Below are 47,741 nucleotides of genomic sequence, written 5' to 3'. Positions count from 1 at the left end.
GTACTTCGGGTTCCGATGACTGGCGTTCCCCGGTCGCTGGCTAAGTCTGGCCGACCGTTTCAAAACATCGGCCAGCTCTGCTGGTCGATGTTGTTTGCGCCACCCAAGAATTCTTGCCTTCGTTGATCGCCCGCTCGGGCCTCGATGGATGCTGCTGCACTGCACGAGGAACAACGGATGTTCGCGCCGGCCAACCAGACTCACTTCGCCCTGACCGTAGAAGGTCTGGCGAACGATCTCCAGGTACTCGCCCTCACCGGTCGAGAAGCCATCAGCCAACCGTTCGCGTTCGACGTCGAACTGGTCAGCGAAAACCCGTCCCTGGACCTCGAAAGCCTGCTGCACAAACCGGCGTTTTTGCAGCTCGCGCAAAACGGCACCGGCATTCACGGRCAGATCTATCGCGTCGCCCAAGGCGATGCCGGTAAACGCCTGACCCGCTACTCGGTGACCCTGCGCCCGCAGCTGTCTTACCTTTCKCACCGCATCAACCAACGCATCTTCCAGAACCTCAGCGTGCCGAAAATCATCGGCCAGGTCCTCGAAGAGCACGGCATCCAAAGCAATGCCTACGAATTCAAAGTCGGTGCGATTTATCCCGAGCGCGTGTATTGCGTTCAGTACGATGAATCGGACCTGCATTTCATCCAGCGCCTGTGCGAGGAAGAAGGTATCCACTACCACTTCCAGCACAGCGCCACCGCTCACAAGTTGGTGTTCGGCGATGACCAGACGGTGTTCCCGAAACTCGCGCCGGTGGCCTACCAGCAAGACTCCGGCATGGTCGCCAACGACCCGGTGATCAAGCGCTTCGACCTGCGCCTGGAAACCCGCACCAGCCGTACCACCCGTCGCGACTACGACTTCGAGAAACCGCGCATCACCCTCGAAAGCGAGGCCCGTGGCGACAGCAAACCGGACCTCGAAGACTACGACTATCCAGGGCGCTTCATCGACCGCGAACGCGGCAAGCACCTGGCCAAGCGAAACCTTGAACGGCACCGCAGCGACTACCAACTGGCCGAAGGCAAAAGCGATCAGCCGCTGCTGGTCAGCGGGCATTTCCTCGCCCTGAGTCAGCACCCCAAGCCTAAGTGGAACGACCTCTGGCTGCTCACTGAGATCCTTCACGAAGGCAAGCAGCCGCAAGTGCTCGAAGAGTCGGTGACCAGCGACACCACCGACCTCAAGGACGACTTCCACCAGGGCTACCGCAACCGCTTTCAGGCCACGCCATGGGACGTGCCCAACCGTCCGCCGCTGGTGCACCCGAAGCCGTGCATTCTCGGCAGCCAGAGCGCGGTGGTCACCGGCCCGAAAGGTGAAGAGATCCACTGCGACCAATACGGTCGAGTGAAAGTGCAATTTCACTGGGACCGCGAAGGCCAGGCCGACGACAAGACCAGCTGCTGGCTGCGCGTTTCGTCCGCCTGGGCCGGTGCCCACTACGGCGGCATCGCCATCCCGCGGATCGGCATGGAAGTGCTCGTCACCTTCCTCGAAGGCGACCCCGACCAACCGCTGATCAGCGGCTGTCTGTACCACAAGGAAAACATCGTCCCCTACGACCTGCCGGCGAACAAGACCCGCAGCACCTTCAAGAGCCTCAGCTCGCCCGGTGGCGGCGGCTACAACGAGCTGCGCATCGAAGACAAGAAAGGCCAGGAACAGATCTTCCTGCACGCCCAGCGCGACTGGGATGAAAACATCGAGCACGACCAGAAGATTCGCGTCGGCAACGAACGCCACGACACCGTCGAGGCCAACAGCTACAGCGAATTCAAGGCCGAAGAACACCACACCGTCTACGCCGACCGCAAAGTCGAAACCCGCGCCAACGACCACCTGACCGTCGGCGTTAACCAGCACATCAAAATCGGCACCGGCCAGTTCATCGAAGCCGGCCAGGAAATCCACCTCAGCAGCGGCCTGAAAGTGGTGCTCGAAGCCGGCAGCGAACTGACCCTCAAGGGCGGCGGCAGCTTCATCAAGATCGACGCCGGCGGCGTGACCCTCAGCGGCCCGGCGATCAACATGAACTCCGGTGGCAGCCCGGGCAGCGGCACCGCAGCGGCACCGTTGATGCCAGGTGTCCTCAAGCAAGCCGACGCCGACAAGGCCGGCGCCGTGCTGACCCCGGCGCAGATCAACACCCTCAAGCGCAATGCGCCGTTCTGTGAAGAGTGCGAAAAATGCAAGGCAGGTGCTTGTGCCATCTGATCGCCTGACACCCCGTAACTGGCTCGCCAGCCGCCCTCTGCAAACCGGCGAGCGCCTGTACCTGATCATCAGCAACGCCAGCGATGCAGCGCCGCTCAACGCCTTTTACCAGCAAGAAGCGACCACCGAACTGATCCCGATCTGGGGCGGCACACCCTACGCTGACTGGCAGCCGGTGATGCCCTATCTCGCCGAGCTGAAACGCGGCTCGGCGTTCCTCGAATGGATTGCCGAAACCGACGCCGAAGACTGGGGCTGGCTGGCGGTTTCCAGCAGTGCGCCGGACGTGGTGTTCGAACACCTGCGCAGCCTGACCCAGGTGCGCATGCCGGACGGGACTGAAGTGTTTTTCCGGTTTTGGGATGGGCGGCATATCTACCCGATCCTTGAAGGTCTCGGCGCGGGGGCCGGTGAAATTCTGCCGGTGTTTGAGCGCTATTTGATCAATGGCCAAAGCCTGGAAGTTGGCGTGCGAGGCGTGCCGCCGGCCAAGGCGTGGCCGTGGTGGGAGGTGCCGCAGGGGTTGCTCGACACGCTGACGGAAAAAGACCACACCACCGTCGTCGACAACCTGATGCAGTGGCTGGGAGAGGACTGCCCGGAACTGTACTTCGCCTTCCCTGAGAGCAACCTGCGCCACAAGGTCGAACGCTTCGTCCGTCAACAACCCAATACAGAAGATATGGCCGAGCGTCTTGCGGCTCATCTGACAAAGGAAGTCACGTCATGATTGATCCCATCGGTAAATTGGTCCTTCAGGTTCTGGACGCCAAGACTCCTGACGTGAGTGTCATTCTCAAGGATTTCAATAACTGCCTCAGCGACTACAAAGCCTGGGCCGACAGTTTCTGGACCGGCTGGGCATTGGATGTAAACCAGACGTTCAAGGTGGGCAACGAAGTCAGCGTCAGTGAGCGCAAAACCAAGACCGGAGCGGTTGAAACATTCGCCACCTGTCCTTTGCTGGGTGATTTCACACTAATCCATATGTTTGAGGCCGCGCGGTTCGTGCCCATTGGCAACACCCCGGTCAAACTCGAACCGGTCAAGAAAGCGATGATCGGCTACGACGTGGTCGGTCCCGTGGTCACCGCAACGATCGGCGCCAGTGGAATTGAAGTCATCAAGGGCTGCAAACGGGGTCAGCTATACCGCATCACTTTTTTCCCGAACGTCTCCGAAAGCAACGTCAAGGCGCTGTATGCCTCCTACCAGGGCGTCATCGGCAACCTCGATGGCTGGCTTAAAAGTGAATGGTCGGGCAAGTTCCAGCCGCAATGGGCCAGCTATTCGGCAACTGACCGAATGGGCCGATCTGCAATTCTCGTAAAGTCAGCGCTCGACAGCCTGGAAAAAGCACTGCTGGGCCTCTGGGATGACGTCAAAAGCCTGTTCGAACTGCTCGCCAACCCGATCAAGTACGCGAAAAAACTCGCCCAGTACCTGACCAAGGAGGAGTTGGACAAACTCTACGCCGCCTCCAAGGAAGCCATTGCCACCGGCCTGCTGATTCTCAGCGATGAACCCCTGATGTTCATCTATGTGTCGGCGATCATCGCTTGGGTCGGCATGCTATCGCCACAAATCTGTGTCGAAGTGATCACCGCGATCAGCAGCTCCTTTTTGATCAACGTGGTACTGGGCATTTGCCTCTCTGGCGGCGTCGGCCTGGCAGTACGCGTCGGCACACAAACCCTGGCCAAGGTCAAATCCGGCACAGCGGTCAAAATGCTGGAGGAACTCGCCGAAAAATTGCTGAGCGTCAGTAAAGGCCATGCGCTCAAAGCGCACGGCGAGACGGTAAAACCTCTCGTTGCCAGCGCGCAAGGCGTGCCGATGAGCGCGTCCAAAACCGCTGCGTTAAAGATCGAAGAAGCGACTGCGAAAACCGCTAAAGGCCCGGTGCCGAAGACCAGCGATACCCCTACACAACTGGAGAAAAACGCCTCCGCCTTTGCCCGGAACAAAACAGAAAAGAAAACCACCCTGGAGAAAAAGGAAAAGGTCGACGACGCGTCCAACCAGTCGAAAAACCCCGACGAAAAAAGTGCGACGTGCGCCAAGAAAACCTGCACCAACGGCTGCCCGGTATCGATGGTCACCGGTGAAGAGCTGCTGACCTTGACCGATGGTCAACTCAATGGCCTGCTGCCTTTCGAGTGGACACGCCTGTACCGCACCAGCGCCGCAGAAATCGACTGCGGCCTCGGTTACGGCTGGAGTCACGCCTTGGCGCAACGCGTCGATATCGCGGGTGACGAGGTCGTCTGGACCGACCATGAAAACCGCGTCACGACGTTCCCGCTGCCGAGCGTGCAACGTCCGGCCATTACCAACAGCCTATCGGAAGCAGCGATTTTCCTCGGTGACGATCCCTCCGAATTGATCCTCACCCAGGCCGGCGAACGCGCTCAGTTCTTCCACTTCCGCTACAACAGCAAGGGCGCGACGCTGATCGCCATCAGCGACGATTACGGCAATCGCCTGCACATCACCCGCGACATTCACGGGCGCATCAAACGGGTCGATAACGGCGCTGGTCGCGCCCTGCTCTTGCGTTACGACCGCAAGCACATCGTTGCTGTCGACTATCAGCAGTTCAGCCCGGCGGACAACCTGGAAGATGCCTGGAGCACGGTCCAGACGCTGGTCACTTATGGCTACGACGCACAGTGGCGCCTGATCGAGGCGAAGAACGCCGCCGGTGAAGCCGAGCGCTACGCCTACAACGATCAGAACGTGATCCTTGAGCGGCAACTGGCCGGCGGCGCGAGCTTCTTCTGGGAATGGGAAAAAGAAGGCAAGTCGGCACGCTGCATCCATCACTGGGCGAGCTTCTCGCAGATGGACGCGCACTACGTCTGGGATGACAAGGGCAGTGTCACCGTCACCAACGCCGACGGCAGTGAAGAGGTCTACACCCACGACGACCAAGCGCGACTGGTGGCCAAAGTCGACCCGGACGGTGCTGAACACCTGAAGGCCTATGACGACAAGGGCCAACTGGTTGCCGAAAAAGATCCACTCGGTGCCGTCACCGAATACCAATACAACGAAGCCGGAAGGCTGGTGGCGGTCATCCCACCAGAAGACGCACCGACCACTTACGAGTACTACAACGGTTTTGTGCGCGTGGTGAACCGGGGTCAGGCGACCTGGAAATACTGGCGCAACGACCAAGGCGACATCACCGAACAAATCGACCCAGACGGCAACTCGACCCACTACAGCTACGACCGCCAGGGCCGACTGCTGGAAATCCGCCACCCGGACGGCAGCCGCCATCAACTGGGCTGGAACAACCTCGGCCAACTGCTCGAAGAGCGTCTGCCAGACGGCGGTCAGCGTAAATATCGCTACGACGCACTGGGCCGGCAGATCACCCGTCAGGAAGAAAGCGGCGCCATCACCCACTACCAATGGGATGCCGCCAACCGCCTCGCGCAGATCACCCTGCCCGGCGGCGCCACCCGCGCTTTCAGCTACAACCCTTATGGCCGCGTCACCGCCGAACGCGATGAACTGGGCCGCGTCACCCGCTACGAGTACGCCGATGGCCTGCACCTGGTCAGCCGTCGCATCAACCCGGACGGCAGCCAGCTGCGTTATCGATACGACAACTCGCGCCTGCTGCTCAGCGAGATCGAAAACGAACGCGGCGAGCACTACCACCTCGATTACTACCCGAACGGCCTGATCCAACAGGAAACCGGTTTCGACGGACGTCGCACCGCTTACGAGTACGACCTCAACGGCCAACTGCTGAAGAAAACCGAATTCGGCGATGACGGCAGCGAACTGGTCACCGAATACCAACGCGACGCCGCTGGCCGACTGCTGGTGAAAACCCTGGCCGATGGCGAGGAAATTCACTACAGCTACGACGCCCTTGGTCGGTTGGTGAACGTCGATGACGGCCACTGGCCGCTCGCCTACGAGTACGATCTGCAAGACCGCCTGATCACTGAACACCAAGGCTGGGGCACGCTGCGTTACGAGTACGACACGCTCGGCCAATTAAGCCATTGCCGCCTCCCCGACGGCAGCAAGCTCGACTATCGCCATCAGGCCGGTGGTCGCCTGAGCAGCATCGACCTCAACGGCGCACGCCTGACCACCCACCAGTTCAGCGCCGGCCGCGAACAGCAACGCCAGCAAGGCCTGCTGCTCAGCCAATACCAGTACGACGAACAAGGCCGATTGCAGGCGCACAGCGTCAGCCAACAGGATCGCAACCTGTTCCAGCGCCGCTATGCCTACGACGCCAACGGCAACCTCGCCGGCATCGACGACAGCCGCAAGGGTAATCGCAGCTACCACTACGACCCGCTCGACCGCCTGATCAACGTGCGCGGCAGCACCCCGGAAAGCTTCGCCCACGACCCGGCCGGTAACCTGCTGGGCCAGGGCGACCAGCCCGCGGCCAACCTGGCCAACGTCAAAGGCAACCGCCTGCTGATGCAGGGCGACCGCCATTATGACTACGACGCTTACGGCAACCTGACCCGCGAACGCCGCGGCACCGGGCAAAAACTGGTCACCGAATACCGCTACGACTGCCAACACCGCCTGATCGGCGTCAGCCTGCCCGGCGGCAGCAATGCCACTTACAGATATGACGCCTTCGGTCGCCGCATCGCCAAGACCGTCGATGGCCACACCACCGAATTCCTCTGGCAAGGCGAACGGCTGATCGCCGAAAGCGCCAACAACCGCTACCGCAGCTACATCTACGAGCCCGGCACCTTCCGCCCGTTGGCCATGCTCGATGGAGAAGGTCCGCTCAAGGCCGAGCCGTTCTACTACCAACTCGACCACCTCGGCACCCCGCAGGAAATCACCGACTACAGCGGCGAGATCATGTGGTCCGCCAAGTACCGCGCCTACGGCAACCTCGCTACGCTGGACGTCGCCGAAATCGACAACCCGCTGCGCTTTCAGGGCCAGTATTTCGATGCTGAGACGGGCTTACACTACAACCGCCATCGCTACTACAATCCGGGCACTGGACGGTTTTTGACGCCGGATCCGATCAAACTGGCTGGGGGGTTGAACAACTACCAGTACGTGCCTAACCCTACGGGGTGGGTGGATCCGTTGGGGTTGAATGCTAATTGCCCGGGACCCGACTGCAAGCTACCTACTAACTCAGCAAATGCGACGAAACCTGACCGCATCCCCATGACCCAGGCTAAGTACGATGAGGTCATCAATCTTGAAAAAGGTAATAGGCCGGGTAGTGCACGCGAATACTTGCCGGAGCAGTACGTGGACCTTCATGAGGGGGCTTTTAAACAACAGGGAGGTTCATTTGTCGTGATCGACGAGTGGATTGAACGTTCATCGTATCCTACATTCCCCCCTAGAAAATTCGTGGGACTCCCTTCAGAGATGGACAAGGTAGTTGCCAAGTACAAAGCGAGCGGTGGTGACTGGGAAGTGCTAAATAGAGAGCTAAACCTTGGCTCAGCTGACCTCTCGTCCGCGAAAATTTATCTTGTGAAAATCAAGCCAAATGATCCAAGATTCAAATACGAAATACCAAACGGTAATGAAGCAGGCGCTTATCATAAGGAATGGGTACCTGGAGGCGAGACAAAAAGTGGCACAAAGGAAGCAGCACTGATTGGTTCTGAAAAAATCGAACATGGCTCTGACATGAGCAAACTCCTCAGCCAATTTGAAGATTGGGAAAAACTTCAATGATCAGCAACTTTGAAATTGCCTTAAGCAAAGATGAATTCCCCGAATATTTCAGGGGAGCTGGAAAGTATTTCACGAGAGACCCTGACTGGGGCACTCAGCTGCATATCATTAACTGGCAGGGACTATGCGGCTTTCTTAAAAACCAAGAAAATCCCGCCACCATACTTAAGTCCGCATTTAATAAATACTTGAATACCATAAAAGAAACAACAGAAGATGCCAGCGACCTTCTAGAAAATATAGGTTGCTATTATTACATGCGAAAAAAAGTCGCAGCTCTATCCGCGAATGGCTTTGACCTCGTTCGTGACATGACAGACAAAGAAAAACAGACAATATCAAGAGCAATTATATTTCTGCGCAACGAATTGACCAATGCGAACAACTCTCAGGACCTAGAGCTCTTTAACCGTCGAATGACCAAACTCGTCAATGACGGTGGCCCATCGAATATAGAGAGCCTTTGAAAACAAAGGGGCGGATTTATTTTCTAGGCACTCAGTGAAAATTCGTTTTTTCATCGTATGAAAAACTATCAAAATCTTATGAAAAAGAAAGGGAAGCCTCATTAGCCGGCTCAGGAAACAACGGAGGTTTGCTCATGGAGAGAAATAATGATGGGAGCCTGATATGAAATTTGATTGGAGCTCTTTCGGCATTGAGCAGAACTCCAGCGTTGATGCAGATACGATTGCCCAAGTACAAAAACTACTTAGCGTAGTTTTTCCAGAATCATATTTGGATCTGGTCAAGTATTCTAATAAGGCTTCCCCAAAAACTTCTTCATTTACATATAGTGACAAAGAAACTACATAAGCGAGTTTTTATCTTTCTCGCCTATTATTAGACCGTATACCGTCTCATGGTACTCGCGAGTAGGAGGAGTTCCCGGACTTCCCCAAGGAATGTTCCCCATCGCAAGGGACGCCGGTGATTACCTGATTTGTCTAGATTTCAACAAGCCGTCTATTGCTGTTGAGATTTTTGATCCGAGTTCAGGTAAAACCTACTTTGCCGCCTCCAACTTTGATAAATTTATCGGCTCATGGAGTGAATAGAGAGCGGAGTTTAGGATCCGTCCATTTTTTTGGGAGGTCTATCTAAAAAAGAAATTTGAAAAGTATGTCATACTCCGACCATAGAGGTGGGGAAGACGCTCTACCTTCAGGATTCAAAGATTGAAGGAGCTAGAAATGGGTTTGATAAAGTCCGTCTCGATTTGGGTTGCAAATACAAACTGGGAAGAGTMCACACTTCGAGAGGTAATGACCCCTGCATACTCCGAAGACGGTGACTTTCTTGGCTCCGAATTCACCAACACTTTTTCATTAGGATTCGTTGATGACGACTCAATTGAAGCCGACAAAGTCGAACTGACGAAGTCATTATCAGAAGCTATTGATGGCTTCTCATATGACACTGACATTTCTGCTGACTTCAAACAAAAAAACATCTCATCGCCCATACATAAAATAGATACATTAGTTTTAGTTTACGACTATAAATACTTCGGAGCCCCCTTAACGAGCTCAATTAGGCGCGAGCAATTTTTCTTCTTAGGTAATTTCGAGTACAGTGAATAATCTAAAAACAAGAAAATAAATCACTCTTCCTTTCTATTTTATCGCTGGCTCTACAGGGTAGACAATGAACTTCAACGATGTTCTTCTCAGTAAAAGCGAACGATTTTCTATCGGAATTGAAGAAGAATCAGGAAAATTCTACGTTTCGATACCTGTCAGCAACCGTATGGTTGACTATGATGAGTATTACGAAATTGACAAGCGCGCCTTTGATACATATATAAAAAACCCAGCTTCCGCACTATCATTTGTCGAACGCTGTCGAAACCGCGAAGTAGAAAACTTACTAATAGTACAACCGGGAAAAGATCGCGGAATCGCAACCTAAAAGCAACTTAACTAAATGGTAAGAAAGTCATAATTAATCCACCATTTTTTCTGAAGGCAAGAGCTCCGCACCAATGATACGTGACAAACTATATAAAACAGTCAAACACCATGGCTTTACCGTAGTATCATTTACGGACCACCGAAATTTCTTTTCCTCTTGGTCAATCACTGTCAGAAAAAATGAAAACAGCTACATAATTGAACACGAAGGAAGAGATAACTGGTTAATAATTTACTGCGAAAGGACGTCAAACAAACTCGAAGAGCTTGATAAGAAAATCTCTCATGCAATGACTGACGATGACAAAATTTATCAATGCGAAATATGGTTGTCAGCCATTACATAAACCGTCCTACTCCAAGTCCTAGGACATTTCCCGCACGCTGTAGCGCCTTAGGTGAACTTGTCCCAAATCGACCACGCAGATAGTCTTCACAAGTCGCCATAAATTCAGCGACCAGTTTTGACAGACTGAACAGTATCAAGGCATGCAAATGCCGCTATGCGGCTCCATAGCTCAGGGAGCTTCACCATGAAAAAGATCACCCTCAAACCACTCAGCCTCACCGCCACCCATCCCCTCGACACCTCAAACCCGACCCAACGTCCGAGCCCCATCTTCACCGTTACCCCCAACATCGACACTGAAACCCTGCTAATCCACGCCAGCGAAACCTTGGCCTCGCTGAACGCGATGACCACCGACCTGGCCTTTGAGCTTGAAGGCGCGCACCGCATCGTGGCGTTGGGTATTCAGCAGATGATCGTGTTGGGCGAGCTGCTGGTGAACAGAGCACTGGAGAACCTCGATCTGCCCGATTCGGTGGACTGCCGATTCAATCCGTCCGCCGTCCATTGACGGGCCGCGTTGTTTTATCGAATGGAGTGTTCCCCATGTCTCGATACATGCCCATTACCGGCCTGGACTGCAACGTCCCTTCCCTGCTGATCGACACTGAAGCCCCGCTCGACGTGCTGCACGAAACAGCGGCCTACCGCATCCGCAGCGCCACCCAACTGCTGGAAACCTTCGCCCTGCGCGACGACATCCAGGGTGACGCCAGCGTCTTGCATGAGGTTGCGCAGGCGCTGGTCATTTCGTTGCGCGACGGCTGCGACATGCTGGACGTCATCGGGCGGCGCTTGCGGGCGCAGGTTTCGGTGTAATGAATATGGGCGACCTTGAGGTCGCCCATTTTTTGCTCTCGCCTGCACACCTTGATAATCCATGGCCTCGGCTCCAGATTGGTTGCATTGCCCACTTTCCGGAGCCCCTTCATGTCTGAACCCCTGTTGATCCCCTGCCCCCACTGCAACGGCCTCAACCGCATCCCCGCCGAGCGCCTGGGTGATCATCCCAAGTGCGGCCGCTGCAAAGCCGACGTCCTGCTGAGCAAGCCCTTTGAGCTGACGCAAGGCGATTACGCCAGTCAGATCAAGGGTGATCTGCCGTTGCTGGTGGATGTGTGGGCGGATTGGTGTGGGCCGTGCAAGTCGTTTGCGCCGGTGTTCGAGCAGGCGGCGGGGCAGTTGGCGGGCAAGTGTCGGTTGGCCAAGCTGGACAGCGAGGCGAATCAGCAGTTGTCGGCGCAGTTGGGGATTCGTTCGATTCCGAGTTTGATTCTGTTCAAGAACGGTCGGGAGGTGGCGCGTCAGAGCGGGGCGTTTCCGTTGCCGCAGTTGATGAGCTGGTTGCGGAGTCAGGGGGTCTGACGACGATCTCAAAGCCACCCTGAACTAAATGTGGGAAGAGCCGGGCGACGTTCGTCTGCTCGCGATAGCGGCCTGACAGCCAACATCTACGTTGAATGTCACACCGTCATCGCGAGCAGGCTCGCTCCCACATGGGTGTTGTGTTGTCTGTAGGGATCAGGTGTTTTCCAGCAGGTTGTGCAGTTCGACGAACTGTTGGGTCAGTTTGTGCCGGGGGTCGAGGTGGATCAGTGGCATGTTGGCCTGGTGGGATTCGCGCATGCGCACCGAGCTGGCCAGGTACACCGGTAGCACCGGCAGGCCTTCGGCGATCAGTTCGTCGAGCATCTGCTGCGGCAGGCTCGCGCGGGCCTGGAACTGGTTGACCACGATGCCTTCGACTTGCAGGTCCTCGTTGTGGTCTTCCTTCAGCTCTTCGATTTCCGCCAGCAAGCCGTACAGCGCCTGACGGGAGAAGCTGTCGCAGTCGAAGGGAATCAGCACGCGGTCGGCGGCGATCAACGCGGACACCGCGTAGAAGTTCAACGCTGGCGGGGTGTCGAGGTAGATCCGGTCGTAGTCTTCGGCCAGTTCGTCGAGCAGTTTGCGCAGCTTGTTGATCTTGTGTTTGGCCTCAAGTTTGGGCTGCAGGTCGGCCAGCTCGGCGGTGGCAGTGACCACATGCAGGTTGTCGAACGGGGTTTCGTAGATATCGACCTGGTTTTTCTTCGAAAACGGCCCGGACGACAGGGTCTGCTTGAAGAAGTCGGCGATGCCCATCGGGATGTCGTTGCCGGTCAAACCCGTCAGGTACTGAGTGGAGTTGGCCTGGGCATCGAGATCCACCAGCAGCGTGCGATAGCCCTCGCTGGCGCTGACCGCCGCCAGATTGCAGGCAATACTGGATTTGCCCACGCCACCTTTCTGATTGAACACCACGCGCCGCATGTCAAAACCTCCGTGTATCAAAGAATGACCGAGTGTAGTTGCCGACACCGCTGCTTCGCTACCTCGTTGGTAGTCGGACTGCACGGTCAGCTGCAATCTCGGCAAAAAACCGACCGGTTTCGCTCTTTGAGTGATGAATCAACTGACAGACACGTCTGTTAAAAACAGAATAATGGCAAAACGACAGCTTTTTCGCAGATAAACGGCATGGCACACCGAACAAATTGGGGCCAGTATTTGCTGAAAGCCCGCCGCACCGGGATAATGCGCGCCACTCGGCGGTAGCGTCATGCCGGGTCAGTCGCCGGTCAATCGACTCACCGCGTCATGGAAGCCCGCAGGGGCGGGATGAATTTTTCAGTGATCAAATTCAATATCGCCCAATGGCGCGCTTGGGCCCCTGGGCTCGAAAGCGTGGACGACTGGCAAGCCTGGAGCCGACAACCGGTCGTGCTCGAGAACAGCGATGCCGCCCCCGACGTATCGTTTTTGCCAGCCATGCAGCGTCGGCGACTCAGCCGTCTGGCGCGGATGGCCTTTAGTGTCGGCTGGCCGTTGGCCGAGGGTCACGAACAGCTACCGTTGGTCTTCATTTCTCGTCACGGCGAAACCCCGCGCACCTTCGAGATTCTCAACGACCTGGCCGCCGATCAGCCGCTGTCACCGACCCAGTTCAGTCTGTCGGTGCACAACGCCGTCATCGGCCTGTGGTCGATCATGCGCGGAGAAACCAGCGAAATGACCGCCCTCGCGGCGGCTGGCGATGGCCTTGAACACGGCATGCTGGAGGCTGCGGCGCTGCTTGAAGAAGGCGCGCCGGCGGTACTGCTGGTGATCACCGAAGAACAACCGCCGCAAGCCTACTCGACCTGGATCGACGATGTACCGTTCCCGTACGCAGTCGGCCTGTTGATCACGCCCGGAAATCAGTGGCAGCTGTCTCTGAACAGCACCACGGATACGTTGTCCAAACCCCATTGGCCCCATGCGCTGAATCTGTTGAGTACTCTGCTCGGCCAGCAGACCACCTGCCAACATGCCTGGAAAAATCGTGTATGGACCTGGCAACGCAACCAGTAACCGATAAAAACCGCGACGCCTATTACTGGCGCCTGCTGGCCACTGCCGCGAGCTTCACCTTCTTCGGGTTGGGGGCGCTGTGCCTGCGATTGGTAGTTTTGCCACTATTGAGTTGCCTGCCAGGCGATGCCCAGACCCATCGGCAACGGGCGCGCTATACCGTCAGCCGGATATTCTGGTTTTTTGTCCGGTTCATGGCCCGCACAGGTGTGCTGACCTACGACATCCAGGGCGCGGAAAAGCTCGGGCGCCCGGGGCAGATGATCATCGCCAATCATCCCTCGTTGATCGATGTCGTATTCCTGATCGGCCTGGTGCCCCACACCAACTGCGTGGTCAAGAAAAGCCTCTGGGAAAACCCCTTTACCCGTGGCCCGTTACGTCGCACCGAATACATCAGCAACGATGGCAGTATGGAGATGCTCGACGCCGCTGCCGACGCACTGAAAAGCGACCAGACCCTGATCATTTTTCCCGAAGGTACTCGCACCCAACCCGGCCAATCACCGGCCTTTCATCGGGGCGCCGCGGCAATCGCGCTGCGCGGTGCGAGAATCGTCACCCCGGTGATCATCAAGGTCAGCCCCACGACCCTGACCAAGGCCGAGCCTTGGTATCGGATCCCCAAACGTCGCGTGCACTTCAGTTTCCGTGTCGGGGCCGATATAGACCCACAGGCCTTCGCGGCGCTGGGCCCTGCACCGCAGGCCTCGCGCAAGCTCAACGATTATTTTCACCATTACTTTATTAAGGAGCTCGCCGAAGATGAGCGATCTGAAGCTTGAGATAAAACTGCTGATCATTGACGCCCTTGGCCTCGAAGACATCGGTGTGCAGGACATCGGCGACGAGCAGACGCTATTTGGCGAAGGGCTGGGCCTGGACTCGGTCGACGCGCTGGAGCTCGGCCTGGCGATCCAGAAAAAGTACGGCATCAAAATCGACGCCGATGCCAATGACACCCGTGGTCACTTCACCAACGTGGCGAGCCTTGCGGCGTTCGTCACTGCAAAACAGGCAGCTTGAGACCGGACCATGCAAACTCGTGACGACATCTTCAACACCCTGCGTGATGCCCTGGTCGAACTCTTTGAGCTGGAACCCGAACGCGTGACCCTGGACGCCAACCTGTATCAGGACCTGGAAATCGACAGCATTGATGCCGTCGACCTGATCGATCACATCAAACGCCAGACCGGCAAGAAAATTGCCGCTGAAGAGTTCAAGTCGGTGCGTACCGTCGGCGACGTGGTCGAGGCGGTCTACCGTCTGGTTCAACCGGCCGCATGAGCCGACTGATCGGCCTCGGTCTGCTGCTGGCGGGCCTGCTGTACCCCTTTGCGGTGTATTTCGGCATGGAACATTTTGCCCCGTGGCAGTTCGGTCTGTTGCTGGGTGGATTGTGGCTGGCCCGTGCGCTGCTGGGCAAACGGCGCCCTGGTAGCCTCTGGATGGCGGTGGTTGCCATTGCGTTTTGCCTGCTGCTGGCGCTGTTCGACAGCCCTGTGTTGTTGCGCTGGTACCCGGTGCTGATGAGCGGTTTCATGCTGGCGCTGTTTGGCCTGAGCCTGAAGTTCGGGCAACCGATGATCGAGCGGCTGGCGCGTTTGCGCGAACCGCATCTGCCGGACAAGGCCATTGTTTATACCCGCCAGGTGACGATCGCCTGGAGTGTGTTTTTCCTCTGTAACGGTTTGCTCGCTGCTGCCCTGACCCTTTGGGCGCCGCTGAGTTGGTGGATGTTGTACACCGGCCTGATCTCCTACGGGTTAATGGGTTTGCTGTTTGCCATTGAATGGCTCATACGACAACGGGTACGAGGCCACCCATGAATTGGATAAAACTTGAGCAATTGTTGCTCAAGGCACTACCTGCGCGCGCTGTCACGACGGATCCGGCGCTCAATCACGCCGACCTGTGCGACCAGGCCCTGCGCCTCGCCGCCGGCCTGCAAGCACAAGGTGTAACGCGCATCGCCGTGCACCTGGAAGACGCCGCGCAACTTGCGATTGCCCTGCTCGGCGCCTGGCGTGCCGGGGTTAGCGTGCTGCTGCCCGCCGATCTGCAACCCCAGACCCGTCTGCGCTGGTCGACGGAGGTCGACCTGTGGCTGACTGATGTGGCAGACGACGCACAGCTGACTGACTTCCAGCAGACGCCGCTGGCTGCCGCCGAACTGGATCTCGATCACTGCCACCTGAGCCTGTGCACGTCCGGCTCCAGCGGCGAACCCAAGCGCATCGAGAAAACCCTGCGGCAACTGGCCAATGAAGTTCAGGCACTGGAGCACTTGTGGGGCACGGACCTGGGCAGCGCCTGCATCATCGGCAGCGTCGGCACGCAGCACATCTATGGATTGCTGTTTCGGGTGCTGTGGCCACTGTGCGCCGGGCGTCCGTTCGTACGCCGGCAATTGGCGTTCCCGGAAGACTTGCAGCGCGCCAGCCGCGAACACCCGGCCTTCGCCTGGGTTGCCAGCCCGGCGCTGCTCAAGCGCATGGGCGACAACCTCGACTGGCCGGCCTTGAGCGCAGTCCGCCGAGTGTTTTCCTCCGGTGGCGCATTACCGGCCGAGGCGGCGCAACGCTTGCACGAACGACTGCAACAATGGCCGACAGAGATTCTCGGCAGCTCGGAAACCGGTGGCATTGCCTGGCGTCAGGGCGACGATCTCTGGCAGCCCTTTGCCGATGTCGTGCTCAGCCAGGACCGTGACGGGGCCCTGCTCATCGCCTCGCCGTACTTGCCGGTCGACCACGTTGAACACACCGCCGATGCCGCGCGCATCGCCGCCGACGGTCGTTTCGAACTGCTCGGACGGCTGGACCGGATCGTCAAGCTGGAAGAAAAACGTATCTCGCTGCCCATGCTGGAACAGGCATTGATGGCCCACGACTGGGTCGCCGAAGCGCGCCTCGGCGTGGTTCAGGAAAACCGCGCCTCGCTGGGTGCCTTGCTGGTGTTGAGCGAACAAGGCCTGCATGCGTTGCGCAACCAAGGCCGGCGTACGCTGACCCAGGAACTGCGTCAGCACTTGAGCCAACATTGCGAAACCCTGGCCCTGCCGCGCCGCTGGCGGTTGCTGCGTCAACTGCCGCTGAACGCCCAGGGCAAACTGCCGCAAGCCGACGTTGAAGCCCTGCTGCTGGCGCCCCGCCCAAAGGCGCCACACGTATTGGAACAGGTCGAAGCCGACGGCGAGTGGAGCCTGCAACTGGCAGTGCCGCCGGACCTTGCCTACTTCAGCGGCCACTTCCCGCAAACGCCTGTATTGCCGGGCGTGGTGCAAGTCGAATGGGCGCTGAACCTGGGTCGGCAACTGATGGAGCTGCCGATAAAGTTTGCCGGCATGGAAGTGCTGAAGTTCCAGCAACTGGTGCGCCCCGGCGACGAAATCCAACTGCACCTGCGCTTCGACCCATTGCGCAGCAAATTGTATTTCGCCTATCGCAATGAGACGGCTACCTGCTCCAGTGGACGAATACTCCTGGAGAGCGCCTGTGGATAACTCGATAATCCCCGTAGCAGCTGCCGAAGGCTGCGTTCGAGCGCGCAGCGCTCGCAGTTTGGTGACTTCAATACACCTGGAAAACCGCGATCACCCGTTTGGCGACCGCTTCGCGGCCGAACGCAGGCTTCGCCAGCTGCTACAAGTTCGGGAGAGCTACCCAGATGCATAACCCCTGTGCCGTGATCCCGGTCTACAACCACGAAGCCGCCGTCACTAACGTGGTCGACGCGCTGCTCGCCAACCATCTGCCGTGCATTCTGGTGGATGACGCCAGCAGTCCGGCCTGTGCCGCAGTGCTTGAACAACTGGCCCAGCGCGACCAGGTTTTCCTGATCAAGCTCGCCGTCAATCAGGGCAAGGGCGGCGCGGTCATGAGCGGGTTTCGCGAAGCTTCGCGCCTGGGCTTCAGTCATGCCTTGCAGGTGGACGCCGATGGTCAGCACGACTTGAGTGACGTTCGGACCTTCATCGAGCAGTCACGCGCCCATCCCGACGCACTGATCTGCGGCTACCCGCTGTACGACGCCAGTGTGCCGAAGGGCCGTTTGTATGCCCGCTACCTGACGCACGTGATGGTCTGGATCAACACCCTTTCGTTGCAGATTCGCGACTCCATGTGCGGTTTTCGCCTCTACCCGTTGCCGCCGACGCTGGCGCTGATCAATTCGGTGAAGATCGGCAATCGCATGGACTTCGACACTGACATCATTGTGCGCCTGGCCTGGCGCAATCTGCCGATGCACTGGCTGCACACCAAGGTTCACTACCCCCAGGATGGCGTCTCGCATTTTCGGCTGTTTCGCGACAATGTGCTGATTACGGGCATGCACACCCGCCTGTTCTTCGGCATGCTGTTACGGGCGCCGGTCATTCTTTGGCGACGGTGGCGAACATGAGCATCAATGCAGACAACGAGCACTGGGCCGACCACAAGGAACGCGGCAGTTTCTGGCTGATGAAATTCACCGCATTCTGCGCAAAAGTGCTCGGACGTCGGATGTTGAGCCCGCTGCTGTACGGCATCGTCTTGTACTTTTTCCTGTTCGGTCGCAGCGCCCGCCATAGCGCCTGGCAATACCAGCAGCGCTTGGCCGACTGGAGCGGCCGCAGCGAATTGCGCCCGTCTCATTGGCGGGTGTTTGGCCAGTTCATGGCCTTCGCCGACTCCATGCTCGACAAGCTCGACGTGTGGAACGGCAAGTTGAGCATCGAACAGATCGAAATCATCGACCCGGCGCTGTTGCGCAATCAATTGCGCGGCACACGCGGGCAGATGCTGGTGGGCGCTCACCTGGGCAACCTCGAAGTCTGCCGAGCCCTCGCCGAACTCGGTGAAAGGGTCACCATGAACGTGCTGGTGCACACCAAGCACGCCGAGCGTTTCAATCGCCTGCTGGGCGAAGCGGGCGCGACCAATCTGCGGCTGATCCAGGTCAGCGAACTGGACCCGGTGATCATGCTGCAACTGAGCCAGCGCCTGGAGCGTGGCGAGTGGCTGGCGATTGCCGGCGATCGCGTGCCGCTGCACGGCGGGCGCAGCGTGACGGTGGACTTCCTCGGTCATCCGGCCGCGTTCCCCCAAGGTCCGTGGCTACTGGCCGGCCTGTTGAAGTGCCCGGTCAATTTTCTGATGTGCCTGAAAAAACCAGCGGGCGACTATCGGCTGATCATCGAGCCCTTCGCCGACGCGGTGGTGTGGAAGCGCAGCGACCGCGAGCAAGTGATTCACCACTGGGCCACGCGCTATGCCGAACGCCTCGGCCAGTGCTGCCTTGAAGCGCCCCAACAATGGTTCAACTTTTACCCATTCTGGAAGACCGATGACGACGCATCCGCTTGAGCCGGTAACCTTCGGCGAACTCCCTTTGCGCATCGAAGACGTGCTGGCCCTGGCCAACCGTCAGGCGCCCGTGCAACTGCAAAACGACAGCGAATACCGTGAGCGCATCGCCAAGGGCGCGCGGTTTCTCGATTCGTTGCTGGACAAGGAAGGCGTGATCTACGGCGTGACCACCGGTTACGGCGATTCCTGCGTGGTCGCGGTGCCGCTGCATCATGTCGAAGCGCTGCCGCGTCATCTGTACACCTTCCACGGGTGCGGCCTGGGCAAACTGCTCGACGCCCAGGCTACCCGCGCGGTGCTTGCGGCGCGTTTGCAGTCGCTGTGCCACGGCGTGTCCGGGGTTCGCATCGAGCTGCTGGAGCGCCTGCATGCCTTCCTCGAACACGACATTCTGCCGCTGATCCCGGAAGAGGGTTCGGTGGGCGCCAGCGGCGATCTGACACCGCTGTCGTACGTCGCCGCGACCTTGTCCGGCGAGCGCGAAGTGCTGTTCAAGGGCGAGCGCCGGCAGGCCGCCGACGTCCACCGCGAACTCGGATGGGAGCCGCTGGTACTGCGGCCCAAGGAAGCGCTGGCGCTGATGAACGGCACGGCGGTAATGACCGGCCTCGCCTGCCTGGCCTACGCCCGTGCCGACTACCTGCTGCAACTGGCGACGCGCATCACTGCGCTGAACGTGGTTGCCCTGCAAGGTAACCCGGAGCACTTCGACGAGCGTCTGTTCGCCACCAAGCCGCACCCGGGCCAGATGCAAGTGGCCGCGTGGTTGCGCAAGGATCTGGCAATCGACGCACCGACCGCACCGCTGCATCGCCTGCAAGACCGCTATTCGCTGCGTTGCGCGCCGCATGTGCTCGGTGTGTTGGCCGACAGCCTGAACTGGCTGCGTTCGTTCATCGAGATCGAACTCAACAGCGCCAACGACAACCCGATCATCGACGCCGAAGCCGAACGCGTGCTGCACGGCGGGCACTTCTACGGCGGGCACATCGCCTTCGCCATGGACAGCCTGAAAAACCTCGTGGCCAACGTTGCCGACCTGCTCGACCGTCAGCTCGCGCTGTTGGTGGACGAACGCTACAACCACGGTTTGCCAAGCAACCTGTCGGGCGCCAGCGCCGAGCGCGCGATGCTCAACCATGGCTTTAAAGCGGTGCAGATCGGCACCAGCGCCTGGACCGCCGAAGCGTTGAAAAACACCATGCCGGCCAGCGTGTTCTCACGCTCCACCGAATGCCACAACCAGGACAAAGTGAGCATGGGCACCATCGCTGCCCGTGATGCGATCCGCGTACTGGAGCTGACCGAACAGGTTGCCGCTGCGACCCTGTTGGCAGCCAATCAAGGCGTCTGGTTGCGCAGCCAGGCAGAAGACGCCCGGCCATTGCCGCCGGCGCTGGCGGCGATGCACGCAGAGCTCGCCAAGGACTTCGCGCCGGTCATTGAAGACCGCGCCCTGGAAGGTGAATTGCGCCTGTGTCTGCAACGCATCGCCGAACAACACTGGAGGCTGCATGCGTAGCAAGGGAGTGCTTCACGCCGATACGCAAATCCTTGTGCCGTTCTTCGACGTCGATTCGATGAACGTGGTCTGGCACGGCCATTACGTGAAGTACCTGGAAGTCGCCCGCTGTGCCCTGCTCGACCAGCTCGGCCACAACTACACCGCCATGCAGGAATCCGGCTACGCGTGGCCGGTGATCGACCTGCAACTGCGTTATGTGCGCGGCGCGGTGTTCGGCCAGACGCTTAACGTGCGCGCCAGCCTGGTGGAATGGGAAAACCGTCTGAAGATCAGCTACCTGATCAGCGACCTCGCCACCGGTGAACGCCTGACCCGCGCAAGCTCGGTGCAGGTCGCCGTGCACGTCGCCAGCCGCGAGATGCAACTGGCGTCGCCGAAGGTGTTTACCGATGCGGTCGAGAGGATGTTGCCATGAAGTTCTGGATGCTGACGCGACGCCTTCGTAGCAGCTGCCGCCAGGCTGCGTTCGGCCGCGAAGCGGTCGTAAAACCTGAAACCGCGATCTTGCAGGAAAACCGGGTAGCCCGGATTACGACCGCTACGCGGCCGAACGCAGGCTTCGCCAGCTGCTACGCGATTGTCGCGAGCCTCATGTTGCTCGGCTTCTCATCGCTGGCGAACGCCTTCGACCTGCAACAGCTGAGCGACCAACTGGCCAAACCCAGCGTGATCCACGGCAGTTTCATTCAGGAAAAACACCTGCGTGCCCTGCCGCAACCGCTGACCAGCAAGGGCTCGTTCGTGCTGGCCAGGGATCACGGCTTGCTGTGGTTGCTCAAAACGCCGCTGCAACAGGATTACCGGATCAGCACCAAGGGCATCGCACGGCGTGACGGCAGTGGCTGGCAAATGCTGCCGGGCAAAAGTGCTGGCGCCGAGCAGAACCGCATCTTCCTCGCGGTACTGCAAGGCGACAGCAGCGGGCTGCAGCGGGATTTCGAGTTATCGCTGAGCGGCGAAGCACACAACTGGAAACTCACACTGACCCCGCGTTCGATGCTGCTCAAGCAAGTGTTCAATCAGATCAACATCGACGGCGGTGAACTGGTGCAGCGCATCGAATTGCTGGAAACCCAGGGCGACAGCACCGTTTTGCGCATGCAGGACACTACCAGCGCCAACCCATTGACCGATGCGGAGCAACATGACTTTGCCGAGTGAACGGAGGCTTCCACGGCTATTTCTGACCCTGCTGCTGGCGGTGCTTGCACTCGCCGGCTGGCAATGGCACGACGGCGCACCGCTGTCGGCCAACCTGATGGATCTGGTACCGGGCACCGCGCCGGACGCGCTGGAGCTCAAGGCCGAACAGCGCATGCAGGAACCGCTGAACCGCGAAATGCTGGTGCTGGTTGGCCACACCGATCGCCCGCAAGCCATCGCCATGACGCAAAAACTCGGCGAACAGTGGCTGGCCAGCGGACTGTTCGAGAAGGTCCAATGGAACCTGCAAGCCGACTTGCCCGCGTTGCGCACGCAGTTGCTGCAAGGTCGGTTGGCGATGCTCTCGGCCACCGATCGGCAACAGTTGATCGAACAACCGCAAGCCTTCATCCAGCAGCGCGTGCAAGCGCTGTTCGACCCCTTTACCGGTTTCAGCCTGGTGCCGAGCCAGGATGACTGGCTGGGCCTGACCGGACGCATTCAAAACAGCCAGCCGCAGCACGGTTCAGTGCAACTGGACATTGGCAGCGGCACATTGGTCGCCGACGCCGACGGCAAAAGCTGGGTCATGCTGCGAGCCCGCACCAGCGGCAACGCGTTCGACATGCAACTGCCGCTGAAGGTCGCCGAGCTGCTCAAGCACAGCCGCGAAGAAGCGGCGCAGGCCGACGTGCAACTACTCGCCGCCAGCGGCCTGCTGTACGCCGCCAACGGTCAGCAGCAAGCGACCCGCGAAATTACCTGGGTCGGCGGTGGCGCAACCGTCGGCATCCTGTTGCTGCTGTTGCTGGCATTTCGCAGATTCCGCGTGTTGCTGGCCTTCATCCCTGTATTGGTCGGCATGCTGTTTGGTGCGGTGGCCTGCGTCGCACTGTTTGGCCATATGCACGTGATGACCCTGGTGCTCGGATCGAGCCTGATCGGCGTCGCGGTCGACTACCCGCTGCATTACCTGTCCAAGAGCTGGAGCCTGAAACCCTGGCACAGCTGGCCCGCACTGCGCGTGACTTTGCCGGGGCTGACCCTGAGCCTGGCCACCAGTTGCATCGGTTATCTGGCACTGGCCTGGACACCGTTCCCGGCGCTGACCCAGATAGCCGTGTTCTCTGCCGCCGGTCTGCTCGGCGCCTACCTGTCGGCGGTGTGCTTGTTGCCGGCGCTGCTCAAGGGTGCGGACCTGCGACCCGCGCAGTGGCCGCTGCGGGTGGCCGAGTTTTTGGTGAACATGCGTGCAGCGCTGCTCAAACGCGTGCGCAGTTCGGTCCTGCTGATGTTGGTCCTGGTCTTTTGTGCGGGTGGCCTGTGGCACCTGACCACGAAAAACGACATCCGTCAGTGGGTCAGTGCGCCGCCGCAATTGATGAACGAAGCGCAGACCATTGCGCGGATCACCGGCTATCAACCCACCAGCCAGTTCTTCCTGGTGCGCGCGGCCAACCAGCAGCAACTGCTCGAGCGCCAGAAAGCCCTCAGCGACCGACTGGATCAGTTGGTCAATCTGGACAAGCTCAAAGGCTACCTGGCGCTGAGCCAACTGGTCAGCCTGCCTTCCGAGCAGCAACAGGTTCGCGACGCCCTGAATAAACTCCCGGCATTCTGGCAACCGTTGCTCGACCTCGGCATCCCGGCCACCGCACTGCAAGCCGAACTGACGCAGTTGCAGGCCTTGCCGGTCGAAGACATCGACGCAGCGCTGGTCGGGCCCTTGGCCGAGCCGTGGCGCCCGCTGTGGCTGGGCGCTACGGATGGCGGCGTGGCGGCGATGGTCAGCCTGCAAGGCTTGAACGATACCGCGCTGCTGCGGGTGCAAGCGCTGGACTTGCCGGGTGTGCAGTTGGTGGATCGTCTGGACGACCTGAACAAGGTCTTCGCCGCCACCCAGATCAGCGCGGCTGAACTGAAACTGATGTCCTGCGCATTGATCGTGTTGCTGCTGATTCTGCCCTTCGGTTTTGGCGGCGCCCTGCGGCTCGTCGCGCTGCCATTACTGGCGGCCCTGTGCAGCCTGGCCAGCCTCGGTTGGCTGGGGCAGCCGCTGACACTGTTCAGCGTGTTCGGGTTGCTGCTGGTGACAGCGATCAGTGTCGATTACGCGATCCTCATGCGCGAGCAAATCGGCGGTGCCGCCGTGAGCCTGTTAGGCACGCTGCTGGCGGCGGCGACGACGTGGCTGTCGTTTGGTCTGCTGGCGATTTCCAGCACCCCGGCGGTGAGCAACTTCGGCCTTTCGGTGAGCCTCGGGCTGGCCTTCAGCTTCATCCTCGCGCCGTGGGCCAAACCTTCGGCGCACGCCGCGCCCGTTGCGGAGCCGGCAGCATGATGACCGTGCTGTTCTGGCTGCTGGCCTTGGCGCTGTTCGCCGTGGCGACTCGCGTCGGGCGTCATTTTGGCTTGATCCCGATTGTCAGCCAGTTGCTGCTGGCGACCTTCGGCCTGCCGCTGTTGATGTATTTCTGGATTGAACCGTACTGGCAGTTAAACGGTGCCGAACTGGTCTCGCCGGACTGGCTGAAAAACCTCTACAGCCTGAGTTTCGCGCTGTTGCTGGGGCATATTCTCAGCGACGTTATCGACCTGAAGCTGGACCGCCAGAGCCTGAAAATCGCCTTCCCGAGTTTCTGCATTCCGTTCGCCTGTGGCCTGGCAACAGCCATTTGGTTGCTGCCGGATCAGCCATGGTTGAGCTCGCTGGCGGTCGGCCTGTTGTTCGCGATCACGGCGATTCCGGTGCTGTATCTGTACCTGCGGCACATCAACTATCCACCCGCCGCAATCCGCCGACTGGTGCAAACCGCCATCCTCATCGACCTGACCTGCTGGAGCCTGTTCGCCTTCGCCCAAGGCAGCCTGCACCTGAGCAGCCTGTTGCTGCCGCTGGCCGGCGCCTGCCTGCCGTTGCTGCTGCGTGTGCTCGGGTTACGCCAGCCGCTGCTGCACAGCCTGGGCTTCTTCGCGCTGCTGGTGGTAGCGGAACACTTCAAACTCAATGCGCTGATTTTCGGCATCGGTTATCTGTTGTGCATGGCTGCCCTCAAACTACCGCTGGTGCTACCGTTACCGGCAGCCTGGCTGAGTCGCTTGCAGAACAGCATTGCAATCCCGCTGATCCTGACCTTCGGCATTGTGCAGATCAACGTGCACAGCGCCATGGACAGCCTCAGCTGGATGCAGCTCGGTGCGCTGCTGGTGTTTCCTATCGCCAGCAAACTGCTGGGTAACTGGGTCGGCCTCGGTTGGGCCGGAACATCGTTTGTCGGCGCCAACCGCTGGCGCGAAAGTCTGCTGTTGAACATTCGCGGCTTGAGCGAGATCGTCTTTCTCAATCTGCTGCTGCAACAACAGCTGATCAGTCCCGCGCTGTATTTCGCGCTGATGCTGATGGGTTTGATCGCAACACTGCTGCCGGCACTCGCCGGTGTGCACCGCCTCCCCTCACAGCTCGCCGCCCCGGCAAGGAGCACCAGTGCCAACAGTTGATACGGAACGACGCCAGGTCATCGTTATCGGTGCCGGCCCATCGGGCGCCATCGCCGCCGCGCTGCTCAAGCGTAACGGCCATGACGTGCTGATCATTGAACGTCAGCACTTCCCACGGTTTTCGATCGGCGAAAGCCTGCTCTCGCACTGCCTGGATTTCGTCGAAGAAGCCGGCATGCTCGAAGCGGTACAAGCCGCCGGCTTCCAGCTGAAAAACGGCGCGGCTTTCGCCTGGGGCGAGCGCTACAGTACGTTCGATTTCGGCGACACCTTCAGCAACGGCAAGCCGACCACCTTCCAGGTCCAGCGCGCTGATTTCGACAAACTGCTGGCCGATCAGGCAGCGCTGCAAGGGGTGGAAATCCGTTACGGCGAGACGATCATCAGTGCCGACTTCGAGCGGGCGAAACCCCAGCTCAGCGCTCGCCGTGAAGACGGCAGCGAATACCGCCTGGAAGCCGACTTCGTGCTCGATGCCAGCGGTTACGGCCGCGTCTTGCCGCGTTTGCTCGACCTTGAAGCACCGTCGAACTTCCCGCTGCGCCAGGCCGTGTTCACCCACATCGAAGACCACATCGACGGCCCGCACTTCGACCGTGAAAAGATCCTCATCACCACCCACCCGACCCAGCGCGACATCTGGTTCTGGACCATCCCGTTCAGCCAGGGTCGCTGCTCGGTGGGCGTGGTTGCCGCCGCCGAACACTTCGAAGGCCGCGGCGACGATCTCGACGAATGCCTGCGTGGCTTCATCGCCGAAACCCCAAGCTTGGCCAAAGTGCTGAAAAACGCCCACTGGGACACACCCGCGCGGACCATCGGCGGCTACTCGGCCAACGTCAAAACCTTGCACGGCCCGGGCTTCGCCTTGCTCGGCAACGCCGCAGAATTCCTCGATCCGGTGTTTTCCTCCGGCGTGACCATCGCCATGCGTTCGGCGAGCATGGCCGCCGGCGTTCTGCATCGCCAACTGCAAGGCGAAACCGTGGACTGGCAACGCGAGTTTGCCGTGCCACTGAAGCGCGGTGTCGATACCTTCCGCTGCTACGTCGAAGGCTGGTACGCCGGGACCTTCCAGGATGTGATCTACCACCCCGGCAGCGCTCCGGAGATCCGCCGCATGATCAGCGCGATCCTCGCCGGTTATGCCTGGGACGAACGCAACCCATTCGTCAGCGAGCCCAAGCGCCGGTTGCGCATGCTCTCGGAGATTTGTGCGAGTGATGCAACGTGAGTGACACCGAACAACAGTACCTCAGCGACAGTTACGTCGAAGAAACCCGCTTCGGGTTCTGGTTCCTGCGCAGCTTCACCTGGCAGCACCACGTGCTGCGGGTAGCAATCAACGACCTGCACAGCTTGTTCAGCGAAGCACTGCCGAGCCGTCCAGTGCTGCTGGATGCCGGTTGCGGTCAGGGCAAGTCGTTCCAGTACCTGCATCAGGTGTTTGCCCCGCAACGGCTGATCGGCCTCGACGCCGACCCGCACAGCCTGATGCTCAGCGGCGAAGAGGCGCAGCGCCAGAACATCAACGTCGAACTGATCGGCAGCGATTGCGCGACCCTCAAACTGCCGGACGCCAGCGTCGATTTGCTGTTCTGCCACCAGACCTTCCACCACCTGGTGGAACAGGAGCAAGCCCTCGCCGAGTTCTATCGGGTGCTCAAGCCGGGCGGCTATCTGATGTTTGCCGAGTCCACCGAAGCCTACATCGACACCTGGGTGATTCGCTGGTTGTTCCGCCACCCGATGCACGTGCAAAAGAGCGCCGACGGTTATTTGCAGATGATTCGCCAGCAGGGTTTTGAATTCGGCCCGCAAAACGTGTCCTACCCTTATCTGTGGTGGAGTCGCGCGAAGGATTTCGGTCTGCTCGAACGCTTTGGACTGCGCCGCCCAAAACCGCCTGGCCAACGGGAAGAAACCCTGGTCAACGTGGTTGCCCGTAAACCGCTCGAAGGTAAGCGCTGATGATTCGCCTCCTGCTCGTGTGCTGTGCCTTGCTGCTGAGCGCTTGCGCCAGCCAGCCGCCGCTGCCCGAGCGCAACCCGACACTGGCCTTGCCGCTGCAATTGCATGTCGAGCGGCAACGGGCCGATCAGCGCCAGGACTGGTTGCTGGTGATCCAGCGCGAAGGTGCCGGTATTCGCTGGTCGCTGATGGACCCACTGGGCATTCCGGTGGCTCGCCAGCGCCTGGTCGACAACCAGTGGCAGGCCGACGGCTTGCTGCCGCCCAACCCGGAAGCGCGCCAGTTGTTTGCAGCGTTGTTGTTCGCCCTGACACCGGAGGCCGAGTTGCTCAATAATTATCCTGCCGCCCGGCATCACGCGGCTTTACGCTCGCTGACGCCACACTGGCAGGTGCTGTATCGAAGCCCGTCGGACTTCGTGCTGACGCTGCCCGAACAGCTGAACTATCACGTTACCCCGCTGACCGCCGAGACTGCACCATGACGGCCTACCTGAACGCCCTCGGGCTGATCTGCAGCCTGGGCCGCAACAAACACGAAGTGGCCCGCAAGCTGTTTGCCGGCGACTGCTCGGGAATCCGTGTCGAGGCCGGCTGGGTGCCTGAACGTTCGCTGCCGGTGGCGGCGGTACACGGTGAGTTGCCCGCGATCCCGGCTGCACTGAAGCAGCACAACACCCGCAACAATCAGTTGCTGCTGGACGCCGCGCTGCAAATCCGCGAAGACATTGAACAGGCCATTCAGACCTATGGCCGTGGACGCATCGGCATCGTCCTGGGCACCAGCACCTCGGGCATCGACGAAGCCAGTCGCGGGATTGCCCATTACCTGCGGGACGGTCAGTTCCCGCCAGAATACGACTACCAACAACAGGAACTTGGCGCCCCGGCGAACTTCCTCGCCGACTGGCTGCAACTGAGCGGCCCGGCCTATGTGATTTCTACGGCCTGCACCTCCAGTGCCCGCGCATTGATGAGTGCTCAGCGACTGCTCGACATGGGCATGTGTGATGCGGTGCTGTGTGGCGGCGTCGACAGTCTGTGCAAACTGACCCTCAACGGTTTTTCGGCGCTGGATGCGGTATCCGAGCAGCGCTGCAATCCGTTCTCGGTCAATCGCAACGGCATCAACATCGGCGAAGCGGCGGTACTGTTCCTGATGAGCAAACACCTCGGCAGCAGCCAACCGATTGCCCTGCTGGGCAGCGGTGCCAGCTCCGACGCGCACCATATTTCCGCCCCTGAACCGAGCGGGCGCGGTGCCCTGCAAGCGATGAACAAGGCCTTGCGCAGCGCCGGTTTAGCGCCTGAGCGGATCAACTACCTGAACCTGCACGGCACCGCCACCCAACACAACGACGCCATGGAAAGCCTGGCGGTCAACAGCCTGTTCCCGGCGGGCGTGCCCTGCTCGTCAACCAAGCCCATGACCGGCCACACCCTCGGCGCGGCCGGGGCGCTGGAAGCGGCGTTCTGCTGGTTGAGCCTGAGCCGCGAAAATACCCGACACGCGCTGCCACCGCAGGTCTGGGACGGTCAGCCCGACCCGCAACTGCCAGCGCTGAGTTTTGTGACCGCTGCTGATCGCCTGGAACAACGCACTGCACGTTGCCTGATGAGTAACTCCTTTGCCTTTGGTGGCAACAACGTCAGCCTGATTATCGGAGACGCCCAATGATTGATTGGCCTCTCGCCGAACTGCTGCCCCACGCGGGTGACATGATCCTTATCGATCACGTGCTGTCGTTCGACGAAGAACAGATTCACACCCGCCTCACCGTCAAGCCCGGTGGCCTGTTCAACCAACCCGACGGCAGTTTGCCAGCCTGGGTCGGCATCGAGCTGATGGCGCAAAGCGTGGCAGCGTACGCCGGTTGTCGCGCACGTGAGCGAGGCAATGCGGTTGAGCTTGGATTCCTGCTCGGTACGCGTAAATTTGAATGTAATGTGGAACACTTTCCGGTCGGCAGCGAACTGACGATCCACGCCCTGCGCTCGCTCGAAGACGACAACGGCATGGGCGTTTTCGAATGCCACCTGACGGCACCCGGCATTCATGCCACGGCCCGTCTGAATGTGTTCTGCCCACCTCAGTCGGCTCACTACCTACATGAATCCCACTCTTCTAGCACTACTGGAGTCCAGTCTTGACTGAATCCGTACTGGTCACCGGTTCCAGCCGTGGTATCGGCCGCGCCATCGCACTACGCCTGGCCCAGGCCGGCTTTGATCTGGTGCTGCATTGCCGAAGCGGTCGCAGCGACGCCGAAGCCGTTCAGGCCGAAATCGAAGCATTGGGTCGCCGCGCGCGCATCCTGCAATTCGACGTTTCGGATCGTGCCAGCTGCAAGGCACATCTGGAAGCCGACGTGGAAACCCACGGCGCCTATTACGGCGTGGTGCTCAACGCCGGCCTGACCCGCGACGGTGCCTTCCCGGCCCTGAGCGAGGACGACTGGGACGTGGTGATGCGCACCAACCTCGACGGTTTTTATAACGTGTTGCACCCGGTGATGATGCCGATGATTCGCCGCCGCGCCGCCGGGCGGATCGTGTGCATCACCTCGGTTTCCGGGTTGATCGGCAACCGTGGGCAGGTCAACTACAGCGCCTCCAAGGCCGGGTTGATCGGCGCCGCCAAGGCCCTGGCAATCGAACTGGGCAAACGCAAGATCACCGTCAACTGTGTTGCGCCGGGGCTGATCGACACGGCGATGCTCGACGAAAACGTCCCCGTGGAAGAGCTGCTGAAAATGATTCCCGCACAACGCATGGGCACCCCTGAAGAGGTGGCCGGCGCGGTGAACTTCCTGATGTCCGCCGAAGCGGGCTATATCACCCGGCAGGTGCTGGCCGTCAACGGAGGCCTGTGCTGATGAAACGCGTCGTTGTCACCGGCATGGCCGGCATCACCTCATTGGGCAGCGACTGGGAGACCATTCGCGCTAACTTCAAGGCCAATCGCAGTGGCATCCGCCGTATGGACGAGTGGGATCGCTTCATCGAACTGAACACGCGCCTGGCCGGGCCCATCGATGATTTCACCGTCCCGAGCCACTGGACCCGCAAGCAATTGCGCAGCATGGGCCGGGTTTCCCGGCTGGCGGTCGGCGCGGCAGAACAGGCGCTGGCCGATGCCGGCCTGCTCGGTGACGAGTCGATCAAGGACGGCCGCATGGGCGTGTCCTGCGGCTCATCCACCGGCAGCACCGAGGAGATCAAGGCGTTCGGCAAGATGCTGCTCAATTCAGTGGCTGAAGGTTTGAACGCCAATTCCTACGTGCGGATGATGCCGCACACCACAGCGGCCAATATCAGCATTTTCTTTGGCCTCACCGGGCGCTTGATCCCGACCTCCAGCGCCTGCACCAGTGGCAGCCAGGGCATCGGTTATGCCTACGAGGCGATCAAGTTCGGCCGCCTGCCGCTGATGCTCGCCGGCGGCGCCGAAGAGCTGTGCCCGACCGAAGCCATGGTGTTCGACGCGCTCTACGCCACCAGCCTGAAAAACGACGCCCCGAAAACCAGCCCACGGCCTTACGACAGTGCGCGCGATGGCCTGGTGATCGGTGAAGGCGGCGGCATGCTGGTGCTCGAAGAACTCGAACACGCGCTGGCCCGTGGTGCGCATATCCACGCCGAAATCGTTGGTTTTGGCAGCAACGCCGACGGCCAGCACGCCACCCGCCCAGAGCAGATCACCATGCGTCGAGCCATGGAGCTGGCACTCGAAGACGCGGGGCTGGAGCCCTCGGCCATCGGCTACGTGAACGGCCACGGCACCGCCACCGAGCAAGGCGACATCGCGGAAACCCTGGCCACCAGCAGCCTGTTCGGCAGCCACATGCCAATCAGCTCGCAGAAGAGTTTTCTCGGTCACACCCTTGGCGCCTGCGGTGCACTGGAGTCCTGGTTCAGCATCGAAATGATGAACAGCGACGAGTACGTGCACACCTTCAACCTCGACGACATCGATCCACGCTGCGGCGAACTGGACTACCTGCGCGGCGAGTTCCGTGAGATGAGCTGCCAGTACGTGATGAACAACAACTTCGCTTTTGGCGGGGTTAATACGTCGCTGATCTTTAGGCGTTGGTCGTAACTTAAAACTTCAAGGTCAAGAACCCCCCGATACCAAGACCTATAAATGTCACGCCGAGGCGAACATGGGCGGGATTGCGTTGAGGGGGATTTGGCGAAGGCTCAGTCATTCAAGACGCGGGTTTTGCAGGAGGCTGCGTCGTATCGATGTCCCCCTCCAACGCCGTTGGGCCCTCGAACTCTGTCTGCAGTAGTGCCAAAAACGCTTCCCGAGCTGGGTGTCGACCTGCGTTTTCATGCCAGTAAAACAGGTTGTCGATACTCGTCAGATCCGGGAATTCATATCCTTGCCAACCCGCACTGTGACGGTATTGCTCATAGATCCCGCGAGGAACCAGCGAAACCCCTGCACCAGCACTGACACAGCCCACTATGGTGCCATAGCTTGCAATGCTGACGATCGGCAACACCTGATCATGGCGCAACAGCCACTGCTCCAGTGCCAACCGGTACGGACAGCCGGGGGGCCACATGAAAATTTCCTTCCCTTGCAAATCCGCCGCCTTGCGTAAAGGCCCATGGGACGCGGACGCGATGAGAATTAAATCTTCACGGTAGATCACTGCACGCTTGAGACCGGGGCGTTCAATGTTCACCGCCACGATCACCCCATCAAGCCGGTGATGCTGAATATCGTCCAGCAGTTGAGCCCAGGTGCCGGTGCTCAACTCCAGCGACACCTGCGGGTACAGCGCATGGTACTTGGCCAATAATCGGGGTAACCGTCCCGTAGCACTAGACTCAATGGCGCCAATGCGCAGGGGACCGCCAGGCGTATTGGTGGGCGCTACCGCGCGCCGGGCTTCATCAGCCAAACACAGGATTTTCGTCGCGTACTCAAGAAATACCTCCCCGGCAGGAGTGATCCGCAACCCTCGACCATCGCGGAAAAACAGCGGTGTGCCGAGCTCACGCTCCAGGGACTTGAGGCGTGCAGTGATATTGGACGGCACGCAGTGCAGCAACTCGGCGGCGCGCGCGATGCTGCCGACGTCGTGAACCGTCTTAAACATGCGCAGTTGGGACAATTCCATAGCTCACCCAAAGTGAATGCATGGGTCAGTTTAAGTCACTTGTAGTGAGGCTGCGTGTTTTTGATACTTCAATCGGCGCACGTTGCACGGATGCTATCGCGCCTTCATTTCCCCGATGAACAGGAGTTCTCATGGAGTTATCTCAGCGCAAAATCCAGTGCCTCGCCGAAAGCGTGTTCACCCATAACGCCTTGAATAACACGTTCTACCAACGATGGATGGGAGGCACACTCTCCCTCGGCGACGTTGAGGTGTTCGCCCGAAACTACCTGGCCCGTACGACGCAGACTTCTCGTATGGTTGCCCTGTCATTTGTGGGCACGGACGACTTGTACGCTCAGGTCGAAATCGTCAAAAACCTGTACTCCGAAATGGGCTACGGTAACCCGGAAAAGGCCCACCTCGCCCTGCTGGAAAGTTATCTGATCGACCTTCTCAGCCGTCTTGCAGATCGGCCATACAGCATGGACGAACTCATGGCCTTGCCTGTGCTGGAAAGTACCCACACGTTTAGTCGCGAACAATTGAGTCTTTACACCGACGGTGGCCACAACAGTAATCCGCGCCATGTGCTCGGCACATTGTTGGCTCAGGAGTGGTTGGCCTATTCGATGCTCACTCGTTTGTACGAAGGAGCGCGCAACTATAAGCACCTGTATGCCAATAACGACGACTTTCATGAACACTGCGAGTATTTCTACATCCACATCGGGGATGCGGAAAAAGAACACAAAATCCAGGCCGTGAAAGCCGCCACCCAGGAATGCACCACCGACCAGCACATAGAGGAAGTCCGCGCTTCATTCAACCGCTTCCTGGACATCACTGAGCAATACTGGAACGCAATAGCTCACGCCATGCCCAGCGTGCAAAGTCGTGTTGCTTCCAAGATGACGATTTGATGAATACAACGCCCAGCTTAAAAATCACGTTGGCGGCGATCTTTGTCATTCTTTGCTGGGCCTATTCCCCCATTGGAATCCACATCGGACTAAAGGCTTACGAGCCGGGTCATCTCGCACTGATGCGATTTCTCATCGCCTCAACGTTCATGGCCGGAGTCGCATCAGTGATGCGTATTTCCCTGCCACGCCTGAAAGACCTGCCGCTGCTGGCGGTGCTGGGCTTTTTTGCTGTCAGCCTGCATCACATAGCCCTCAACTACGGCCAACGAGGTGTTAGCGCTGGGGCCGCCAGCGTACTGGCACAATCCACGCCGCTGTTCAGCACGTTATTGGCGCATTCCGCGTTCAAGGATCGGGTCAACGGCTGGCAATGGATCTGTGTGCTGTGCGGCCTGCTCGGCGCCGCTGTGGTAGTCACCGGAGACCGTGGTTTTGGTGAACTGGACGCACACGGGCTGCTGATCCTGCTGGCGGCGTTTTCATGGAGTCTGTATTTCGCCTTGCAAAAACACCATACCCATCGTTACGACGGGCTGACGATGGTGTGTTACACCATCTGGTCGGGCACGGTACTGCTGCTTGTATATGTCCCGGGGCTGTGGAGCGCAGCGCAAAATGCCTCAACCTCGGTCAACCTGGCGGTACTCATTCTGGGCATCTTCCCCAGCGCCCTTGCGTACCTCGCCTGGGCATACGTACTGGCGCACAGCAATGTGAGCCGCGCTTCCATTTCGCTTTACCTGATACCGCCCACAGCCATGTTGATGGCCTCACTGCTTCTGAGCGAACGCCCTTCGGCCATGGTGATCGTCGGAACGGTCATTGTGCTGATGAGCGTACTCGCCCTCAATCTGGAACCATCGAAAGTCGCGGTTCCTGCCGACGAAGTTTGAACAGAGGTCGTGACCACCTATGAATGACGCAGAAAATCCGACGTTGGCCTACGAGCACCATGTGCTGATTTGCACCAACTTGCGCCCCGATGGCCGCCGTAGTTGCTCGGGCTCAGGCGCTCATGAACTGCTCAGCGCAGCAAAATGCAAGCTCGCCAAAATGGGTGAGCCAGGAACATCGCGCGCCAACGCATCGGGCTGCCTGGGCCGCTGCGACCAAGGCCCGGTCATGGTGATTTACCCAGCTAACCTGTGGTTCTCGTGCAAGACGCCACAACAGGTTGAACGCATTCTCGATCAACACCTCTTCCGTCCTGATCAGCAATTGTGACTCAGGGACCTCAGCAGGAATCCGCGTCATGACTTGGACAGATAATGACATGCGCATCGCCCAATGGATGATGGCCGAGTACCGTAAACAAGACTGTCTGCCGCAAGCTGTCGCCGTGCGGGAGATCCGCCTGATGTTCGGCGAAGCTCATGTGTACCAAAATCGCCACGGCAATTGGGCCGTGAACAAGCCGATTCTCGAAGCCTTTAAAGCACTGACTGCCGAGTACGTGGTATGGAGCCGAAGCTTTCAACTATGGAGGCCAAGAACCGCACAAGATCCGGCAGACATACGCGTGAGCCGCTGAAAAGCTATCCCGACGGATACCATGCGGCGGGGTTAATACGTCGCTGATCTTTCGGCGTTGGTCGTAAGCGCCACATCAAGATCAAAAGATCGCAGTCTGCGACAGCTCCTACAAAAATCGGCGTAGGAGCTGCCGCAGGCTGCGATCTTTTCATTTCCCCCAGCAAAGAAATGACACAAACGGAAAACGGAGCACCGCATTTCGGAATCGTCCCACAGCCACAGCTTGAGCGTCCCGGTAGGGTCAATGTCCCGCAGCTAAATGCCGGGACTCCTCCAAGGACGAACAAGGACACCCATGGCTCGCAACAAGGACATACCCCAAGTCTGGAAACATGGCACTGGTGGTGGCGGTAGTGGAAACGGAGTCCGCTACCTGCGAGACATGACCCCGGCCGAGATCACTGAGCGTGACGCTAGACAAAGGTCTTACGACGACATGCTTGCCAGGCAACAGGCCTCTGAAAACAGTCTCGCCAGACTATTCGAAAAGCAGAAACGACCCAATACCAAAGGTTGTGTATTCGCCAAAAGCTGCAACCTCCCCGACGGCGTCATCAATCACAACAACCCGTCAGGGTTTGTCCCCCTCGAGAAACTGGCTAACTACGGCGTGTGGGCGGTGCTTGGCACCGGCGCAGCGATCACCGCCGAAGGGATGCCCCTGAAACTGGTCGGTGGTTCGGCAACCGGTGGCGCCATTGCCCAACGTCTCGGCGGCTCGCTCGCACTCACCCTGCTGACAGAATCTGCAGTTGTTGCAGCAGGCACAGCGGTTGGCACCGTTGCGCTACTGATGCCGAACACCAGCCTTTCTCCCGACAGCGCCTTCTACAAAAACGAACAGTACGCAACGCTGGATACCGGGCGAACCCGTGTCCGCGTCAACGTGAAGACATTGCCGGACGGATCCGTCAGCGCTTACGGCTTCTACACGGGCGGGAAGAAAGACTGGGAGTTTGTCCCGGTCATCAAAGCCATTCAGGACGGCGAAAAGTTTGTTGCCGACATCGGCAACGGGATCGGCCTGACCTGGACCCCAGCAGCGAATCCTGACGATGTACCCGGCATTCCCGCGCTGGAAGGCGCCCCGCAATTGCCGACGGTGTGGGTGTATCCGCCCACTGAGCAAGCCAACAAAGTATTGGTGAACCCGGAGCATCCGCCTGAGTACCAGGATGCGATTATCTGGTTTCCTGCGGATGCGGGGCTTGCGCCGATCTACATCGTGCTCAACGCCCGGTATGAGCCTGGTGGCGTTACGGGAGTGGGTGAGGATGTGTCGGGGGTTTGGCTTGCTGGGGCGGGTACTGGATCAGGTGCACCTATTCCAACGCGGATTGCTGATCAGTTAAGGGGACAAACGTTTAGGGACTTTGATGCTTTTAGGAAGTCATTTTGGACGGCAGTCGGAGGTGACACCGAACTGGCTAGCCAATTCAATGAAAGCAACAAAGCCCGAATGCTCGAAGGTATGGCGCCACGCGCAAAAGCCGTCGATACCGTAGGTCAACGACGATCCTTCGAACTACACCACGCAATACCCGTTTCAGAAGGTGGAGAGGTTTACGATATCGATAATCTCAGCGCCATGACCCCGAAACACCACATTGACACACACAGGAGCCCGAAATGATCAGACCTAAAAGTAGTCTTTCAGAATACACAGAGGGCGAATTTCTCGAACTGATCAAAGAGATTTGCAGCGCAGTCGGTACAGAGGCATACCAGGACGAGCTTTTAGAACGCTTCATCGAGGCGACGGGTTACGCTGCTGCATCTGACTGGATCTATTACCCAGAGAACGGCGAGGATGATTCGCCGAGAGGGGTATTGAAAGCGGTAAAGGAATGGCGTGCAGCTCAGGGCTTGCCGGGATTCAAAGGCGAGTGATCCAAAAGGACAATAGGGCGGGAATGAGGTGAAGGTGATGGCTGGACCTCGACCTTTTGTTTCGAACATCGCGCTTACTATATTAATCAAGGAACGAAAATATGACCAACAAAGCAGTCATCGTTTTTAGTGGCGGGCAAGATTCAACAACCTGCTTGATCCATGCATTGCCACACTACGATGAAATACACTGCATTACGTTTGATTATGGCCAGCGCCATCGCGCGGAAATTGAAGTGGCGCAACAGCTTTCGAAAAAGCTTGGCGTGACGGTGCATAAAGTACTGGACGTTTCATTGCTGAATGAACTGGCCATCAGCAGCTTGACCCGGGACAACATTCCAGTCCCAACCACAGACAGTTCCGGGGACGGTCTGCCAAGCACGTTCGTACCCGGCAGGAATATTCTGTTTTTAACCTTGGCGTCTATTTATGCCTATCAAGTGGGCGCTCAAACTGTAATTACAGGTGTTTGTGAAACTGATTTTTCTGGCTACCCGGATTGCCGGGATGCATTTGTAAAGGCTTTAAATAACGCCATAGAATTGGGCATGGACTATAAGTTGCGCATTGAAACGCCGCTTATGTGGTTAAACAAGGCGGAAACCTGGGCCCTTGCCGACTACCACAACCAACTGGACTTGATTCGTTACCACACACTGTCTTGCTATAACGGAATACAAGGAAGTGGCTGCGCCGACTGCGATGCTTGTAATCTTCGTGCAAAAGGATTGAATGAGTATCTGGAAAACAGAGCAGAAATCATGAACAATCTAAAAAACAAGCTAGAATTGAAATAGCTACCCTTGAGCAGGGGGATGTATTACTAACAACCATCCCCCTATCCTTATGCAGCTTGGGCTCCAGCTATGTACCTTTTAAATAATGACCTGGCGCCGTAGGCTGGCAAAACGTTAAAAACCGCGAAGCACATCTTTATAACTATCTGCACGTAAACTATATTGAGTATATCTCTGTTTTCCATAGCACCATAAAACGCGATAAAGCAAAAAAGAAAGCTGTCTATTATCACCGCAAAAAAAGTACTAAAAAACACACGTAAAAATAAAAATCTGGAATTTGTAAGCTCTTTAATTCTACATAACAAGTACGAATTCACGTATTCAGAAAAAAGAAAAGAAACAGAAGACGCTAGCAATACAGACGACACATGAGTAATGACTAAGCTATAGGACTCATCAAGCTTCCAGCCTGGCAAGCCGGGGAAATAGCTAGTAGCACTCAATAATATAATTATCAGAGCATTACTTGCAAAGGCAAATAATATGGCCTTCCTTGCGAGCTTAAGCCCATAAGACTCGTTTAACAGATCGACTATTAAAAATGTCAGTGGATATAGAAAAACACCTGGAGTGACAACAACATCAAATCGCTCCAAATAAACAAGCTTGGTTGCAGCAACATTCGTAAAAATATAAAGCACAAACAGTAGCAGATTGAGAACAACATAAGTCATCCACGACCTTTCATGACGATCTTTTATTTCATATGCAGTTAACGCAGCCCCACCGGAATAAAACTTCTTGCATATATTTTTTACTTCCATCCTATTCAAATTATCCACTATTTCACTTTTCAACAATTCACTTAACTTTACCTTAATAACCTTACCAGTAGAGATCACCATAATGACAGCAAGGCTTTTGCTATTTTCGAACCCTAACAGCTTGTACTTACTGTTTTCGATTTCAGTATCACTAACCATTAAACCTCTCCTCCATGATATCCCCAACAACACAAACGCTATCAGAATCAAAACACAACCCACTGCCTATAGATAACCTTCCCGTTGCTTTGTCGTACACCAGCTTTTCTTTATTGCTACTCGACAGCCCCTTTTTCACTATCAAGAGATCACCTGCCTCATTTACCCCACTAATTTCGTTCTCCAGAAGCACACCTATTAAATTGCAGGCCGTACCAAAATAATAGGTTAGAGGATGCGTCGTGGCCAACTCACCAATTCTTTTGTCCAGACTCTGAATCAGTAGACTCTCTCTAATCACCGGGACCGCTGCAGGGTTCATATTCCCTTGCAGAGAAACACTACTCTCTATTATTTCTTTCTCTTCAAAATCAACAGTCTCTATTTCCTTATAAGACACGCCAAAAAAATCAGATATTTTGCGAACAGTAGACTGCTGTACATTGACTACCCTCCCTTCCAGAATGTTATAGATCGTCGTTCTGGTCAAACCACTGGAATTGCACAAAGACAGCCGCGTTTCTCCGCGACTCTTCATGAGGTACTTAATGTTATTTTTCAGTTTTTCTGCCTTGTCTTTCCTGTACATTAAATATCTACCACTTGCTTATAATTGCAACAAACCACACACCCTAGCTGAATGACTACGGAGGTGAATCTTTGCGAGACCAGCGCCCTACATATTTGCCGCCCACACAAAAATAATAGTGCAAGCATACAGAACAGCCGTCAAACAATGTTTCACGCCATTACTTGTGACGCAAAGTCCTACGGATGTCGCCCACTCAAATTAGTGAATTCTCTTACATCAATTAAGAAGTGACTGACTAGCTTAATATCGGCAAAACCTAGATAGCTAGAAAGGGCGCTATTTGAACACCACCCATAACCGGTCACGCATGAATCATTTAATTACACAGATGTTCATTTATTTGATTAATAAAATTGAATTTTCTGGTAATAAATAGACCGCCCCATCAACTCACGTAAAGCTGCCAAGGGACTGGCACCTTCCTAAACCTTGCAAGGAGCTCCGTCATGAAAAAGACCACTGCCAACTCCCCGCAATCGCCCGACCGTTCGCCCGACGACACCGCCGATTTATCCAAACTCACCGAAGTCGCCGAACGCTCCGTCAGCGCCCGCCTGCGCAATCCAGGCCGCCCCGACCCCATCAGCCACGTGTTCACAATCATCCCGAATGTCGACACCGAATCCCTGCTCTGTCACGCCTGTGAAACCCTGGCCTCGCTGAACGTCATGACCACCGACTTCGCCGCCGAACTTGAAGGCTCGCACCGTAATATGGCGTTGGCGATTCAGCAGTTGGCCTTGCTGGGTGAGTTATTGGTAAACCGGGCGCTGGATAACCTGGACCCGCCCGAGGAGTTGCCTGAAGTTCCGTCCAACAGCGCCCACTGAGTGGTCGCGCTCTTTTACCGAGTGGAGGTTTTCATGGATCGATATATGCCTATCACCGGCATCGACTGCACCATCCCATCATTGCTGATCGACACCGAAGCACCGCTGGACGTGTTGCACGACACTGCGGCCTACCGCATCCGCACCGCAACCCAGCTGCTGGAGTGTTTCGCGTTCAGCGAGGGCATTCATAGTGAGCTGGCGCGGGTGCTGGTGACGTCATTGCGCGATGGCTGCGATTTGCTGGATGTCGTCGGGCGACGATTACAGGCGCAGATTTCGGCGTAAAAAAAAACAGGCGATCCCAGTGGGATCGCCTGTTTTTTATACGACAAAGGGCGCCTTTCGGCTGGATGCCAGTCAGTTAAGCCTGTTCACAATTCGTAGCAGCTGGCGAAGCCTGCGTTCGGCTGCGAAGCAGTCGTAAAATCAGACGTCACGTTTTTTCAGGTTAACCGTGGAGGCAGGATTGACGACTGCTTCGCAGCCGAACGCAGGCTTCGCCAGCTGCTACAGGTCATATGTTACCCCCGGAGTCTCTTAAGCTTGTCATCGCCCTGTATCTGCTACGTCACCTCAACCTTACGCGTCAGCAACTCGACAAACGCCTTGGCCATCGGCGACTTCTGGTCCTTGCGCTGCACCAGCCACACGGCTGACATCGCCAGCGGATCGAGCAAGGGCCGATAGACCACGCCGTCGATGCGCATGCGCTGATAAGACGCCGGCAACACCKACACCCCGAGCCCTGCTGCCACCAGGCCGATGATGGTCATGGCCTCGCCGGCTTCCTGGGTGAAGTGCGGGCTGAACCCGGCGTCGCGTGCCAGGCTCAGCAGTTGCGCGTATAGACCGCTGCCGTAGCTGCGTGGGAAGAACACGAAAGGTTCGTGGGCCAATGCCGACAGAAACAACCCGTCCTCGCTGCCGATCACCAGCGGATCCTTGGAGCTGAGCACGGCCACCAAGGGTTCACGCGTCAACTCGACCACCTCCAGCGAATCCGGCAGCGGCAATGGCCGCATGATCCCGACCTGAATCGACTCATCCACCAGCGCCTCGGCGACCTGAGTGCTGCTCATTTCCCGCAGGTTCAAATGCACGGCCGGGAAGCGCTGGCGAAACGCGAAGATCGCCTGCGGGATCGTCGAGTTGAACGGTGCCGACGAGGTGAAGCCGATCTTCAGTTCCCCCAACTCGCCAAGTTGGGCTCGACGGGCGACGTCGGCAGCCTTGTCGACCTGGGCCAGCACCAGCCGAGCCTCTTCGAGGAACAGCCGACCGGCTTCACTGAGCTCGACCCGACGATTGGTACGCTCGAATAAACGTGCACCGACTTCCTGCTCCAGCACCTGAATCTGCTGGCTCAAGGGCGGTTGGGAGATACCCAGCACCTGTGCGGCGCGGCCGAAGTGCAGTTCTTCGGCGACGGCGATGAAGTAGCGCAGATGGCGCAATTCCATGAAAACTCCATTAGGTCGTTAAACCTATCAAACAGGTCGAACAATATATTGGATAGAAACATTAGCCAGCTATATGATTTTTCCATTGCCTGCCTGGCCGTGCCCTCCCGAGGTCCTCCGTGAAAACTGCTGTCGCCCCGCTCGCCCATGAATTGCCGCCTACCGCGCTGGACGATGTGGTCGCCCAACGCAATGACGTGTACATCGAAAAAGGCACGCCGATGTTCATGCGCACGGTGCTGGCGCTGTTCTCCGGCGGCTTTGCGACCTTCGCCCTGCTCTATTGCGTGCAGCCGATGATGCCGCTGTTCTCCCGTGAGTTTTCGATCAACGCGGCGCAGAGCAGCCTGATCCTGTCGGTGGCCACCGGGATGCTCGCCATCGGCCTGCTGATCACCGGCCCGGTTTCCGACCGCATCGGCCGGAAACCGGTGATGGTTGCGGCGCTGTTCGCGGCAGCGTTGTGCACCATAGCCAGTGCGATGATGCCGAGCTGGCAGGGCGTGCTGGTAATGCGTGCACTGGTCGGGCTGTCTCTCAGCGGGCTGGCGGCGGTGGCCATGACTTACCTGAGTGAAGAGATTCATCCACAACACATCGGCCTGGCGATGGGGTTGTACATCGGCGGCAACGCGATTGGCGGGATGTGCGGCCGGCTGATCGTCGGCGCATTGATCGACTTCGTTAACTGGCACACCGCGATGTTGATCATCGGTGGACTGGCGCTGATTGCCGCGACGGTGTTCTGGAAAATTCTCCCCGAGTCGCGCAACTTCCGCTCCCGCTCGATGCATCCGCGCAGCTTGCTCGACGGTTTCACCATGCACTTTCGCGACGCCGGGCTGCCGTGGTTGTTCCTCGAAGCGTTCGTGCTGATGGGCGCGTTCGTCACACTGTTCAACTACATCGGCTATCGCCTGCTGGCCGAGCCGTATCACATGGATCAGGCTTTCGTCGGCTTGCTCTCGGTGGTCTACCTGTCGGGCATCTACAGCTCGGCGAAAATCGGCGCATTGGCCGACAAGCTTGGCCGGCGCAAAGTCTTGTGGGCAACCATCGTGCTGATGCTCGCAGGCCTTGCGCTGACCCTGTTCACGCCATTGCCGCTGGTGATCATCGGCATGTTGATCTTCACCTTCGGCTTCTTCGCCGCGCACTCGGTGGCCAGCAGCTGGATCGGTCGTCGCGCGACCAAAGCCAAGGGCCAGGCCTCGTCGCTGTACCTGTTCAGCTACTACGCCGGGTCAAGTATCGCCGGCACGGCGGGCGGGGTGTTCTGGCACCTGGGCGGCTGGAATGGCATCGGCCTGTTCATCGGCGGGTTGCTGGTGATTGCGCTGCTGGTGGCGTTGAAACTGGCCCGCTTGCCATTGCTGCCAAACAACCAACCGGCGTGAGGCCTGCACGTCAGGAACCCTGCACCACCACCTGCGCCTCCAGCGCTTGACCTTGCTTGTCCAGTGTCAGTGATTGCAAGGTCGCGCCCTCCAGTTCGGTTCGATGCAGCCAGGCCAATAACGCCCGCGCATCACCGCGCAGCGTCAGGCGCAGAAGATCGCCTTGCACCTCCAGCTGTTGCAGGTCGAGGCCGTCGGCGATTGCGCGCTCACTGAGTTGCGTGGACAGGGGCGCAGCCCCAGCCGCCCGAGCACTGGGGGCTTGAGCGCGAGCGACTTCCCCGGCCTGAACCAGCCGCTGCTGATACAAACGCTCGGCCACTGCCAGCCGCTGCTGGGATGGCTGCCACAACCCGACGAACGCCAGTACGGCAACGAGCGCTACCGCCAGGACACTCAGCGCCTGTCGGTCGCGCGGTGCCAGCCGATTCCAGGTCTGAGCCACACTAACCGGCAGCTTCGGTGTGTTGAGCTTCATGAGCGATTCTCCAATGTCAGCAGTGCCTGGACCCGGTCCTGAACCTTGCTTGCGCTGCCCAGACTGATCGGCAATCCGCTGCGCTGGCCACGCTCGCGCAGTTGTTCGAGTTCGGCAAAACTGCCTGCCGTGAGTTGCAGTTTCCAACCATCGCCGACACGGTATTCGATGCGTTGCACTTCAACACTGCTTGCACCGATCACCTGCTCGGTCAGCTTCAACAAACGGGCGATCTGCGTGTCCTGTGCACTGATACGAGTCTGTTTTTGCAGCGCCTTGAGTTGCGCCGAAAGATCAACGATACGTGTCTGCTCTGGATACAAGGCCCTGAAACGTTGTTCGCTCTGGTCTGACAAGCGTTGGGCCTGAGCCTCGAAAAAGTGGCTGCGTGCGAGTGTGTTTCCCCACCCCAGAGTGAACAACAACGCTGCCGAGATCAGTGCCGTCGACCAGGGAAAACGCCGGCGCTCCCGACGAAACTCACCGTGCAGCAGGTTGATCGCAGACCCCGCCCCCGTCTGGCTGTGCAGCGCTGCAAACCCCTCGTCCAGCCAGCAGATGGGCTCAGGCAGCTGTGGACTGATCGCAGCCAGCCCGTGCGCCGACACCGCCAGACGAACATCCAATGCGCCGCCAAGGAGCCAGCGCCCCAACCACCACACGCCATAGGCCTGATCATGGGGTAAACGGTCGGCATCGACCTGTACGGTGCTGACGGCAATTCCCAGTTCAGCCACCAGCGCCAGCAACGCTGCAAAGCGTTGTTTGTTGAGCAACAGCACCGGATAGCGCCCCTGCGAGTCACGCGGGCCGATGCTCAGGTGCAGCGTCTCAAGGTCTTCGCTCAGTTGATCTTCGATGGCGAACGCAATGGCCTGAGCGTCAGGGCGACGTCGCGAGGGCCATTTTTCGGTACGTAGCCAGCCGCACATCTCCATCGGCAACACCAGATGGACAGCCTGCCCTGATAACTGTTTGGCCGCATCGGCAAGCGAAAGGAGCGACCGCTCATTCGAGGCAGAGACCAGGCAGCAGAGCCATTGCGCGCAAGGTTGCACCGCCCCTTCGGGGGTGAGGTAAAGCCAGGTGTTCATGACGAGGACTCGCTTGTCAGTGAGGTCAGGAACCGTCGTTGCACGACGTTCACCTGCCGGGTTTTGGCGTCGAGTTCCACTTCGCTGACCAGTTGCAGACGGCTTTGCCCAACGGCCACGTCTACCGTGATCCGAAACCAGCGACTGCCCAGCCCCAGGCCATGGCTGCCCAGCTCAAGCCCGGCGAGCAGAGGGTCCTCGACAAATGCCTGCACCGAGCGATAGCCCTCGGCCGGACGCTGTTGCACTAACGCCCGGGCCAACGTTTCGCTCACACCGTCGAGTGTCATCAGTTGCTGCGCCGACGCGGTATTGATGTTCAGGCTGGCGTTCCCGGGCAGCAGGGCCACCATTGGCTGCAAGCGCCGCAGCACCCCGCCGTCAACGCCCGGCCACACGCGCAATTGACTGAGGTCTGTCAGCGCGCCGAAGTGCGAGGTTGCGAGACTTTCGAGGTCTGGATTGCGGATCTGCAGCAGGGCCAGCAGACGCACCCAACGCTGTTGCGTGAGCGGATCGATTTGCCCGCCGGTCAGCAGTGCAGAAAGGTTGAAGCGCGCGGCCAGGTCTTCGACCTGGATGTACAGCGTCCCGCCCTCGACCTCGAACGGCGGCGTGGCCTGCGCCCACGCTTGCGCCAGATTGACGCTACGGGACGCTTGCACCTCAGGGTGGCGCAACCGCTGCAAGGCCCAGCGTTCACCGGAAAAACCCAGTTGGCGCAGTTGCACGTGATGAAGCTGTTGCGCGGTGCTTTTGACCACCAGCCGATGGTTGCGCAGCATCCCGCCCGTCAGCAGCAACGCCAGGCTCATGACCAGCAACACACTGAGCAGCGCGACGCCGCGTTGCCGACTCATGACGCGCTCCCAGGCAACAGCAAGACCCGGCGAATCGACTCGAAGCGCTCCGTTGAAAAGGTGATTTCCAAAGCCTTCGGCGCGGAAACTGACTTACCGGCACCGGGCGGTCTCTCGCTGCGCCAACCACTCTGATCATAGAGCCGCCAACGCAATTCGCGCACCCCGGTGAGGAGTTTTTGCCGCTGCACCAGCGGCTGATCAGGGGGTTGGCTTTCACGCCACAACGTCCCCTTGTCGAGACGATAAGTGACGTTCTGCAACTCGCTACGCGGCTCATCCAACGGATTACGCCAGTTGCCGCGCTGCAACTGCAAAACGTTTTGCTGCAGCACCACAGGCTGCGCCGTTACCTGCAAGGCATCACGTTCGATCACGGCGATGGCGCGTTGCAACCCACGCATGTCGCGCTCATGGGATGAACTGCTGCGTTCAGCACGGACCACGCCATCGAACAGCCGCCAGCTGGCCAAGCCAAGCAAGGCGAATATCGCCATGGCGATCACCAGTTCGAGCAAGGTGAAGCCATGCTGCTTATTCATCACGGGCGCCAATCCAACCCGTCGTTCGGTGTACGACCCGATCGCTGCCTGAACGGCTGACACTGAGTTCGACCTTCAGCAAACGCGAATCGGCCACCGGGGTGACGGTCTGGCTCAGGCTCCAGTCGCGTCGGTCGAAGTGTCGGCTCAGGTATTCGTGCCCTTGAGCCGGTGCGGGCCCCAGTTGCAATTCGCTCAAGTGATTGTCAGCCAGCCAGGTCCCACACAACTGCTCCTCCAATCGAGCATTCTGCTTGAGGGCGTATTGACTGGCCGCCATCACTGCCGCCGCCAACGTCGCAAAGACAACCAGCGCGATCATGATTTCCAACAGGGTAAAGCCACGGTGTGCCTGGCGCGGCGGCGCGGGCTTTCTCTTACTCATCAAGGGCCGCCTCGTTCAAACCATCACTGGAGAGGCTGATCAACGATTGCTGACCGGCTTGCAGGTGCAAGGTGAACGCAGTGCTTTCATCACTGCTGAGCAACACCAGGTGCGGTTGACCGGGACGCCCCGCCAGCGTCGACATTTGGCCAGATTGCTCCAGACGCAGCTGCAAGCCTTCCGGTAAACTATAAGCGCGGCCTGCCGGGCGCCAGTCCTGGCCATCGAGACCCAGCACCTGATAACCCTCGGGCTCCAGCCGAAGGCCATACTCACGTCCTTCAAGCACCGCCTGCTCACGCAGCGTCTGCAACAACTGGATCAAACCGTTGGCCTCCTGCCGGGCCAGACGCGCCGGGTGATTGCCGATGGCCAGACCCGCCATGCCCAACAGCACGCCGATCAACACCATGACCACCATCAACTCCAATAGAGTGAAACCCCGGCACGCCTGACGCATCGGTCAATCTCCCCAGTTGCCGATGTCTGCCCCATGGCCTTCGCCACCGGACACACCGTCAGCGCCAAAGGAGTACAGGTCATAGCCGCCATCGAGCGAATTCACCCCGGGATTGAGGTACTGATACGGCGTTCCCCAAGGGTCCACCGGCAGACTTTTGAGATAACCCTGCGGACTCCAGTTTCTCGGTACCGGTGCGCCCAGCGGCCGTTTGACCAACGCTTCCAGCCCTTGCTGGGTGGTGGGGTAGCTGAAGTTGTCGAGGCGGTACATTTCAAGGCTGGTGGAGATCGCCAGGATGTCGGTGCGGGCCGCGGTGACCTTGGCCTGATCGGGCCGGCTCATGAACTGCGGCACGACGATGGCGCCCAGCACACCGATGATGACCACCACCACCATGATTTCGATCAGGGTAAAGCCACGCTGACGCTTGGCTGAAGTATTACGGACAGGATTCATCGATCAACTCACCAGTTGGTTCAGGCTAAGAATGGGTAAAAGAATGGCCATGACGATCAGCAGCACGACGCCGCCCATCAGCACCAACATGACCGGCTCGAACAGGCTGACAACCAGCGCGATGCGCGCTGCCAGGGTCTTTTCCTGCTGCTCGGCAGCCCTCGCCAGCATGCTGTCGAGTTCACCGGCACGCTCGCCACTGGCGATCATGTGCAACATCATCGGCGGTATATCGCCGCCTTGTTCCAGGCCATGGGTCAGGGTGCCGCCCTCACGTACCGAACGCGCAACATCACGCATGCGCGTGCGAATCGTCAGGTTGCCAATGACGGCAGCAGCGATTTCCAGGGCATCGACCAACGGCACCGCGCTCTTGCCGAGGATCGCCAGGGTGCTGGCAAAACGCGCCGCCTCCATGGCCCGCAACACTCCACCCAACAACGGCAAACGCAACACCAGTGCGTGCCAGCGCACACGCAGAGGTGGCTGGACCAACGCCCAACGCCCCAGGAATACCAACACCGACAACAGCCCCAACAGAGTCAGGCCATGACGACGCAGACCGTCGCTGAGCAGAATCATGCCCCGGGTCAGCAGCGGTAACGGCTGACCGCTGTCGACGAAAATCTTCACCACATCCGGCACCACATAGCCGAGCAGGAAGCCGACGATGGCCAGCGAAGCGACCATCAGAATCATCGGGTAAACCAGCGCCAGCTGAATTCGCTGACGCGACGCCTGACGAGCCTCCGTGTAGGCCGCCAACTGTTCAAGCACATGACCCAGATGCCCGGAGCGCTCACCTGCCGCGATGGTGGCGCGAAACAGTTCGGGGAACGCCCGGGGAAATCCACCCAGCGCCGCCGCCAATGCATAACCTTCCATCACTCGCGCCCGCACCGCTGAGAGCAAGGCGTTGACCTTGCGCTTTTCGCTCTGCG

The 47,741-nt window shown here is 58.6% G+C and carries 54 protein-coding genes (1 of these 54 only partly in view); 41 read left to right on the top strand and 13 right to left on the bottom strand.

Translation table 11 applies throughout. The features are described from left to right. Positions 1 to 177 precede the first annotated feature (177 nt). From AC1DHT_RS17985 to trxC, 11 genes are all read left to right on the top strand, one after another. Positions 178 to 2,220 carry a type VI secretion system Vgr family protein gene (locus tag AC1DHT_RS17985; RefSeq protein ID WP_442114837.1) on the top strand — a complete coding sequence of 681 codons (2,043 nt, stop codon included), beginning with the start codon at positions 178 to 180 and terminating at the stop codon, positions 2,218 to 2,220. Continuing rightward, positions 2,210 to 2,950 (top strand): DUF4123 domain-containing protein, encoded by a 741-nt coding sequence (locus tag AC1DHT_RS17980; protein WP_477761422.1) that lies wholly within the window; start codon positions 2,210 to 2,212, stop codon positions 2,948 to 2,950. The genes AC1DHT_RS17985 and AC1DHT_RS17980 overlap by 11 nt, the downstream gene beginning before the upstream one ends. Next, entirely contained in the window at positions 2,947 to 7,926 is a 4,980-nt protein-coding gene (locus AC1DHT_RS17975; RefSeq protein WP_477761421.1) for an RHS repeat-associated core domain-containing protein, read from the top strand. Before AC1DHT_RS17980 ends, AC1DHT_RS17975 begins: the two co-directional genes overlap by 4 nt. Then, positions 7,923 to 8,393, top strand: coding sequence for a hypothetical protein (locus AC1DHT_RS17970; RefSeq protein ID WP_427537890.1), 471 nt, complete (start codon positions 7,923 to 7,925; stop codon positions 8,391 to 8,393). The genes AC1DHT_RS17975 and AC1DHT_RS17970 overlap by 4 nt, the downstream gene beginning before the upstream one ends. A 163-nt stretch (positions 8,394 to 8,556) precedes the next feature. Beyond that, a complete protein-coding gene (locus tag AC1DHT_RS17965; protein WP_427537887.1) occupies positions 8,557 to 8,742 on the top strand; it encodes an SMI1/KNR4 family protein in 186 nt (61 codons plus the stop codon). Beyond that, entirely contained in the window at positions 8,739 to 8,984 is a 246-nt protein-coding gene (locus AC1DHT_RS17960) for an SMI1/KNR4 family protein (RefSeq protein ID WP_427537963.1), read from the top strand. Before AC1DHT_RS17965 ends, AC1DHT_RS17960 begins: the two co-directional genes overlap by 4 nt. A 135-nt stretch (positions 8,985 to 9,119) precedes the next feature. Next, positions 9,120 to 9,509: an immunity 22 family protein gene (locus AC1DHT_RS17955; RefSeq protein ID WP_477761420.1), complete on the top strand. Its 390-nt coding sequence runs from the start codon at positions 9,120 to 9,122 to the stop codon at positions 9,507 to 9,509. 64 nt (positions 9,510 to 9,573) lie between these two features. Then, entirely contained in the window at positions 9,574 to 9,837 is a 264-nt protein-coding gene (locus AC1DHT_RS17950; protein WP_427537881.1) for a hypothetical protein, read from the top strand. Positions 9,838 to 10,372: 535 nt separating this feature from the next. Continuing rightward, positions 10,373 to 10,699: a DUF6124 family protein gene (locus tag AC1DHT_RS17945; protein ID WP_442114530.1), complete on the top strand. Its 327-nt coding sequence runs from the start codon at positions 10,373 to 10,375 to the stop codon at positions 10,697 to 10,699. Between the two features lie 35 nt (positions 10,700 to 10,734). After that, positions 10,735 to 11,007, top strand: a complete 273-nt coding sequence (locus AC1DHT_RS17940; protein ID WP_427537875.1) for a hypothetical protein — start codon at positions 10,735 to 10,737, stop codon at positions 11,005 to 11,007. A gap of 111 nt (positions 11,008 to 11,118) precedes the next feature. Then, entirely contained in the window at positions 11,119 to 11,553 is a 435-nt protein-coding gene (gene trxC, locus AC1DHT_RS17935; RefSeq protein WP_427537872.1) for a thioredoxin TrxC, read from the top strand. 156 nt (positions 11,554 to 11,709) lie between these two features. Here trxC and AC1DHT_RS17930 read toward each other — a convergent pair whose 3' ends face one another. Beyond that, a complete protein-coding gene (locus tag AC1DHT_RS17930; RefSeq protein ID WP_123581965.1) occupies positions 11,710 to 12,480 on the bottom strand; it encodes a ParA family protein in 771 nt (256 codons plus the stop codon). A gap of 348 nt (positions 12,481 to 12,828) precedes the next feature. Here AC1DHT_RS17930 and AC1DHT_RS17925 point away from each other — a divergent pair, with 348 nt between their 5' ends. From AC1DHT_RS17925 to AC1DHT_RS17830, 20 genes are all read left to right on the top strand, one after another. Continuing rightward, the gene (locus AC1DHT_RS17925) at positions 12,829 to 13,560 is read left to right on the top strand and encodes a beta-ketoacyl synthase chain length factor (protein WP_427529364.1); all 732 of its coding nucleotides are present in this window, start codon (positions 12,829 to 12,831) and stop codon (positions 13,558 to 13,560) included. Beyond that, entirely contained in the window at positions 13,536 to 14,345 is an 810-nt protein-coding gene (locus AC1DHT_RS17920; protein WP_427537868.1) for a lysophospholipid acyltransferase family protein, read from the top strand. Before AC1DHT_RS17925 ends, AC1DHT_RS17920 begins: the two co-directional genes overlap by 25 nt. Beyond that, entirely contained in the window at positions 14,326 to 14,586 is a 261-nt protein-coding gene (locus tag AC1DHT_RS17915) for a phosphopantetheine-binding protein (protein WP_054595267.1), read from the top strand. The genes AC1DHT_RS17920 and AC1DHT_RS17915 overlap by 20 nt, the downstream gene beginning before the upstream one ends. A 9-nt stretch (positions 14,587 to 14,595) precedes the next feature. Continuing rightward, on the top strand, positions 14,596 to 14,850 hold the full coding sequence (locus tag AC1DHT_RS17910) for an acyl carrier protein (protein ID WP_054595266.1): 255 nt from the start codon (positions 14,596 to 14,598) through the stop codon (positions 14,848 to 14,850). Next, the gene (locus tag AC1DHT_RS17905; protein ID WP_427537865.1) at positions 14,847 to 15,392 is read left to right on the top strand and encodes a COG4648 family protein; all 546 of its coding nucleotides are present in this window, start codon (positions 14,847 to 14,849) and stop codon (positions 15,390 to 15,392) included. The genes AC1DHT_RS17910 and AC1DHT_RS17905 overlap by 4 nt, the downstream gene beginning before the upstream one ends. Further along, positions 15,389 to 17,068: an ApeI family dehydratase gene (locus AC1DHT_RS17900; protein WP_427537862.1), complete on the top strand. Its 1,680-nt coding sequence runs from the start codon at positions 15,389 to 15,391 to the stop codon at positions 17,066 to 17,068. Before AC1DHT_RS17905 ends, AC1DHT_RS17900 begins: the two co-directional genes overlap by 4 nt. A gap of 164 nt (positions 17,069 to 17,232) precedes the next feature. After that, positions 17,233 to 17,967 (top strand): glycosyltransferase family 2 protein, encoded by a 735-nt coding sequence (locus AC1DHT_RS17895; RefSeq protein WP_427537859.1) that lies wholly within the window; start codon positions 17,233 to 17,235, stop codon positions 17,965 to 17,967. Continuing rightward, positions 17,964 to 18,911, top strand: coding sequence for an LpxL/LpxP family acyltransferase (locus AC1DHT_RS17890; protein ID WP_427537856.1), 948 nt, complete (start codon positions 17,964 to 17,966; stop codon positions 18,909 to 18,911). Before AC1DHT_RS17895 ends, AC1DHT_RS17890 begins: the two co-directional genes overlap by 4 nt. Next, entirely contained in the window at positions 18,892 to 20,436 is a 1,545-nt protein-coding gene (locus tag AC1DHT_RS17885) for an HAL/PAL/TAL family ammonia-lyase (RefSeq protein WP_427537853.1), read from the top strand. Before AC1DHT_RS17890 ends, AC1DHT_RS17885 begins: the two co-directional genes overlap by 20 nt. Continuing rightward, positions 20,429 to 20,854 (top strand): acyl-CoA thioesterase, encoded by a 426-nt coding sequence (locus AC1DHT_RS17880; protein ID WP_019691416.1) that lies wholly within the window; start codon positions 20,429 to 20,431, stop codon positions 20,852 to 20,854. The genes AC1DHT_RS17885 and AC1DHT_RS17880 overlap by 8 nt, the downstream gene beginning before the upstream one ends. 176 nt (positions 20,855 to 21,030) lie before the next feature. Next, a complete protein-coding gene (locus AC1DHT_RS17875; RefSeq protein WP_427537960.1) occupies positions 21,031 to 21,600 on the top strand; it encodes an outer membrane lipoprotein carrier protein LolA in 570 nt (189 codons plus the stop codon). Beyond that, a complete protein-coding gene (locus tag AC1DHT_RS17870; RefSeq protein ID WP_427537849.1) occupies positions 21,584 to 23,923 on the top strand; it encodes an MMPL family transporter in 2,340 nt (779 codons plus the stop codon). The genes AC1DHT_RS17875 and AC1DHT_RS17870 overlap by 17 nt, the downstream gene beginning before the upstream one ends. Next, positions 23,920 to 25,080, top strand: a complete 1,161-nt coding sequence (locus AC1DHT_RS17865; RefSeq protein ID WP_427537846.1) for a sodium:proton antiporter — start codon at positions 23,920 to 23,922, stop codon at positions 25,078 to 25,080. Before AC1DHT_RS17870 ends, AC1DHT_RS17865 begins: the two co-directional genes overlap by 4 nt. Further along, on the top strand, positions 25,067 to 26,314 hold the full coding sequence (locus AC1DHT_RS17860; RefSeq protein ID WP_427537843.1) for an NAD(P)/FAD-dependent oxidoreductase: 1,248 nt from the start codon (positions 25,067 to 25,069) through the stop codon (positions 26,312 to 26,314). Before AC1DHT_RS17865 ends, AC1DHT_RS17860 begins: the two co-directional genes overlap by 14 nt. Beyond that, entirely contained in the window at positions 26,311 to 27,051 is a 741-nt protein-coding gene (locus AC1DHT_RS17855) for a class I SAM-dependent methyltransferase (RefSeq protein WP_427537840.1), read from the top strand. Before AC1DHT_RS17860 ends, AC1DHT_RS17855 begins: the two co-directional genes overlap by 4 nt. Beyond that, entirely contained in the window at positions 27,051 to 27,536 is a 486-nt protein-coding gene (locus AC1DHT_RS17850; RefSeq protein ID WP_427537837.1) for a DUF3261 domain-containing protein, read from the top strand. The genes AC1DHT_RS17855 and AC1DHT_RS17850 overlap by 1 nt, the downstream gene beginning before the upstream one ends. Next, the gene (locus tag AC1DHT_RS17845) at positions 27,533 to 28,729 is read left to right on the top strand and encodes a beta-ketoacyl-[acyl-carrier-protein] synthase family protein (RefSeq protein ID WP_427537834.1); all 1,197 of its coding nucleotides are present in this window, start codon (positions 27,533 to 27,535) and stop codon (positions 28,727 to 28,729) included. The genes AC1DHT_RS17850 and AC1DHT_RS17845 overlap by 4 nt, the downstream gene beginning before the upstream one ends. After that, a complete protein-coding gene (locus AC1DHT_RS17840; RefSeq protein WP_427537831.1) occupies positions 28,726 to 29,202 on the top strand; it encodes a hotdog family protein in 477 nt (158 codons plus the stop codon). Before AC1DHT_RS17845 ends, AC1DHT_RS17840 begins: the two co-directional genes overlap by 4 nt. Continuing rightward, on the top strand, positions 29,199 to 29,927 hold the full coding sequence (fabG, locus tag AC1DHT_RS17835) for a 3-oxoacyl-ACP reductase FabG (RefSeq protein WP_054595253.1): 729 nt from the start codon (positions 29,199 to 29,201) through the stop codon (positions 29,925 to 29,927). The genes AC1DHT_RS17840 and fabG overlap by 4 nt, the downstream gene beginning before the upstream one ends. Beyond that, positions 29,927 to 31,153: a beta-ketoacyl-ACP synthase gene (locus AC1DHT_RS17830; RefSeq protein ID WP_427537828.1), complete on the top strand. Its 1,227-nt coding sequence runs from the start codon at positions 29,927 to 29,929 to the stop codon at positions 31,151 to 31,153. Before fabG ends, AC1DHT_RS17830 begins: the two co-directional genes overlap by 1 nt. Positions 31,154 to 31,262: 109 nt before the next feature. On the opposite strand, the gene AC1DHT_RS17825 is transcribed toward AC1DHT_RS17830, so the two are convergent. Next, positions 31,263 to 32,186 carry a LysR family transcriptional regulator gene (locus tag AC1DHT_RS17825; protein ID WP_427537826.1) on the bottom strand — a complete coding sequence of 308 codons (924 nt, stop codon included), beginning with the start codon at positions 32,184 to 32,186 and terminating at the stop codon, positions 31,263 to 31,265. A 131-nt stretch (positions 32,187 to 32,317) separates the two neighbouring features. Here AC1DHT_RS17825 and AC1DHT_RS17820 point away from each other — a divergent pair, with 131 nt between their 5' ends. From AC1DHT_RS17820 to queC, 7 genes are all read left to right on the top strand, one after another. Next, positions 32,318 to 33,088, top strand: coding sequence for an iron-containing redox enzyme family protein (locus AC1DHT_RS17820; protein WP_427537823.1), 771 nt, complete (start codon positions 32,318 to 32,320; stop codon positions 33,086 to 33,088). Then, positions 33,088 to 33,984 (top strand): DMT family transporter, encoded by an 897-nt coding sequence (locus AC1DHT_RS17815; protein ID WP_427537820.1) that lies wholly within the window; start codon positions 33,088 to 33,090, stop codon positions 33,982 to 33,984. The genes AC1DHT_RS17820 and AC1DHT_RS17815 overlap by 1 nt, the downstream gene beginning before the upstream one ends. Before the next feature lie 19 nt (positions 33,985 to 34,003). Continuing rightward, on the top strand, positions 34,004 to 34,315 hold the full coding sequence (locus AC1DHT_RS17810) for a (2Fe-2S) ferredoxin domain-containing protein (RefSeq protein WP_427537817.1): 312 nt from the start codon (positions 34,004 to 34,006) through the stop codon (positions 34,313 to 34,315). Positions 34,316 to 34,343: 28 nt separating this feature from the next. Beyond that, positions 34,344 to 34,622, top strand: coding sequence for a DUF6953 family protein (locus tag AC1DHT_RS17805; RefSeq protein ID WP_427537814.1), 279 nt, complete (start codon positions 34,344 to 34,346; stop codon positions 34,620 to 34,622). Positions 34,623 to 34,919: 297 nt separating this feature from the next. Continuing rightward, positions 34,920 to 36,257: an S-type pyocin domain-containing protein gene (locus AC1DHT_RS17800; protein WP_427537811.1), complete on the top strand. Its 1,338-nt coding sequence runs from the start codon at positions 34,920 to 34,922 to the stop codon at positions 36,255 to 36,257. Beyond that, on the top strand, positions 36,254 to 36,514 hold the full coding sequence (locus AC1DHT_RS17795; RefSeq protein ID WP_427537808.1) for a bacteriocin immunity protein: 261 nt from the start codon (positions 36,254 to 36,256) through the stop codon (positions 36,512 to 36,514). Before AC1DHT_RS17800 ends, AC1DHT_RS17795 begins: the two co-directional genes overlap by 4 nt. A gap of 101 nt (positions 36,515 to 36,615) precedes the next feature. Next, positions 36,616 to 37,314 (top strand): 7-cyano-7-deazaguanine synthase QueC, encoded by a 699-nt coding sequence (queC, locus tag AC1DHT_RS17790; protein WP_427537805.1) that lies wholly within the window; start codon positions 36,616 to 36,618, stop codon positions 37,312 to 37,314. 47 nt (positions 37,315 to 37,361) lie between these two features. Here queC and AC1DHT_RS17785 read toward each other — a convergent pair whose 3' ends face one another. Then, positions 37,362 to 38,240, bottom strand: a complete 879-nt coding sequence (locus AC1DHT_RS17785; RefSeq protein WP_427537802.1) for a queuosine precursor transporter — start codon at positions 38,238 to 38,240, stop codon at positions 37,362 to 37,364. Beyond that, a complete protein-coding gene (locus AC1DHT_RS17780; RefSeq protein ID WP_427537799.1) occupies positions 38,233 to 38,829 on the bottom strand; it encodes a helix-turn-helix transcriptional regulator in 597 nt (198 codons plus the stop codon). Before AC1DHT_RS17780 ends, AC1DHT_RS17785 begins: the two co-directional genes overlap by 8 nt. Before the next feature lie 449 nt (positions 38,830 to 39,278). Here AC1DHT_RS17780 and AC1DHT_RS17775 point away from each other — a divergent pair, with 449 nt between their 5' ends. Continuing rightward, on the top strand, positions 39,279 to 39,662 hold the full coding sequence (locus tag AC1DHT_RS17775) for a DUF6124 family protein (protein WP_427529319.1): 384 nt from the start codon (positions 39,279 to 39,281) through the stop codon (positions 39,660 to 39,662). A 33-nt stretch (positions 39,663 to 39,695) separates the two neighbouring features. Continuing rightward, a complete protein-coding gene (locus AC1DHT_RS17770) occupies positions 39,696 to 39,950 on the top strand; it encodes a hypothetical protein (RefSeq protein WP_019691391.1) in 255 nt (84 codons plus the stop codon). Positions 39,951 to 40,228: 278 nt separating this feature from the next. Here the strand turns inward: AC1DHT_RS17770 and AC1DHT_RS17765 are convergent, their stop codons facing one another. Then, the gene (locus AC1DHT_RS17765) at positions 40,229 to 41,125 is read right to left on the bottom strand and encodes a LysR family transcriptional regulator (RefSeq protein ID WP_477761419.1); all 897 of its coding nucleotides are present in this window, start codon (positions 41,123 to 41,125) and stop codon (positions 40,229 to 40,231) included. A gap of 152 nt (positions 41,126 to 41,277) precedes the next feature. Between AC1DHT_RS17765 and AC1DHT_RS17760 the strand changes: the two genes are divergently transcribed. Then, on the top strand, positions 41,278 to 42,522 hold the full coding sequence (locus AC1DHT_RS17760; protein WP_477761424.1) for an MFS transporter: 1,245 nt from the start codon (positions 41,278 to 41,280) through the stop codon (positions 42,520 to 42,522). Positions 42,523 to 42,532: 10 nt separating this feature from the next. On the opposite strand, the gene gspM is transcribed toward AC1DHT_RS17760, so the two are convergent. The 8 genes in view from gspM to gspF are tightly spaced (at most 3 nt apart) and all read right to left on the bottom strand, a layout consistent with a single transcriptional unit that may run on beyond the window. After that, on the bottom strand, positions 42,533 to 43,000 hold the full coding sequence (gspM, locus tag AC1DHT_RS17755; protein WP_427537793.1) for a type II secretion system protein GspM: 468 nt from the start codon (positions 42,998 to 43,000) through the stop codon (positions 42,533 to 42,535). Beyond that, positions 42,997 to 44,094, bottom strand: a complete 1,098-nt coding sequence (gene gspL / locus AC1DHT_RS17750) for a type II secretion system protein GspL (protein WP_427537790.1) — start codon at positions 44,092 to 44,094, stop codon at positions 42,997 to 42,999. Before gspL ends, gspM begins: the two co-directional genes overlap by 4 nt. Next, positions 44,091 to 44,954 (bottom strand): type II secretion system protein GspK, encoded by an 864-nt coding sequence (locus AC1DHT_RS17745; protein ID WP_427537787.1) that lies wholly within the window; start codon positions 44,952 to 44,954, stop codon positions 44,091 to 44,093. Before AC1DHT_RS17745 ends, gspL begins: the two co-directional genes overlap by 4 nt. Next, a complete protein-coding gene (locus AC1DHT_RS17740; protein ID WP_427537784.1) occupies positions 44,951 to 45,496 on the bottom strand; it encodes a type II secretion system protein GspJ in 546 nt (181 codons plus the stop codon). Before AC1DHT_RS17740 ends, AC1DHT_RS17745 begins: the two co-directional genes overlap by 4 nt. Beyond that, positions 45,489 to 45,881: a type II secretion system minor pseudopilin GspI gene (gspI, locus tag AC1DHT_RS17735; RefSeq protein WP_427537781.1), complete on the bottom strand. Its 393-nt coding sequence runs from the start codon at positions 45,879 to 45,881 to the stop codon at positions 45,489 to 45,491. The genes AC1DHT_RS17740 and gspI overlap by 8 nt, the downstream gene beginning before the upstream one ends. Next, complete coding sequence (gspH, locus tag AC1DHT_RS17730; RefSeq protein WP_427537778.1) at positions 45,874 to 46,341, bottom strand: type II secretion system minor pseudopilin GspH; 468 nt, start codon at positions 46,339 to 46,341, stop codon at positions 45,874 to 45,876. Before gspH ends, gspI begins: the two co-directional genes overlap by 8 nt. A gap of 3 nt (positions 46,342 to 46,344) precedes the next feature. Then, on the bottom strand, positions 46,345 to 46,800 hold the full coding sequence (gspG, locus tag AC1DHT_RS17725; protein ID WP_427537775.1) for a type II secretion system major pseudopilin GspG: 456 nt from the start codon (positions 46,798 to 46,800) through the stop codon (positions 46,345 to 46,347). A gap of 3 nt (positions 46,801 to 46,803) precedes the next feature. Continuing rightward, positions 46,804 to 47,741 carry the 3' portion of a type II secretion system inner membrane protein GspF gene (gene gspF / locus AC1DHT_RS17720; RefSeq protein ID WP_427537772.1) on the bottom strand. The gene runs 274 nt beyond the window's last position, so 938 of the gene's 1,212 nt are visible here — the last part of the coding sequence; its start codon lies off the right edge, out of view — the gene reads right to left on this strand; the stop codon is at positions 46,804 to 46,806.

Source organism: Pseudomonas sp. 05N432 (assembly GCF_056396945.1).
Note: the sequence above shows the minus strand (reverse complement) of the source record. Positions and strands in the feature narration are given on the sequence as shown.

What these genes read in the sequence shown, in the direction of transcription:
- AC1DHT_RS17890 (WP_427537856.1), top strand. Translation starts at nt 17,964, where the DNA reads ATGAGCATCAATGCAGACAACGAGCACTGGGCCGACCACAAGGAACGC.
- trxC (WP_427537872.1), top strand. Translation starts at nt 11,119, where the DNA reads ATGTCTGAACCCCTGTTGATCCCCTGCCCCCACTGCAACGGCCTCAAC.
- gspM (WP_427537793.1), bottom strand. Translation starts at nt 43,000, where the DNA reads ATGAAGCTCAACACACCGAAGCTGCCGGTTAGTGTGGCTCAGACCTGG.
- AC1DHT_RS17950 (WP_427537881.1), top strand. Translation starts at nt 9,574, where the DNA reads ATGAACTTCAACGATGTTCTTCTCAGTAAAAGCGAACGATTTTCTATC.
- AC1DHT_RS17805 (WP_427537814.1), top strand. Translation starts at nt 34,344, where the DNA reads ATGACTTGGACAGATAATGACATGCGCATCGCCCAATGGATGATGGCC.
- gspL (WP_427537790.1), bottom strand. Translation starts at nt 44,094, where the DNA reads ATGAACACCTGGCTTTACCTCACCCCCGAAGGGGCGGTGCAACCTTGC.
- AC1DHT_RS17740 (WP_427537784.1), bottom strand. Translation starts at nt 45,496, where the DNA reads ATGAATAAGCAGCATGGCTTCACCTTGCTCGAACTGGTGATCGCCATG.
- AC1DHT_RS17785 (WP_427537802.1), bottom strand. Translation starts at nt 38,240, where the DNA reads ATGGTTAGTGATACTGAAATCGAAAACAGTAAGTACAAGCTGTTAGGG.
- AC1DHT_RS17815 (WP_427537820.1), top strand. Translation starts at nt 33,088, where the DNA reads ATGAATACAACGCCCAGCTTAAAAATCACGTTGGCGGCGATCTTTGTC.
- AC1DHT_RS17945 (WP_442114530.1), top strand. Translation starts at nt 10,373, where the DNA reads ATGAAAAAGATCACCCTCAAACCACTCAGCCTCACCGCCACCCATCCC.
- AC1DHT_RS17840 (WP_427537831.1), top strand. Translation starts at nt 28,726, where the DNA reads ATGATTGATTGGCCTCTCGCCGAACTGCTGCCCCACGCGGGTGACATG.
- gspG (WP_427537775.1), bottom strand. Translation starts at nt 46,800, where the DNA reads ATGAATCCTGTCCGTAATACTTCAGCCAAGCGTCAGCGTGGCTTTACC.
- gspI (WP_427537781.1), bottom strand. Translation starts at nt 45,881, where the DNA reads ATGAGTAAGAGAAAGCCCGCGCCGCCGCGCCAGGCACACCGTGGCTTT.
- AC1DHT_RS17830 (WP_427537828.1), top strand. Translation starts at nt 29,927, where the DNA reads ATGAAACGCGTCGTTGTCACCGGCATGGCCGGCATCACCTCATTGGGC.
- AC1DHT_RS17800 (WP_427537811.1), top strand. Translation starts at nt 34,920, where the DNA reads ATGGCTCGCAACAAGGACATACCCCAAGTCTGGAAACATGGCACTGGT.
- AC1DHT_RS17820 (WP_427537823.1), top strand. Translation starts at nt 32,318, where the DNA reads ATGGAGTTATCTCAGCGCAAAATCCAGTGCCTCGCCGAAAGCGTGTTC.
- AC1DHT_RS17770 (WP_019691391.1), top strand. Translation starts at nt 39,696, where the DNA reads ATGGATCGATATATGCCTATCACCGGCATCGACTGCACCATCCCATCA.
- gspH (WP_427537778.1), bottom strand. Translation starts at nt 46,341, where the DNA reads ATGCGTCAGGCGTGCCGGGGTTTCACTCTATTGGAGTTGATGGTGGTC.
- AC1DHT_RS17910 (WP_054595266.1), top strand. Translation starts at nt 14,596, where the DNA reads ATGCAAACTCGTGACGACATCTTCAACACCCTGCGTGATGCCCTGGTC.
- AC1DHT_RS17970 (WP_427537890.1), top strand. Translation starts at nt 7,923, where the DNA reads ATGATCAGCAACTTTGAAATTGCCTTAAGCAAAGATGAATTCCCCGAA.
- AC1DHT_RS17795 (WP_427537808.1), top strand. Translation starts at nt 36,254, where the DNA reads ATGATCAGACCTAAAAGTAGTCTTTCAGAATACACAGAGGGCGAATTT.
- AC1DHT_RS17915 (WP_054595267.1), top strand. Translation starts at nt 14,326, where the DNA reads ATGAGCGATCTGAAGCTTGAGATAAAACTGCTGATCATTGACGCCCTT.
- AC1DHT_RS17845 (WP_427537834.1), top strand. Translation starts at nt 27,533, where the DNA reads ATGACGGCCTACCTGAACGCCCTCGGGCTGATCTGCAGCCTGGGCCGC.
- AC1DHT_RS17885 (WP_427537853.1), top strand. Translation starts at nt 18,892, where the DNA reads ATGACGACGCATCCGCTTGAGCCGGTAACCTTCGGCGAACTCCCTTTG.
- AC1DHT_RS17900 (WP_427537862.1), top strand. Translation starts at nt 15,389, where the DNA reads ATGAATTGGATAAAACTTGAGCAATTGTTGCTCAAGGCACTACCTGCG.
- AC1DHT_RS17930 (WP_123581965.1), bottom strand. Translation starts at nt 12,480, where the DNA reads ATGCGGCGCGTGGTGTTCAATCAGAAAGGTGGCGTGGGCAAATCCAGT.
- AC1DHT_RS17940 (WP_427537875.1), top strand. Translation starts at nt 10,735, where the DNA reads ATGTCTCGATACATGCCCATTACCGGCCTGGACTGCAACGTCCCTTCC.
- AC1DHT_RS17870 (WP_427537849.1), top strand. Translation starts at nt 21,584, where the DNA reads ATGACTTTGCCGAGTGAACGGAGGCTTCCACGGCTATTTCTGACCCTG.
- AC1DHT_RS17905 (WP_427537865.1), top strand. Translation starts at nt 14,847, where the DNA reads ATGAGCCGACTGATCGGCCTCGGTCTGCTGCTGGCGGGCCTGCTGTAC.
- AC1DHT_RS17895 (WP_427537859.1), top strand. Translation starts at nt 17,233, where the DNA reads ATGCATAACCCCTGTGCCGTGATCCCGGTCTACAACCACGAAGCCGCC.
- AC1DHT_RS17810 (WP_427537817.1), top strand. Translation starts at nt 34,004, where the DNA reads ATGAATGACGCAGAAAATCCGACGTTGGCCTACGAGCACCATGTGCTG.
- AC1DHT_RS17925 (WP_427529364.1), top strand. Translation starts at nt 12,829, where the DNA reads ATGAATTTTTCAGTGATCAAATTCAATATCGCCCAATGGCGCGCTTGG.
- AC1DHT_RS17875 (WP_427537960.1), top strand. Translation starts at nt 21,031, where the DNA reads ATGTTGCTCGGCTTCTCATCGCTGGCGAACGCCTTCGACCTGCAACAG.
- AC1DHT_RS17865 (WP_427537846.1), top strand. Translation starts at nt 23,920, where the DNA reads ATGATGACCGTGCTGTTCTGGCTGCTGGCCTTGGCGCTGTTCGCCGTG.
- AC1DHT_RS17825 (WP_427537826.1), bottom strand. Translation starts at nt 32,186, where the DNA reads ATGGAATTGTCCCAACTGCGCATGTTTAAGACGGTTCACGACGTCGGC.
- AC1DHT_RS17775 (WP_427529319.1), top strand. Translation starts at nt 39,279, where the DNA reads ATGAAAAAGACCACTGCCAACTCCCCGCAATCGCCCGACCGTTCGCCC.
- AC1DHT_RS17975 (WP_477761421.1), top strand. Translation starts at nt 2,947, where the DNA reads ATGATTGATCCCATCGGTAAATTGGTCCTTCAGGTTCTGGACGCCAAG.
- AC1DHT_RS17850 (WP_427537837.1), top strand. Translation starts at nt 27,051, where the DNA reads ATGATTCGCCTCCTGCTCGTGTGCTGTGCCTTGCTGCTGAGCGCTTGC.
- AC1DHT_RS17965 (WP_427537887.1), top strand. Translation starts at nt 8,557, where the DNA reads ATGAAATTTGATTGGAGCTCTTTCGGCATTGAGCAGAACTCCAGCGTT.
- AC1DHT_RS17880 (WP_019691416.1), top strand. Translation starts at nt 20,429, where the DNA reads ATGCGTAGCAAGGGAGTGCTTCACGCCGATACGCAAATCCTTGTGCCG.
- AC1DHT_RS17745 (WP_427537787.1), bottom strand. Translation starts at nt 44,954, where the DNA reads ATGAGTCGGCAACGCGGCGTCGCGCTGCTCAGTGTGTTGCTGGTCATG.
- AC1DHT_RS17920 (WP_427537868.1), top strand. Translation starts at nt 13,536, where the DNA reads ATGGACCTGGCAACGCAACCAGTAACCGATAAAAACCGCGACGCCTAT.
- AC1DHT_RS17780 (WP_427537799.1), bottom strand. Translation starts at nt 38,829, where the DNA reads ATGTACAGGAAAGACAAGGCAGAAAAACTGAAAAATAACATTAAGTAC.
- queC (WP_427537805.1), top strand. Translation starts at nt 36,616, where the DNA reads ATGACCAACAAAGCAGTCATCGTTTTTAGTGGCGGGCAAGATTCAACA.